Raw genomic sequence first — 57,671 nt, forward strand, 5'->3', positions numbered from 1 at the left:
CACATTGTTGTCGCCGGAGCCAAAGTCTTCCATACACATGTTCAGGGCCACTCGGCTCAGCCTCGTCATGGATGCCATTGACGCTGCTGGGCCGAGTGGTCCATTTTTTATGGGCCAGATAAGGATTCATGCCCAAACTCCCTGCAGAGGAGGAGTCATGAACCTATCCCCAAAAATAAAAGAAACCTCTTGTAACAAATGGGGTAATAACTTACATCACAAGTCCAATTTCAGGAGGTGGCATTTCATGCAGCCGGAAAAACCGCAGCGCAGACCGGTCATCGCCGTCACCGGGGCAACCGGGTACATCGGCCATAACCTGCTGCAAAGGCTGATCCCCCATGCCGACATCATAGCGCTGTCCCGCCATGGCGACCGTTATGAGAATACCGACCGGATCCAGTGGCGCTCGTGCGATTTTTTCTCGTTCGAGGATGCTGAAAAGGGGCTTCGAGGCGCCGATTACGCGGTTTATCTGATTCATTCGATGCTGCCTTCCGCGAAGCTGACGCAGGGGAGGTTCGAGGATATGGACGTCATCCTTGCCGAGCATTTTGCCCGGGCTGCCTACCGGAATGGCATAAAGCAGATCGTGTATTTGAGCGGAATCATCCCTCCGGATACACGCAAGGACGACCTGTCCCGGCATCTGCGCAGCCGCCTCGAGGTAGAGCAAGTACTCGGCTCTTATGGCGTGCCGGTTACGACGCTGCGCGCGGGTCTGATCGTTGGCCCGGAAGGCTCGTCCTTTCCGATTCTCGCCAAGCTGGTGCGCCGCCTGCCCGTCATGATTCTGCCTACCTGGACAAGAACGAAGACTCACCCGATCGCGCTCCCGGATGTGCTTGAAGCTTTTGTGCGCAGCATCGGCAACCGTGAGGTCTACAGCCAAGCGATCGACATTGGAGGCCCGGATGTCATGTCTTATAAAGATATGATACAGCAGACCGCGGCCATGCTGGGCAAACGCCGCAGGTTCTTTCCGGTACCCTTGCTGACGATCAAGCTCTCAAGGCTGTGGGTGACGCTGATTACCGGGGCTCCCAAAGAGATGGCTTACCCGCTCATCGAAAGCCTCGCCCACCCGATGGTTGCCCAGTCGCGGCATCTGGTCGAAGGCATCAGTTACGGCAGCATCGCGTATGAGGCGGCCGCCCGGGCGGCGCTTGAGGAAGAACGGCAAAAGAAGCTTGAAGAGAAGCGAGGTCGCAGTAACAGGAGCAGACATCCTCTTCGATCCCTGAGGCGCTCCCTCAAATCGGATGTCCGTTCCGTGCAAAGGATCTGCCTGCCGGAGGGCAAGGACGCGGACTGGCTGGCGGCTTATTATTTGGCCTGGCTTTCGCGCTTTGCCAAGCCGCTGATCCGCACGGAAACCGGCGCAGACGAAATCACGCGCATCTATATCCTCCTCAGCAGGAAGCCCTTGCTGGAGCTGGCCTTTGTCCGGTCACGAAGCCGGACGGATCATGCCATCTACCGGATTGCCGGCGGCTCTTTCGCGAACGTCAGGGATGCGCATCGCGGCCGGCTTGAGTTCCTTCAAATTCCGGGTACCCGCGAATGCATCGTTGCCATTCACGACTACATGCCATCCCTTCCGTGGTTTGTTTACAAATACTCGCAAGCCAAGGTTCACCTGGCGGTCATGCACCTGTTCAACCGCCACCTTCTTCGCCTGATCCGCCGGAACAAGCTGAAGGATGCCAAACGGCACAAGCATGCCGCGACCGTCAAAAGACCATGATGCCCCTCTCATCGCTCGCGGCCGGTTTAACATACACGTTCAGCGCCTTCGGATAACCTCATTGCGGATACCGTTGATGCGGCTGATCCGCTCGTCCCGTTCTTCGGTGGTCTTCAGCGGCCGGCATTTAACGCTGCCCTCCCCGCTGAAGCGCTTCGTCCAGAACCTGCCCGATCAGCCGGTGCTCGTCCACGACATGCTCGAACTCTTCCGGCTCGACCCAAATGCGGGACAAACATTCATGCTCGCGGTTGAAGGGAAGCACCTCCGTAATCTCCATCCGGTAAAACGGCTGATAGCCGATCATCGGGTACTTGCCGCCTGGGTCAAAATGCTCGTCTTCTTCATGACTGACCTCCATTTTACCGAGGTAGACCGCCGTTCCTTTCACGCTGCCCTCCTCCCAGGCTTCCCGGTGAAAGGCTTCCTCCGGCGTTTCTCCCGGCTCCACATGGCCTCCGGGTAGATTGAAGCCGCGGCCCTGCACATGCACGGCCAGCACAAGGCCCTGATGCAGGCATATGCCATGCACGCTCGTAACCAGCGAGGGATCGGGCTCCTCCTCTCCCGGTATCCAGGTCAGCTTGACTTTGTGTCCGTTCCAGTTTTCATATATGGATGGATTCATGGCTGTTCGTCCCTTTCTTTTAGAATGCGGATGCTCGCTGGCACCCTCGTAAAATGGGTAAGCTTGACTTCGACGATCTGATTCGCAAGAAGCTGATCACGCACCCCGGAAAGATGAATCCGCAGCCGTTTCAGCTTATCCTCCGTCGTCAAAATATGGATCAAGGTGCCTTCCTTGTTAATGATTTTGCCTTCAAACCGGTCCTGCCTACGCGTTACCATGTCATATATAATGAAAAACAGCGCCGCCAGACTCCCCAAGGCAACAAGAAAGGCAATCCAGGCGAGAATGGAGGGCTCATGAAGCCGTGCGCTGCCGAATATTTGAAAACCGGACATCCAGCACAGGTTCAAAAAGAGAATCAGGTAAACAAGCAAGCTGCTGTAGGGATTTAATTTCAATTGAAACGCCTCCTATACATGAGTCCTTCTCTAACTTACGATCGGCGTCGGATTTCTCTTTATGTATATGTTCGCGCATATGAAAACGCCCGCTGCACTTGCTTCCACAAGCCCGCCGGGCGTTTCCTGCTATCCTCATATGCTGCTATAGGCTGTAAAGTGCCGCTTCCCTATTTTCCGGCAATCCTCCGGTACGTTACCTCATCTGCCACCACATAAAGGCGGGCCTTCTGAGGTATGGGATCATTCAGCTTGCGGTTAATGGACATGTCGCTGCGGTCAGCCAGCAGGGTCGCTCCCTGCCGGAGCAAGTCCTGAAAGGCCTCTCCGTAGGTGCGCCACGCCGGATTCAGGGGAACCTCGTAAATATCGTCCCCCTGCTCCCGGCTGATCAGCTGGCTGATCACCGCCGAATTGCCCTCCTGCAAAGCGGCGCGAACCGCCAGGCTCGAAATGGCGTCATGCGACAGCACGAATTCATTGACCTGCACGAACCGGAAATTCTGGATATGCTTCTCATGCATGATCTCCACTGTAGTATGTACCTCCGGAGCGATCCGTTCGATGCTGGAGGCGGTCATCAGCGATTTGCCGTCGATCAGCGACGTATCCTCAATACGGGTGTCGGCGAAAATAATTGCCGCTCTGGCCCTTTCAAGCCCCGCTTTACGCAGAACATCCTCTGCCGAAGGATCGCCGCTGACAAAATGCACCTGATGCTGTTCCTCTATCGGATGCCGATCCGATTCGTCGATGATGACGATTTGAGCTTTTTCGTCATACGTCAAAATTTCCTGAACAGCGGATTTCGCCTTTCTGTTCCAATTCATAATGATGACATGGTTCCGGCCGTGATACGTCAACGTTCCTGCCTCCCTCTGCCGCTGAATGCCGCCTATGGAATCAATCACTTTGCCGATAACCAAGCTGAGCAGCCCAATGCCAAAGATGTACAGGAACAGCGTAAACAGCTTGCCCGAGACGGTGGTGGCGAAGAAATCGCCGTAGCCCACGGTCGCCATCGTCGTCATGACCCAGTACAAGGCATTGAACCAGTTGTGAAACGTTGTTGGCTCCAGAATGAACGCGATGGTTGCGCTGCAGGTGACGAACAAAAATATAATGAGTGCTATTGTCGTTTTGCGCATACGCATCATGCGGGTGGATAACCGGAGGAAAAAATGCACCTGCCTACCCCTTTCTGAAGCGGCTGACTAAATAATAAGGCTGCTGACGGCAAAAGCCGTCCCAATGAATACCATGCACAGCAGGGTGGCTACCGCCACGTTGCCTTTTTGCAGCATGTCGGCAATATTGAAGCCCGGCGTAACCAGCTCGAAAATCCAGTAGGCCGCCACGAGGCAGACATACCCGACCGCAAACCACATCGCCAAAAACCAAATGGACGTATTCGTGTACGCCGCAACGCCGAGAACGATCGCCGTAGCCAGGAATTTTCCTCCCAGCGCCAGACCAACCGCCACGTTCCCTTTTTTCAATTCCTCCATGTCCTTAAACGGCGTCATCCAGCTGAAAATCAACATTCCCAGCAGCTGTAGCACGATAATGACAAGCACACTTACGACCAGATTAACGACGACGGTCAACTCGCCCACCCCCTGAATTTTGCGTAAGCCGAATCATAGTCGGCAAAATCATGTATCTCTTCGAGCTTGACGGAAACCTTCTTCAGCTTCTCGAGGCTCTTGTAGCGATCATCGTCGATCGGCTGCTTGATCCGGTTGCCCGAGGGCAGCTCCAGCACCGCGAAGTTCCGCGTTTTATCCTTGTACTTCGTTTTGTAGACACCGACCAGGTCGATTTCCGTCGTGACGGGCACCTTGAGGTTAGCCATGTCCTTCTTGGCCTCATCCTGCGTCTTGAAGGTCTTGATCGTAGACCAGGCTGACAGCTGGACGTTATTACGCTGAGTCGCATCCGTGGTCATTTCGGCGTCCATGTACTGCAGAGTCCAGATTTTGTCCCCTGTCGCGTAATTCCCGTCGTTGGGCATCAGTTCGTTGTCGGGCAGAACCGTCATGTCGCTGCCGATCAAATCTCCCACGCTGCTCTCCACGATCCGGTAATCCCACGGAACGCGGGATACATTGTCCAGCGCTGCCTCCTCCGAGGAGGAATTCGTATGAAAGACGGTGCTCTCATTGTCCGAGCAGGCATTCAGCAGCAGCACCGCCAGCATGGAAAGCGCCAGCATGGAGGCAAGCTTGATCCCCCGCGCAGACCGGCGTTTGCTATCCCTGTTTCTTCTCATCTATTTCACTCCTATCGCGATAAAATGGCTCGTATTCCCGGTAATCAGCCCGCCGGCTCTGCCCAGCAGACCGCATGGCTGTCCGTTGATCATGAACATTCCGGTTAACAAGCGCCGGCTGCCGGCAACCGTCTCAATTTCGGGCAAATTGGCCCGCAGCTGATAGACGGAAGGGAATAATTCGCTGGTGTCAAAGCCGTCCTCGTCCTTGATTTCCAGCTCCCCGCTGCTGTCGAACATCTGAACGGAGCCGCCTTCGCGCCCGAACATCGATTTCGAGACATAGCTTCCTGAAAAGACCGGCTTGTTATATGTCGGCAAAATATATTTTTCGATCGTTTCGCGTTCACTTTCGTCATACAAAAGCCCGAGCTCGTAAAGGCCCCAAGCCGCGGCGATCAGCCCCTTGGACTGCAGCAGGATGCTGTGCGGCCCATTAAACAGCGTCAATTTGCCGGTCTCAACCGCATATGCGAGCGCATCGCCGCCGTCATCCACGGCCATCCATTCCTTCGGATACAGGGCGAACATGCGCTTGATCTCGCGCCCGCTCCCATCCTTTACGACGCCGTGATCGATGGTGAGCTCCAGGCAGTCCACGCAGGCGATGTCGAGGCCGCTGTGCCGCACGAGCGCCTCAATCGTGCCCGAATCCTCCAAATGCTGACCATATGCGATGCAGGCAGCCGTATCCGGCTGCTCCACGCCCCAAGCTTTCGCGAGAAGGCCTGCCATCTGCGCATTCGGCGAATCCACCCCAGCCTCTTGGCACATCCAGGGTGTAACAACGGAGGCTTCCACGTAGCCTGTCGGCGTATCCGCGTTTAATTCGTACAGCTTGATGCTTCCGTCATGCGCAACAGCATAATCGAACCGCGCATAGCGGCTGATCAGGCCCTCCTCGGGCAGCGGGCAGATATCCAGCATATCCCATAAAATATCCGGGATACCGATCAGTTCATAGAGATGCCGGTTGCCGTGAACATAGCGAACCGTCCGGTCCAGAATCCTCCACAGCTTGGCGGAAGCCTGTTCCAGTTCGTCATAGGTTTCTTGGTTCATGGTGACCAGTTGGTCAAGCCAATACTCCTCTTCCTCGAGATCCGCCCACGCGAAGCCCAGCTCCCGAAGCTCCTCTACGCGTTCCCTGCGATCTGCTCCTCCTGGCTCCAGCACGGTAAATACGCTGCCGGTCATCCGCCAAACCCGCTGCTGCGCGAGCTCGATCGCGATCCCGAGAAAATGCCGGATTTCGAGCTCGAGCTTCCCGACGAGCTGTAGCCGCTCGATTTGCCGCCGATTCCGCCCGATCCCGAAGAAGTGCCGCGCCGGGTAATCGACCCGGTGGATCTGGAGGTTTTGGGGGTTACCGTAGAGCCGACAACCGATTTGTTCTGGAATGCGCCGCTCGAATAGGTACGCGGCTTATACGTCTGTGACGTGCCGGTGTAATACGTACGCCGGTTATCGTAATAGGTGCTCGGCCGGTAGCTCGAACCGCTGTTGAACAGAAAATGGTACAGCAGCAGATCATCCCAGCCAAATCCGGAATGGCTTGTGCCATAGTTGTTGATGACCGTTGTTCCGCCGCCTCCGCCGCTTCCACCGCTGCTGCCGCCGGAGCCTTCTCCCTGTTCCTTGTCTTCCTGATTGAGATCGTCCGGAAGCGGAATGTTCCAGTCAACATTCTCGTCGAAATAGGCTTTCACTTCCTCTGTGGACCAAGAGACCAGCTTCGGCTTATCCGACGTTCCGGTCGTTGCGTCAGCAGCCGTGGCCCCGGACAGCAGGAAAGCGTTCGCGAGAAGCGCCACGCCCAGCGACGTGGACAATACCTTCACAGGCTTGCCGTCCGGCGCGAACAGCTTGGATGCCGGTTTTTCCTGTTCCTTTTCCCGGGGCTGTTGTTCGTTCGTCATGTTTCGTTCCTCCCTTCCCTGTAATCTGCCGCTATTCATTCCGGATCCGGACAAGCAGCAGCTCGAGCTTGCCTTCATCCACGTTCAGCCTGCCTTCAATCGCTTCATATTCCTGCCCGCCGACGACGAGGTAATTGACATGCTCCAGCGCAGCCACCATATTCATGCTCCAGCTTCGCTCCTCGATCAGCCTCAGCTCGCCACTCGGCGTTTTTTCCGTCAAAATCACGCTCATATCATTCCCCATAATGCCACCCTTTCTTTGGTTCCATTTCATGCATATGTCATTTGATACGTAAAAAATCATCGGTACGTTGCATCAATTTAAAACGCTTTTTTATCCATACCCGATTCACAGATTATGGAAGCATGCATCTATCAGGATAAAACCTCTCAACCAGAAACGCAATCCTATATTGTCAGATTTCTGTATAATTCGAGCCGATTCACCATCCTCCCATTATATTGATTTTTTGGTGCCAGGCGGAAACCTTATTTTGGAATATGACGTCTAAATAGATATGAACGCTCACAAACAACTGCAGAAACGAGGTAGATGATGATGAAACGATCCAAACCGATCCGCGCCGCTGCCTTATCGGCCCTTGCGGCCGCCCTTCTATGGACCGGAGCCCCTCTCCCCGTTATCCATGCCGACTCTCCCGCCGTTTCCTATACCCATTGGGCCGCAGAGCGGATCAAAGCTCCTATGGTGAAGCCGCAATGGACAGCCGCTGTTGATCCCGGTTCAAGCTCAGCCGTCACCGAAGGTGGTTTGGTGCTGTCTTTATCGGGCAAGAAGCTGATTGCTCTGAATCCAGCCAACGGTAAAAAGGTATTTACCTACGGTAGCAAGCTGAAGCCCTACGTGAAGGCGGCAAACGGCCGGGCCTTCGGCATCGGAGAAGACGGGCATGTCTATGCCGTCGACGCCAAAAAAGGAACCGCGCTTTGGCATACGGCCGCCGGCGTAACCGATGCGGATGCGCCCGTCGTGTTCGCCGGAGATACCGTCTACATAACGAAGAAGAACGCCGTCATCGCGTTGGACGCGGCCACGGGCAAGCAGCGCTGGAAGGCGGTCGAGGAACAGGCGGAATACGGCGGCTTCGTGGCCATGGAGAAGGAAGGCATCGTCTTCGTATCCTACGTCCTGTCCGGGGCTCTATCCTTCTCCCAGGTTAACGCGATCGATAAAGGTACGGGCAAAACACTCTGGAAAGCCGACCATCATGAAACACCGATCGCCGTCAAAGACGGACTCGTGTATACCAAGGCGGAGCCTGCTCCGTTCGGCGAAGAGACCGATACCGTGGACCAGACCCTTTCCGTCCTGAATGCCAAGACGGGCAAGAAGACCGGCGAGCGGGTGTACTCCTGGCCGAAGGCAGACAAGAATCCCTCCTCTTCCGTTCTAAGCGGCTCCATGCTGCTGGACGGCAATGATCTGTACCTGGTAACGGAGACCTCCGTGTCCAAATACGATTTCAGCCATTACGAGCCAGGCGGCAAGCCGGTCAAGAAATGGATGAAGCCTGCAAGCAACATCTCCCTGATCGGGTCAGCGCATGCAGGCAGAATATATTTCATGGACTATGATACCTATGAAGTGATTGGCATGAAGCTCGCGGACGGTCAGAAGGTAGGCTGGAGAGCCGACAATCCAGCCATCCAGACCGATATCTACGGAAATGGCGTGTACATCGGCCAAAGCGACGGCGTCTTCCATGGTTATAACCTGCAGACGACGGCTGCAGCGTTTACGGTGCAAACCGGCGCCCGGGATTACGGCCCGACGCTGCGCTCCGGCCAAACGCTCCTCATACAGGCGAAGGATAGCGGCAAGCTGATCGCCGTTGCGGTGCCGAAGGCGCTGCAGTAGCCAGGCTTATACGGAAGGAAGAGGCGTGAAAGTGCCTCTTCCTTTTTTCATGCGGCACCTCTTCCTACTCCTTTCAGGGTATGCTTTGCTTGTATATTTCTCCTTACTTGGATGATTCGCAGTACAGATGGAGGTATGGCTGTATCACAAATCCATGGAATTACGTATGTACTTAGAGCCACTCAGCATGTTCGCTGAATGGCTGTTAGATGAATTAGGCGTTTTCTTTCAGGCGTAGAATTTCCTTCGTGATTTCCTTCTTTTCAATCCCTTTAAAAACAGTGAGCTTCGGAGGGGCAGGGATATCAAATTGAACATGGGAATGGGATAATTCGAAAATAAAAGTACCCACTTTTTGTTGATGACCGTTTTCTATGACAATCCAAAAGACCCGTCTTTCATGATCAGGTGATCCCCACTTTTCCTTTTCAATTGAATTTCTGAAGTTTAACCATTCAGCAATGATAAAGTCGTCTTCTCTTGCCTTTTCCGCTGACCGGAACCCTTCTCTCTCAAGCTCCTTCCAAGCAGGAGGCAAGAGTTTGTCCAAGTACATGCCGTAGGTGGCATCTTCATATTCCGGAAATAAGGTTTTCAGCTCCTCCAGATTTTCGGATAGAACCTCTTTCCAGCGATTCTCAATATAGCCGGATACGGCTTGCCCTAATTCATCAATGGTCATTTCGGAGCGAATGTTTAATTCCTGCATCGATGATCCCTCCACAATTCATATTATCTTACTCCTTCATCTTAAAACATTGAAGCCAATTCTAAGGTTATTAGGATAGAGGGGTTGATTTGATTCATATCCATGTGTTAAACGTTATATGGAATTCAATGTCCAAGGAGATCACTCATGAAAAATAATCTACGGCCGATAGATATTGCCCGAAGGTTAAACGTAAGCACAAGTACTCTAAGAGGTTACGAAAGCAGAGGAATCGTTCCTGTTCCAGAGAGGCTGGCCACAGGGTATCGGGTTTATACGGAGGAACACCTCGCATATTTCGAATGTATCGTCGCGATGTCGCCGGGATTCGGAATGGATGTCACAGCTGCTGTTCTGCAAAATCTCCAGCAAAAAAAGCTTAACGCTGCTCTGTGGTTGATCAATGAAGTGCAGGCAGCCAATTACGAAGACAAAAAGTTAACCATCGAGGTCATCAAGCATCTGGAACACGCCATGGATTCACCAAATTCACAGCATAGCCCTATGACGATTGGTGAAGTATCCAGCCAAGCCAACATCCCCACCTCTACGCTGCGGTACTGGGAAAAGAACGGGTATCTCACTTCTTCGAGAAATGAACACAATAACTATCGCTTCTTTCATTCGGATCAGTATATCAAGGTCTTGTTGATGAAACTGATTCAAAACGCTGTCTACTCCGATGAAGTTGTGGAATTAAAAAACAGGATTCGGAGTTTAGCGGAGGGCGACATCGAAGAAGCAAGAGTAATAGTAGCGAGATGTCAGCAATATTTGGACCAACGCAATCAGCAACAGCTGCATGGACTGCACTTCTTATACCGCTTATGCTCCATATTAGGCCTTAATTAACTTGATGAAAGCTTTCGGGCAATGGGGTTAATGTTTTATCTGATGAAAATTTAACCGGGTCTTTTTATATATGCGCTAAATAAAGGGCGGTGCAAATACTCAGAGTTAAGAGGCTCTACATAGGGCATTATTTTTCGGATAGGGAGTATCGGATTGCAGACGTAAAAAAGGCAGAAGAATAAACCTTGCGTTTATTCTCTGCCCTTCAATACAAAGCTGGGGAGTCCCGACCTTGCTCGGTTACGCTTCGGCCTGCGCATACGCCGCTGCGGCTGCGTTAAGATAATAGGCAAGACCGGTCTGCTGCGATTCCAGCATTTTCAGATGAAAGTCATCCTGCATGAAAAATGCCGTCTGTGCGGCGAAATCCGCAGGCGATACCTGGTGTCCATGACCATTCATGAAAGCCAGGTGTTCGCGAATCAGCTTCTGTACACGGGAATCATGGTGCATAACCCCGCCTTGCAGGGAAGAGGTCATTTCCTTCATAAAAGCCGCTGCCTCCGCTGCCTGCTCATTCAGATGCGGCACATCGATCCGTTCCGCCTCAAGCTCTACGCCGTACTGTTCCTTCAGGTACTCGCCTTGCTCCCGCAAGGCCTCCCGCCATTCCTCCTCGCTTCCAAAGCCCTTGAACAGCTCCTCCTGCTCCAGAGGACTGCCGCTCTCGATGCCGGCTCTCGTCTTCTTCAGCGTGTCCACGATCCGCTCCAGCCTCTGACGGCGCTGCTCGAGAAGCGACTCCTGCTCCGCCAGCATGGCCGCCCGGTCCGGCTTCTGTTCCAGCAGTTCTGCGATCTGTTCGAGCGAAAAGTCCAGCTCGCGGTAAAAGAGGATCGCCTGCAGCCGTTCCAGCTCCTTCGGCCCGTAGAGGCGGTAGCCCGCCTCGCTGATTTCCGCCGGCTCAAGCAGACCGATCTTGTGATAATGATGAAGCGTTTTGATCGTCACCTTCGAAAGCTCCGATACTTCTTTCACTGTGAATAGCATCTATTGCCTCACTCCCTTCAGAATGAAGTCTAAAGCCTGACCCAAGAGGAGGGTCAAGAGAATTGATTCGAATTCCGAACGAATATTAACTGCCAAATCAAACGGTTTTACCGTATCAGCCTCATGGATGAATATGACATATCCTCACACAGAACGCCTGTTCCACGCACGAAAAGAGCGCCCTCGTACCCGAAGACGCCCTTGTCAAGGTTTACCCGCCGCTTTCCGGCTTCAAACCCTTTTCATGAAATTTTCCCGTAAATTCTATACTTCTTTCATTTTAAAATAGATCCATCCAAAGGCAAAGAAGACGACGAAGCTGCCAAGCACGGTAATCATCAAGCTTTCGAACGGCAGATTCAAGGCTCCGAAGCCTCCCCCTTCCATCTGATTACCGGGCAGGGACGCGAGGAGCGGCTGGGCCCATGGATAAAATGGACCATACGTAGCTGAGTTGGCCACCAGAAGATTCGGAATCGTGAACGTCACGTTCAGTGCCAGCGGAGCGGCAAAGCTGCTCCACATCATGGATACGGCCAGCTGCAGTGCGGCCAGCGGCAGGCAGGCGACCCAGCCCCCGAGCAGGCTCCGCAGCATGATATCCCATTCGACCGGCGCATGAATCCCTTGGATGAAGCCGACCACAAACACGGACCCTGCGAACAGCAGCTGCGTGATCAACAGCATGACGACGACGACCGTATATTTCGCGAAATAGACGCCCGTACGCGTAACGGGCAGGACGAGCAGCTGCTTCCAGCCGCCGCCGTTATGCTCGTAACGGCAGATGAAGGCCGCGAAAATACCCGACATGATCGGCATGAACAGCATCGCATGCATCATGCTCATGACGAGCAGCAGCTGAACCCATGGCATGGCCGTCTGGTCGACATCCGACAGCAGTCCCGTCAGGATGGCGACGAGAGGGCTGACCAGCACGAGAAGGACGATGAAGGATCGCGACATTTTCAGGCGCTCGGAAGATAATACTTTGAAGTAGCCTCCCATATTAGTCCACATCCTTTCTGACAAAATGCCCCGTCCCGAACAGATAGATCAGGATAAACAAAATAATCCCCGATGCGACCGGCATTGCAGGCTTAGCATCATAATAGGCAAGCATGGGCCAAGCTAATGGCAGGAATTCCGGGTAATTCCCCGCAAACATGGTCGCAATCGCAGCCGTAATGCCGATCATGATCGGCAGAGCCTGATTCTTGAACGTCAAGGACAGGTACAGCTGCAGCGCCAGCATCGGCAGTGCACCGAGAAACGGCAGAAACGACAGCTTCAGCAGCTTCAGATAAGGAATATCCCCCGCGCTAAAGCCGAGAATCAGTCCTAGGCCGATCGTGCCCGCAAACAGCAGCACGCAGGCCACCGTCAAAGCTATCACCCCAACGAGGTACTTGGAGGTAAATACCGCGGCTCTCGAAATCGGAAGCGCCAGCAGCTGCTTCCATGAGTTGTTCAGATGCTCCACGTTCGCGATCTGGGATGCGATGAGCGTCGCGCCGAGAACAAGGGCAATGGGGACAAAGTCAAAAATTTGACTGGCCAGACCTCCCCACACATCCTCCTTATATTGGTGCCCTACAAGATAGTCGTATCGAAGCCCGAAATTCAGCGCCTGCAGCGCGATGAGTCCGAGCGAGCCCAGTAGAACCAGAAACCACACGCCTTTTCTGCGTATCTTGAGCAGGTCTGCCGACAGTACCCTGAGGATCATCACTGGAATCCCCCCTGCTCGATTACCTGCATGAAGATATCCTCCAGCGTCCGGCGCTTCTCTTCCACCCGGTAAATCGCATGGTTGTGATCCACCAGGCGTTTGACGAGCAGGGCCACCTCGGGATCGCTGAGCTGTTCCAGCTTCAGTCCACCGTTCTCCAGCTGCCCTGCATACCCTTGTCCCCGCACCAGCTGCAGCGCCTCCTGCGGCTCGGAGACCACCAGGCGGAAGCCTCCCGACGCCTGCTGCTGCAGATTGCTGATCGTATCCTGGAACACCATTTCGCCTTCGCGGATAATGCCGACGGTTCCGGCCATCTGTTCCACCTCGGACAGCAGGTGGCTGGAGACCAGCACGGTAATGCCGTGCTGCTTCGGCATGCTGCGGATAAGCTCACGGATTTCGTGGATGCCCTCCGGATCGAGTCCGTTCGTCGGCTCGTCCAGGATCAGCAGCTCGGGATTGCCGAGAAGAGCCGTCGCGATGCCGAGACGCTGCTTCATTCCGAGGGAGTATCCCTTCACCGGACGCTTCGCTTCCTTCGTTAACGAAACGATGTCCAGCACCTCATCAATGCGCGACTTGGGCACGTCCAGAATGCGGCGGACCGCCTCCAGATTTTGCACCGCCGTCAAGTGGCCGTAGTTGGAAGGATACTCCACCAGCGAACCGACCTTGCGGAGAATATTCATTTTTTCTTTCTTTAAATCTTTGCCGAAAATCCGGATCGATCCCATCGTTGGACGAATCAGACCCAGCAGCATACGGATCGTTGTCGTTTTGCCCGCGCCGTTCGGCCCGAGAAAACCGTAAATTTCCCCTCTGGAAATTTCCAAATTCAAATGACGGACGGCATAACGCCCGCCGTATTTCTTATTCAAGTCTTTCGTCTGAATGACGAGTTCACTCACGATTGATCACCTCGGAACATATGTTACAGCTCCAAGGTTAAAAGACAGGCAGGCCCAAGTTTAAAATTCGTTTAAAGAGGTTGTTCAAATAGCCCGCTTTTGATCACGATGTGTATCGAGAAGTTGATTCGGCATCGAATCTTAAATTCAGCCGGGCCCTCCGGTGCTCACGTACCCCAAGTACGCTCCGCTCCTCAGTCCCTATCTTCATTTAATCTTCTCGGTGCTGAAAACCGGCCTTTTTGAACTCGTACTTAAAGTAGGGTTGCCTATGGTTAATCTTTATTCGCAAGCTTCAGTCCCGGTTCGCTGCCGGCTGCCTGGTATATGAGAATGTCCGTGCCTTGGCTCGAACTGGCCACATCCATGACCAGCCCCATTTCCCTCGCCAGAAAACCGACGATCGCAAGTCCGATCCCGGCCCCCTTGTCTCCCGAGGAAGCCTCCATCCCTTGGCCTTTGTCCGAAACGAGGATGGCCGTTTGTCCGCCAGGCAGCGCCCGGGCATGCAGCCCGATATATTGCCCGCTGCGGGCATGCCTGACGGCGTTCTGGAACAGGTTATCCAGAATCCGGCGGAACCACTGCGGATCGATGATCCAGAACAGGGGCTCCTCCGGAAGATCGATATCGGCTTCAAAGCCTTCCTTTTCCCAAAGCGGGTACCACGCCGCCGCGCTCTCCCTGACAATGCGGAGCACGTCGCACCGTTCAGGCTCAAGAGTGTATTTGCCGCTGGTCAGCAGATTGTAAGACAGCAGATTGTCGATGAGGCCGGACAAATCCCCGAGCTTGGTTTCCGTCAGCTTCAGCAGCTGCCGTCCCTTGTCCGACAGCTGCTCCTTCTGGAGCGAATACACGTGACTGCGAATCACGGTGAGCGGCGTTCTCAGGTCATGCGACAGGTTGGCGATAAGCCGCTTGCGCAGCTCCTCCTCCTCGCGCTCACGTCTTTGGCTGCTGCCGAGCCGGGCGACCATGCCGTTAAAAGCATGCTCCAGTTGGCCGATTTCGTCCGTCCTCTTGATCAGGATCGGATCGGGCAGACCGCTGCCGTCCTGCAACGTCATTGCCGATTGGAGGCGAAGCAGCCGCCTGCGCATGTTCACGAAGAACATCCAGGAGACCGCGATGAACAGCAGGAACATGAGCAAAATAATGCCGAAGAAAATCATCGAGGTCCGGGCGGACATTTCATAGCCGCCTGTCCTGAGCTCGGATCTCGACACCTGCATCACCATGAAGCCCTGATTCAGCTTTGGATTGTCGCCGATAAACGCGATGACGGAAAACTGCTGCGTCGCTTCCCTGTAGCGTTTCATGTAGGCGACGGCATCCGCGGCTTCCCAGGTTTGGGGAAGCTCAAGCCTGCTCGTCCCGGGCTGCCGTACCCGCGAATTCGCATCTACCCAGAACATGTCCACTTTCGAATAGGACGCATGCAGCTCGCTGATTCTGGCATCGATCTGTTCCGGTGTTTTCCCTTTCAGCCCTTTGGCTTCCCTATGCCACATATCTTCCAAATGCATGCTTGTATAAGGATCGTTCTTCGCTTCAGGCTCCGGCATCATATTGCCGATGATCACGCTCTGCACGAATTGATAGCCGACAAGCGAGGCGGGGAACACGACCGGAATGAACAACAGTGCGAAAACGATGATGAGCAAGTATCTGGAGAGCAGCGAGCCCCGGAAACGGGATGTAGGCAGCTTCCCCTTCCTCATGCCCTCACCCGGTAACCGACGCCGCGCACCGTCTCGATAATTTCCGGATTGGCCGGATCACGCTCCACCTTTTCCCGCAAATAACGGATATGAACCATCAGCGTCTTATCCCCGTCCAGATAAGGTTCTCCCCAGACCCCTTCATAAATTTGCTCCTTCGTCAAAATCTGGCCGAGATGGCGGAGCAGGTAAGTGAAGATTTGAAACTGCTTCCCCGTCAGCAAAATCTCTTCTCCCGTATCGTTATTCACGATCCGATTCTCGCGTTCGTACACGAGCAGATGCTTCAGTACGAGCGGCTCGGAGGAAAAAGAGCCGGACCGGCGCAGCAGCACCTCAATTCTGGCGGCGAGCTCATCCGGATGGAACGGCTTGGTCAAGTAATCGTCGGCGAACTGCAGCCCTTCCAGCTTGTCGTCGATGGAGGTCCTTGCGGACAGCATCAGAATCGGCAGGTCCGGATAGGCCTTCTTGAGCCGCTGACCCACCGTGAATCCGTCCAGACCCGGCAGCATGACATCCAGGATGACAAGACGGCAGCCGGATGCCTGTTCCACGGCGTGTTCTCCGCTCTGCAGCCAGTTCACCTCATATCCCCGAACGATCAAATCTTCTTTGACCCATGTCCCGATCTCCACGTCATCTTCGATATATAACAAATGAATTCCCAATATCTTCTCGTCCTTTCAGAACCGCTGCTTTTCATATTGTGCGCCAAAATGAATCATGGTATATTTTAGATATCAGGCATTTGCGCCAAGCGCGCCATGCCGACACTACCAATTTAAAGGCTATGCTACCTGAAAATCAAGGTACAACCTCGAAGACTCGAACGGAGTCCAAGGGTTGTACCTTTTTTGGCGTATAAGAACATACAAGCGTCATAAATCGCTTTTTTTTGGCGAAAGACGGATCGCGCTTCGTGTGTTGCGGGAAACCTTATGCCTATACGTTCCAATCAAAATGGTTCTTCAGCCTATGGATGGTGGTAATGTTTCTTCAAAACTGTGGAGGAGGACAACAAAATGCTGCTTGAAGCTGTGTATCACCGCCCCAAACTGAACTGGTGCTACGCCTATGACGGGCGGACCATCCATCTCCGGATCCGCACGAAGCGCGGTGACGTCACCGCTGTCTCGGCGCTTGCCGGCGACAAATATATCTGGGATCAGTCGATGGCGTATGTGCCTATGGATATCATGGCATCTGACGAGTTGTTTGATTACTGGGAGTGCGAGATCGTGCCGGAGTACCGCAGGCTCAAATACGGGTTCCTGCTGGAAAGCGGGGACGAACAATACTGGATGACGGAATACGATTTCCTGAAACAGCCGCCTGAGAACCCGGATCGTCTGTTCGAGTATCCATTCATTAATCCGGTCGACGTATTCGAGACGCCCGCCTGGGTTAAAGACGCCGTTTTTTATCAAATCTTCCCCGAACGGTTCGCCAACGGCGATCCATCCCTCAATCCCGAGGGGACGCTGCCATGGGGCGGCACGCCGGAGCGCGACAACTTTTTCGGGGGCGACCTGCAGGGCGTCATCGATCACTTGGACCATTTGACCGAGCTCGGCGTCAATGCCGTATATTTCACGCCGATCTTCACGGCGACAACCAACCATAAGTATGATACCGAGGATTATATGCAGATCGATCCGCAGTTCGGGGATCTCGACACATTGAAAAAGCTCGTTGCAAGCTGCCATGACCGGGGCATTCGCGTGCTCCTCGACGCGGTGTTCAACCATTCCGGCAGAACCTTCGCACCGTTTGTCGACCTGCAAAAGAATGGGGAAAAATCCCGCTACAAGGACTGGTTCCACGTTCGCAAGTTTCCGATTGATGTCGAGGACGGCATTCCGACCTACGACACCTTCGCATTCGAGCCGCTGATGCCCAAGCTGAACACCGAGAACCCCGAGGTCAAGGCCTATCTCTTGAAGGTGGCCGAATACTGGATCAAGGAAGTCGGCATCGACGGCTGGCGCCTGGACGTCGCCAACGAGGTCGGTCACCAGTTCTGGAGAGAATTCCGCCACGTAGTGAAGGAAGCCAATCCGGACGCCTATATTCTGGGCGAAATTTGGCATGAATCCTCCCCTTGGCTGATGGGCGACCAGTTTGATGCCGTCATGAACTATCCGTTTACGAATGCCATGCTCGATTTCTTCGTCGACGGGACCCGGGATGCCGAAAGCTTCGCCAATGCCATCAGCAAGCAGCTGGCCCGCTACCCGCGTCAAGTGAACGAGGTGGCCTTCAACCTGCTGGACAGCCATGATACGGCGAGACTTCTGACGAAATGCGAAGGAAACAAGGACAAAATGAAGCTGGCTGTCCAATTCCAGCTCACATTCAATGGTACGCCTTGCATCTACTATGGGGATGAAGTGGGCATAACCGGCGGCTTCGACCCGGACTGCCGCAAATGCATGGAATGGGATGAGAAGAAACAGGACCGGGAGCTGTTTGCCTTCTATCAGAAAATGATCGCGCTCCGCCTGAAGTACAGCGCCCTGCGGACAGGCAAATTTTCCTTCCTCTCGGCCGAGGCTGACAGCACAACACTTGTATATGCACGGCAGGACGAGGAAAACCTTATCCTGATCCTGATGAATAACAGTAAAAAACCTCAACCTGTGGAAACCGCAGCGGCGGAATCCCGGTGGGAGGACCTTCTTACCGGCCAAACGGTGAACGTTGTCAAGGACGGCATGTTAAAGACCGAGCTTCCAGCCTACGGCTGCCTCATGCTCAGACAGATGAAATAACCAAGGAAAAGGGATGTTACCGCAAGCCGTGAACCCGGCTGGGGAACATCCCTTTTTTAGTCGGATAAGCCCGCTATACGAAATTTCTCGTATCGTTGTTCCGTCCGAATTTATAGGTGGCAATCAGAAAGAACACCACCGCGAAGGCACACAGAATTGACAGATGGAAGCCGATGCTTCCCAGCGTCTCTCCCGACTGCAGCTTTTCGATCGATTGCAGCACCCAGTTCTGCGGCAAAAAGTCGGCGACGCGGCGGAGCACGTCAGGCATAATGCTGATCGGGAAGAAACAGCCCGAGAGCAGGGACGTCGGCGTGATGATCAGATTCTGCAGCGCACCGGCCATGCCCGAGCTTCTGGAGAAGGCTACGATGACCAGCGACACGCTGACAGAAACCAGTGCAAAAAGGATCAGAATGATCAGCATGTCGACCATCGGGATACCCGGATCAAGATGGAAAACCACCCGCATGAAGAACAAGGCGACGATGATCTGCGCGATCATGACGATCAGATTCATGATAATATTCGCAAGCACATAGGTCCGCGCATGGATCGGGGATGACAGCACCCGGAAATAGGTGCGGTTCTCCCGGTTCTTCAGCATCAGCTCCGACAGCCCTACGGCTGAAGACATCATGAATAACAGCAGAAAGCCGATGGATTGGTAGGACATGTCCTTGGTTGTCGCCGTATCGTTAACGGATTCGGATGTCAGTTTAAAATCACGGTTCCGGTACTGGTCATACAGCTTCTGAAACGCTGCCTCATCTCCCCCGGCGATTCTGCCCAAGGACGTTACATTATCAATATATCCGTACAGCATCGATTTCATATAGGCCGTGACCTGAGCGCCCTTCACCGACTCGATCGCGATATGGTCCGGACTGCCGGTAAGCACGCTTTCCGAGAATCCGGAATCCAGAATCAATCCGCTGTCCAGCTTGCTTGCCGCCAGCTGCTCCTTCAGTTCGCCTTCCGTTACGCTCACGACCTTCACATGATCCAGGTCCTGCACGAAGCGGATCGTGTCTGCCGCAATCAGTCCGCCTTCGTCCGAGTTCACCACACCGACCCGGAGCTCCGTCGCACCTCCTGATCCATATAGAAGAACGGATGCCAGGATGCCGGCAATGGGCAGGCCAAAGTATAATATCAGCGTGCTGCGTTTACGGAATGTCTTGTGCAGCGTTCGGGTCACCAAAAACCAAATTTCTCTCCACATGCTACAGTCCCTCCCTGCGTCTCATTACGAAGATCGATGTACCGAGAAATAATGCGCCGAATCCGATATTCAGTACGATCACCGGCCATGCCGCTGACACATTGTTTGCATAGATAACCTCCGTCAAGCCATGATTAGCCCAGCGGATCGGGGACAGTTGGACCAGAAATCCCATGATGCCGCCTCCCGAGTCATCCCCGATCGGGAAATAGGCGCCTCCGAAGAAGGACAGCAGCTGTACGATCAGACTGATAAAAGCGCGGGATGCTGTTCCCTTCATCAGGTAGCTGAGGGCAAGGCCCAGACTCATGGCCATAATGACTTCCGTCAGCAGCACCAGCAGAACAATGCTCATATGGTCTCCCCAATACGCTTTAAACACGTATTTGCTGAACACGATCATCACAAGGACGCAGCAAAAGTTCATGATGAAGCCCCCCATGATCTTCCCGGTGAAGATTTCACTCTTGCGAATCGGTGCCGTGACGAGCCTGACTGCCGTTCGCTGTCCGATTTCTCTCTGAATGAGCCCTCCGGCGGACATGGCCGCCCACATTGCAACCATCACCGTCATAGCCAGCGCATAATAATCGACGGATCCCGGCGTCCGGTCCGGATTCACGGATATTTCCTTGATATATTCGTGGCCGCCGCCTGCAAACACCATCTCGGCTTTCGCCGGTTCAAGTTCGGCCACCGCCGCTGCGGCGTTATATTTATCCGTGAAGGAGGCCAGCATGCCCTGCACGATATTGCTTTCAATCGTATCGCGGCTGCTCCCGTAAAGGGATATCCCCTGATTCGTAAGCTCCACGAAATCGGCATAGCGGTTATTTTCGACCTCTTCACGTCCGTTCATGCCGGGCTTCAGCATTTCGAAAGTCATGCCCGATTTGCCCAATTCCTTCGTGAATGCCGTGAATGCCTCGGACAGCGAACCGCCTCCCGTGGAGTCTTTCACAACGACCCTCACATCCCCGATGCTGACATTGGAGCTGAAGGCATTCGTCAGTGCAAGCCCCAGGATCAGCATCAGCACGATCGGGAACGCGATCATGAACATAAGCGTGCGCCCGTCGCGGAAATTGTGTTTCATCTCCTTGAATGCAATCGATAAAATGTTCATCCGGTTAACCTCCTTATCCGCCCAGTCATTTGTCCCGTAAATTACGTCCGGTCAATGTCAGGAACACCGTTTCCAGATTAGGCTCCTGCTCCTCCACCGAACGGATTTCCATGCCCATATCCATCATCTGCTTCAGAATCCGGTTCAGATTGTCTACGGCCGCATCGCTATGAATGCGAATGACCTGCTCTTCCTGATGGACCGTGCGCACCCCCGGAATGGAACCGAGCTTCTCGCCGACCTGATCCAGAACGGATTTCACCTCAATGCGGATATCCTTCACGTCCGTGATGGTGGATTTCAGCTGTTCTTTGGTTCCTTCAGCGATGATCTTGCCATGGTCCACGATTGCGATGCGCGAGCAGATCTCCTCCACTTCCTCCATGTAATGGCTTGTGTAAATAATGGTACAGCCCGACTCATTCAGCTTCCGGACCGAAGTGAGAATATAGTTCCGCGACTGGGGATCGATCCCTACCGTCGGTTCGTCCATGATGATCAGCTTGGGCTTATGGGCGATGGCGCAGGCAATGTTCAACCGGCGTTTCATGCCACCCGAGAAATTTTTGGGGAAGCTCTTCGCCTTATCAGCCAGCCCGACAAATTCCAGCGCTTCCATCGCGCGCTCCTTCAACTTAATGCCCCGAAGTCCGTATAGTCCTGCAAAAAAGCTCACGTTCTCATAAGCGGTCATATCCTCGTAAATAGCAAGATCCTGCGGGACAACGCCAAGGTTCATTTTGGCGAACCGGCTCTGCTTCATAATATCCTTATCCAGAATCCGGATTTCGCCGCCCGACGGACGCAGCAGCGAGGAGACCATGTTGATCGTGGTGCTTTTGCCCGCTCCATTGGCCCCGAGAAACCCGAAAATCTCACCCTCCCGGACCGTCAGCGATATATTGTCGACAGCGACGAAATCGCCGAATTTCTTCGTAAGACCGCGGATATCCAATATGTTCATTGCGCGTTCACACTCCGTTTCTTTGTTCTCTTTGACAGTTTGAGCGAACGGGCGGCGTGCAATGTTCGATCAATCTGTCTTGATGATCCTATTGTAAGAAAAAAGGATGCTCTTATGTCAGTGCATAAGTTCATCCTTTATACATGAGAAAATTCATATGTTGATGAGGCGAAGCGGCGTGCAGATGATCAATCTCACCTATGATTCGTGGGGAATCAGGGTGGTTACGCTGAAGCCGCCTGTCCCATCGGCGACGACGGTGCCGTTCACGGCCGCCGTCCGCTCTTCCATTCCGACCAGGCCGAGTCCCTTGACGATCTTCGGCGAGCCCTTGCCGTTATCGGTCACGACCGCTTTGATGAGCCGGTTCAGCACCCGGATCTCCACGTGTACGGCTGAAGCTCCGGAATATTTGGCGCAATTGGTCAGCGCCTCGGTGACGTTCTCATAAATGATTTTCCACTGCAGCGGGGTGATGAGCTCCATGTTCCCTCCATGCACGACCGAGGTGATCAGGCCTGTCCTGCCTCCAAAGGCTTCTACGGCCGTCTTCAGCCGGCTCAGTCCCAGCTGCTCCACCGGAGGTTTATTGCTTTTGAGCGTCAGGCGGATCTCCTCGATTGCCTCCTTGGAAATGCCGATGGCATTGTGCAGCAGCGTCTCTGCCATAGGCGGGTCACTGTTCAGCAGACGCTTGGATGCCTCCATCTGAATCAATGCTCCTGTCATGGCATGCCCGATGCCATCATGGATTTCCTGGGTGAGCCGGCTTCGTTCCTCCAGCTTGACCATATAGGCCGAGGCCTTGGCGAAGTCCTCGTTGTCGTTCAGGCTTTTGGCCAGCTTCTGCAGGTCCTTGCGCATCTGCTCGATGTCATCCTCCTGCTTGTTCACCCTCCTCATGTAATGGCAGACCATGGCAAAGTTGAAGTAGCTCAGCACTGCCGCGAAAAGGTAAAGAATCAGCATTTTATCCTGAAGAAACAGGACCGGAATCATGGTCGCGAACAGCGCATAGCCCGTTTTTCGGGGGTAAAAAGAAGCCAGCTCATAAAAGCCGAACGGCAGCAGCAGCGTGAAATACGGATGGTACGCCGCGCAGCCGGCCAAATAGAGAATGATCAGAACGATGATCGCTTTTTTGAACGCACTTCCGAGCATGATATGCAGAACCAAATTCAGGGCAACGTAGAGGAGGAAAAGGAACACCATCCACGGGTCTGCTGTGGCCGCCGCAAAATACGTCGCAATAACGACGAACGCAAGCGTGATCGTCTTATTGCCGACTGTCCATAAATCCATATGCAATCACGCTCCTTCCCTCTTACCGGGTCTTTCCCGTCAGATAATAGATCGCGATCTGCGTCCGGTGCGAAAGCGCCGTTTTGCCCAGGATCGAGGTGATGTAATTGGCCGTCGTCCCTTCCGATATGAACAACTCTTTGGATATTTCCTTGTTGGACAGGCCCTGGGCAATTCGCGCCATGACGTCCAGCTCCCGCTCCGTAAACGGGCTGCGGTCGAACGGGCTTGCATCCGCCTGTGCGTTCCCGGCTTCCGGCATTGCCGATGCTCCCGCGGGTGCGCGCGGTGAATCCTGCTTCGTCGCCGAGGTCCCCGTCACTTGAGACTTCAGCTTGTCTAGTATGACGTCCTGGAGAACGCTGTGGCCGTTATGTACGCTTTTGATCGCATCGCGGATGCGCTCCGGATCGTTGTTCTTCAGCAAATATCCCTTTGCGCCGAAGCGGATCGCATCGAGTATGTATTCGTCGTCGTCGAAGGTGGTTAAGATCAGCGGCTTCGTCGCCGTCTGCTCGTTGATCTGCCTTGTCGCCTCCACGCCGTTCATATTCGGCATCCGCACATCCAGCAGGGCCACGTCCACCTCGTGCGTCCGGCAGAAGTCCACGGCCTCCTGTCCGTCCCCCACGGTCGCGAGCACCTCAAAATCCCCGAATGTATTCAAAATAATCTTCATCCCCTCCCGGATGAAGGAATTGTCGTCGGCGATCAAAACGCGAATCTTCATCAATACTCCCCCTTGTGGTCATTATTGTACCTGACCCTTGTATTTTATTGGAAGATCTATTTCATGATTCCATCCTTTGAATTCCAAAAAAAAGAGCAGCATCATCCTTAGATGATCTGCTCTTCCCCCTGCCCTACCCGAGCCTCATACTCGGAACAAAGACATGGACTCCTGCAATGCCTGCGACGTATCTTCCAGCTTAGCCGATAAGGCCACCAGCTGCTTGCTCACCGCTTGCTGCCGGGAGGACATGGATGCAACCTCCTGCGTTGCGGCCGTCGTCTCTTCCACCACGCTGCCGATGGAACCGATGGAGGATGCGAGCTGCTGCTGCGCACCGATCAGTGCGCCAATGGAAACCGAGGAGCCCTCGATCCGCGCCAGAACGTCGTCCATCCGTTTCTTCACATCCTCGAAGATCGATGCGGCCTCAGTAACCGACTGCAGCTGCTCATCATAAACCGGGAGCACCTCCGTCAATCCGGACACGGTCTGCTCGACGCCGCGCGTAATGTCGCCAGCCATTTCCGCCGCCATATGGATGGACTGCTTCGATTCGTCCGCAAGCCTGCGGATTTGATCAGCGACAACCCTGAATCCTTGTCCGGCCGAGCCTGCCCTTGCCGCTTCGATGGCGGCGTTCATGGACAGGATATTCGTCTGCTTCGCGATCGCGTTCATCAGCTCGAGCAGCTGATGTATCGATGACGCATGCCCCTTCAGTTCGGCGGCGGAATCCGCGATGCCCTGATTGCGCCGCACCAGCTGATCGGTTTTGTGCACGAGCTGCTGCATGTAATCCGCCCCTTGTCCGCTGGCCTCCCTCACGCGGGCCGCAGCCGCTTCCACGATACCGTTCGCTTCCGCTACTTGGCTGATCCGGCCGGTCATCCCCTCGGCCAGGCTGCTTTCCGCTTCTGTTTCGGCCGCCAGATGAGCCGCCCCATCCGCAATGCCCTGCGAAGCAGCAGCAAGATCGCCGGCAGTCAAGGCCGTGCTTCTCGATGCCTGCTGCAGCTCCCCGGCCGCTATGAGCACGTCACGCGCAGAGTTCTGCGTCTGCTGCACGAGACCGGAAATATGCTCCATCATCCGGTTGAAGCTCTGTCCGAGACGGCCGATTTCGTCGCCCCGTCTGAATCGGGTGCGCACCGCCAGATTGCCGCTCTCCCCTTCCTCCATCAACCGGCACAGCTTGCCCAGCGGCCTGCCGACGGAACGACCCGCATACCAGCCGATGAGCAGCGCAATCGCGACGGCAGCCACAATGACGATCAGCGTCACGTAGAGCAGCTTTTGCGTGCCTTTGACGAAATCGCTTACAGATGCGTAGCCGACAAGGATCCATTTGGCCGTGGCCAGCGGCTTGTAGACGACGAGTTGCTCTTCTCCATTCTCATCCGCTGCCTTCATGGAAGCTTCTTTCAGGCCCTCCGTCTTGCCGATCCGAATCGCCGAGGCCTGCCCAAGAAGGGAGCGATCCTCGGCATGAACGATATTTCCGGCCGAATCGAGCATTACCGTACGCCCGCTTTCCCCGAGCTTCAATCCCTCCAGCATGTGATCCAAGGCCTGCTCCTTGATTTCGAGCAGAAGAACATATTCCGCCTGCGGATTCTTCATGTTGCGCAGCAGTCTGCCTAACGTCAGGGACGGCTCCGCATAGGCACTGAAGAATCCTTTGGGCTGCGCAGGGAACCATACCGTCTGGCCGGCCGCATCCACAATGGAACCGATATTCCGCTGAATGCCCTCATCCGATCGCAAATTGTTGATGCCGCTGGACTTGTAGGACATGCTGTCCACGAGGCTTTTGGAGACGAGCCGTACGCCAAGCAGCCGGTCATCCGAGCTTTTGATGGAATCCAGCCGGCGGCGGATCCGCTCTTCGGCTGCGTTTTTCTCTACCGTGCCCACATCCGGTTTGCTGACGGTTTCCAGATCGCTTTTGAGCGTGCTGTCCACGGCAAGCTGCCGGGTCTGTCCTTCGTACTGCTGAAACAGGAAATCGAGCTTGTCCGCCGCCTGCGCAACCGCCAGCGACGATGAAGCGGACACCTGCTCGGTAATAATGTTCTTCGACGTCTGGTAAGAGATCAGCCCGACGGCCGCGGTTAGCAGCACGACCGCCGCCACAATGATCAGGAACAGTTTGACGCCTATGTATGGAATGCGAAGCCGCATGGTTAACATGAGAATCCTTTCCCCCTTCAGGCATAAGCCGCAAAAAAAGGTACAGCGCGCACGGGCAATGCAGCAGCTGTACCTGGAAGTCATGTTGTGATGATCAGATGTTTAACCTTTGCTTGCGCCCGAGGTCAGCCCGTCTACCAGTAAGCGCTGCAGGAAGATGAACAGAATCGTAATCGGAACAGCGATCAGGACGGACCCTGCGGCAAATGCCGTGAAATTCGTGTTCTGGTTGCTGGCGACCATATCATACAGGCCGACGGCCAGCGTCCAATTTTCCTTGGTACGCAGCACGAGCCTCGCGAAAATATAATCCACCCACGGACCAACGAATTGCGTCAATGCCATATAAGTGATCATCGGTCTAGACAATGGAAGAATGATGCGCGTAAAGATCATCCAATTGCTCGCCCCGTCAATTTTGGCCGCTTCGTCCAGCGTCCGCGGAATCGTGTCCAGGAAGCCTTTGGCGATGAACGTTCCCCCGAGCGGGGCCCCCGCGGCGTACACAATGACAAGCGCCAAATGCGTATCGAGCAAATGCCATTCCTTCAGCAGCAGGTAGATGGCGATCATGCTCATGAATCCCGGAAACATCCCCAGGATCAAAATGGTGGACAGTGCCGTTTTGCGGAGCCGGAAACGAAACCGCGATAACGCATAACTGGTGAGCAGGGTCAGGAATACGCCGATAATCATCGACAACGTGGCAATCTTTAGCGTATTCAGATACCATTGGCCGAACAGGATGCTCTGGGAGTTAAACAGCTCCCGGTAATGCTCCAGCGTAAAGCTCTCGGGAATCAGAGACTTGCTGTAGAGCGACTTGCCCGGACGGAACGACCCCAGAACAACCCACAACGCCGGGTAGACCGCCCCGATCGACAAAATGATCAATACCAGGTAGCTGAGACTGAGACGTATCCCTTTTCTCGCTTTGCGTCCGTTCATTGGATCATGTCCTCCTCTTTAAATGACTTGGTCCGGCGATAATTGTAAATGGAGAACGAAGCGACGATCAGGAAAATAATAATGCCGACAGCCGAAGCCATGTTGTATTTGTTCTGATCCAGCGTCAGTTTGTACAGCCAGGTGACGAGCAGGTCCGTCGCGCCTGCGTACTGGTAATCCCCGACGACCGGATTGCCGCTCGTCAGCAGATAGATGGCGTTAAAGTTGTTGATGTTGCCCGCGAACTGCATGATCAGCGTCGGCGCCGTGGAGAACAGCACCATCGGCAGCGTGACGATGCGGAATTTCTGATATCCGCTTGCGCCGTCCATTTCCGCCGCTTCGTACATGTCTTTCGGAATCGTCGTCAGGATGCCCATGATCAGGATCATGGAAACCGGAATGCCGACCCACATGTTAACGACGATAACCGTCACTTTAGCCCAGAACGGATCGGTAAGCCAAGGAAGCCCGGCAAGCCCGAAGTAGCCGAAATACTGGTTAATCGGGCCGAATTGGCCGTTGAACATGTTGCGCATGACAAGCAGCGAGATCAGCTGCGGAATGGCATATGGAATAACCAGGATGGTCCGCCACAAACCTTTGAATTTAATGCCCTGCTGATTGATCAGCAGCGCAACGAGCATGCCGCCCAAATACGTGGTCAATGTGGACAGGACCGCCCAGATGATCGTCCAGGTCAATACACCGAAAAAGGTATGGCTCCAGGTTTTCAGCGACAATAAATCCTTGAACGTTTGAAAACCGACCCAGTCGACGAGCTTCGCCGGCGGGATATGGTTCGGTGCGGAATAGTTCGTGAATGCCAGCATGATCATGAACATGATCGGCATGATCGTGAAGAATAGAATGCCGATGGCCGGCAAGGAAAGAAACGACTGCGCGAATTTGTAGTCCAGCACATAACGGACCGATTGCTTGAAGTTATGGGGCTTTCCACCCTCTTCCCGGTTCCGCGCCGTTTTATAGGCGTCCCGAATATTCATGATGTACGCGGCGATGAACAATGCAAAAAACAATAAAACGATCAAGCTCTGGACCAAAATAAAAATGGAGTGGTCCCCATCGAGCCACTTGCCCTTTACCAATCTCCGCGGCGCATCCCCCAGGGTGACAATCCCCCATAAAGCTCTTCCTAAAGTGCCGCTGAAATAAAAAACGCCCCAAGCCTCGACAAGCAGGAAAACGATGCCTTTGATGATCTGGCGGTTATATATTTGTCCCAGTCCCATACTGAAAACCGATAGTATCGTTGCCTTGATGCGGTACCCCTTCATCAGCCTTCTCCCTCCCCGAACATTCACGCGTTACTCAAGAAGCGCCATCCCCATTGCCGCAGCATCGGTCCTGCGGACCCATAGCCGCTTGCGATGCAAGGAGAATCACCCGCCGCTCGGTGAGCGGCGGGTGGGTTCACCATTTTAGCGCAGCTGAAGCCATTTCTTACTTGGTTGCGCCGTTGTTCAGATCTTTAATTTGCTGTGCAGCTTTATCCATCGCCGTTTTTGGATCGACGTTGTTATCCCAGATTTCCGGCAGCGCCGCGTTCACAGGGCTCCATACGTTGCCCATTTCAGGAATGGACGGCATCGGCTGCGAGTTTTTGGCCTGCTCGGCAAATGCCGATACGTAAGGGTCGCTCTTGATCTGATCCGCTTCCAGCGCTTCCTTGTTCGTAGGAATGGAGCCGACTTTCTCGTTCAGCAGCAGCTGCGCGTCTTTCGAAGAAGCGAATTCAGCGAACAATTGGGCAGCATTCGGATACTTCGTGAAGGAGTTGACGTACCAAGCTTTGATACCGGAGAAACTAATGGCCGTTTTGCCGCCAATCGTCGGAATCGGAGCGATGCCCAGATTGTCGCCGAGGGCCTTTTTGTAGCCGCCGAGCTCCCAAGGTCCGTTGATATCCATCGCTACGTCGCCGGAGTTAAATAAACTGCGTTTGATATCCGGGTTGATGTCGCCGCTCTTTATAGGCAGGATGGTTTTCAGCTCCTGGTACACTTTCAAGCTTTGCAGTGCACCTTCGCTGTTGATGCCGATATCGTCTTTATCCGTGCCGTTCTTGCCGAAAATATAACCTCCGGTCGTTGCGATGAACGGATAGTTGAAGTACATATTGCCCGTTTCCCACATGATGGCGTATTTCTTCTTGGCGTTGTCCGTGAACGTTTTGCCGAAGGCGATGACGTCCTCAAAGGATTTTGGCTCTTCTTTAACAATGGATTTATTGTAGTAAAGGGCATACGTTTCAGCCGCTCTCGGATAGCCGTAAAGCGTGCCGTCATAGGATGCACCTTGGACGGAAGCTTCGGTATTGTTATTGGTCGTTTCATCCTTGAACGTATCGTTCGCGAGCAGAAGTCCCGCTTCAACCGCTCTTCCCAGGTTATCGTGCGGGAAGATGACGACGTCAGCCGCCAGACCGGAAGGGCCGTCCTGGGACAGCTTCGTCACTTGGTCCGTTGGCGCAACTTCCTCAATCTTGACCGGAATGTTGTATTTAGCCGTAAATTGCTTGGCAATTTCGTCCGTGAACGCTCTTTCGTCCTTGCTTTCCCATACGATCAGCGATGCGCCGTCTTCCGGTTTCAACGCTTCCGCGGATGTCGAATCTTCTTTGTTATCCGCAGGTGCAGTAGTCTCTGTATTCGTGTCCGCCGGTGCAGCCGGCTCCTCCGCCGTTTTGTTAGAGCTGCCGCATGCCGTAATGGAGAATGCCATGGTCAACGTTGCAGCCAGTGCCATAACCTGTTTCATTTTCATTTTAAAATAACCCCTCTCCAAGATTTATTCTTGTGCGATCCTGATTCTAGCGCAAACGATTTCACAAAAAGGGTGAAGAATCTACTTTTTATGTATACGGATTGAGGTAGTTCTTCTTATTCCTCTTCGATTCATCCATGTGTATCGACCAATAAACCCCAGGTTCTGGTAAGTAAGCGCTTTAATCATGCGTTTATCATACACAACGCGTAATGTTTTGTAAAAACGTTTGCACAGTGTATTTTGAGCCATAAGACACATTTTCATGGTAATTATCTCATGTTTACTCTGCTTATCACACAATACCTGCAGATTTCGTGCCATTTCACTGCAAAACAACAGTGGAATAAGCTGGTATAGATACAATATTTTCGTGAAATGATGCGGACTTATCGCTGCTTCTGATCATTTTTGCAAAGGAATAGCCATCCGCTGATTCCAGTTCAAGCTTCTGCGCTTGACCTGACAGGTTGTGCAATACTAGCACAGACTGCTGTGCACTACGGCGCATAAACGAAAGGATCGATGGATTGTGAGTATCGACGGTTTTCAAATCTCCATCGCGGAGCGCAGGCAGCTCGTTCCTCCAGCCAATTAGCGTGCGGTACACGGACAGTAGAGAATTCTCCTGCCCCGTCTGGGTTTCCACATTGGCATTGGCTTGATTGGCACCGTTTATGACGGCTCTCTCCCAGGTCGTTAGCCCTTTGCCCTGGCCATCCTTGCTCCATGCAAACGGTTCCCTGATATGCTCGTCAGGCTTGACCCCCAGCATGCCGATTTCCTCGCCGTAGTATATAAACGGATTACCCGGGAGCGTGAGGAGGAGAGCTGCTGCCATTTTGGCGTGATTCGGATTGCTGCCAAGCTGGCTCATGACCCGGTCTTGATCGTGGTTGGTCAGAAAGACGGCATCCACGAAGGCTCCCTGGGACTTGTTCATGTAAAAATCGTTCGTACGTTCCAGCGTAAAGCCCAGGTTATTGTCCTTCTCCTGCTTCACTGCACTGATGATGTTCTCTGCAAGGTTAAAATCAAAGGCCGAGTCGAAAGCGCCATCCAGGTACGGAGCGATGACGGCGGCCGACTTCTCCCATACCTCGCCGACCAGGTACACATCTTTGTTTACGGCACTCATGCCGCTGCGGAACTCCTTCCACCAAGCCGCATTTTTGTCTGTCGTTGCCGTGCTGCGGTCGCTTTGCAGATTTTCGTAAATATGCTTGGCGCCATCGATCCGGAAGCCGTCGACGCCGAGCTTCAGCCAGAACTTCCCTACATCTTCGATTTCTTTGCGCACCTCCGGATTGTCGTAGTTCAGGTCAGGCATGCCTTCCCAGAACGTGCCGAGATAATGGCTGCCGCCGAGTTCGGTCCAGGGAGTTCCGCTTCCCGCTGCGCTTGTGCCTGATGGAGGGATTCCCTGGTCCTCCGCCCATACGTACCAATCGCGGTATTTGCTGTTTTTGTCTTGACTGGCCTCGATGAACCATGGATGCTTCACGCTCGTATGATTGACGACAAGGTCCATGATGACCTTGATTCCGCGTTTGTGGGCTTCCTCCACCAGCCTTTTCATATCGTCCAGCGTTCCGTAATCCGGATGAATGTCCCGGTAGTCGGTAATATCGTAGCCATGATAGCTTGGCGACGGATTGACCGGCATCAGCCAGATGCCGCCTACGCCCAGATCGTCATGGGTATCCGGATTGCCGTCGTTCAAATAATCCAGCTTCTCCGTCAATCCCTGGAGATCCCCGATGCCGTCGCCGTTCGAGTCATAGAAGGAGCGGACGAACACTTCGTAAAATACGGTTCCGGGCTGCTCATGAATTGCAGCTGCTTGCTCCCCCTTACCGGTGCCGGACGCGGATTGCCCTTGATCCTGCCGCGGGCTTGCCGGCTCCTTCTCCGCACCAACCACTTGCCGGGAGCGCTCGTCCGCCGGCACGTCCGCCTTCCCTCCGCTGCAGCCGGCAAGCAGCGAACTTGTTAAGACCGCCGCGCTTACGCCGGCCCCCAGACATTTCCATACGGCATTTCCCGTTCTTATCGCTTGAAATCTCATGCCATCCTCCTTCATCAACGCCATTGTAGGATATACGGATTGATCCGCTTTCGAGGAATCCTGCCAGCCTGGATTCCCAGGCCCCGCTAGTGAAAGGTCTGCAAAGGCCCCTCTTTGGGGTATAACCGTTGCCCCCTTAAGCAAGCGCTCTCCTCATTAGGCAGAATACGCTTGATAAAAACGTTTGCGCAAGACCCTTTTTTCTTGAATTTTACATTTCAATCTCATTTGCCGCATCTATAGCCGGAAGAAAAGCCCGCCTTTATTCGTTGCTGTCATTAGGCTGAAACCACAAGTGCAGACAGCTTTCGCGCATGTTCCTCCTTTTTCGTGAAAACAGGTTTGCCCGTGAGCAACCATATTTACAAGCCCCAAGGTTTGGATTAAGATAGCAAGTGTAAAAATAGCTTATCCAGTTCTAGCGATGCTGCTCCTCCCGCAGAACCGCCAACCGCGGATTTTCTATCGGGTTTAGACAGGATGCAGCTCGCTTTATTCGTTCATACTCTATCATCGGAGCGGGTGATCATTATCCCCGTTTACGAAGGAACGCAAACGGTTCCACAGGGAGGTAACCATGTCTGTAACGATAAAAGATGTCGCCAAAAAGGCCGGCGTTTCCCCCTCCACCGTGTCCCGTGTGCTGTCGAACAACACCAGAATCAGCCGAGAAACGACCCAGAAAGTCCGGGATGTAATGGAGGAGCTCGGATATCATCCGAACATCATGGCCAAAAGCCTTGTTTCGCGGACCACAGAAAGCATCTGCGTGATTCTGCCGAAGCCCGCCGAGGAGCTGTTCCTGAACATGTTCTTCATGGAGCTGATCCGCGGAATCGTCACCCAGGCCAACCGCTCGGGATATGACGTGCTGATCAGTTCGGGCGGCAGCGAGCAGGAGGAAGTGGAAGCGGTATCGCGCCTTCTCAAGGGAAGACGCGTCGACGGAGCCATCCTCTTGTACTCCCGCAAGGATGATCAAGTGGTCGAATTTTTGACAACGAACCGCTTTCCGTTCGTCCTCGTCGGACGCAGCGAGAAATTCCCGGACATTCTGTCCGTTGATAACGACAATGTCCAGGCAGCCTATGATGCCACGAAGCATCTGATCTCGCTCGGCCATCAGCGCATCGGCTTCGTCAGCGGACCGCCGAACCATATCGTTTCGCGTGACCGCATGAAGGGCTATGTCACCGCGCTGGAAGAATCCTCGCTTGAAATGCGCAAGGAATGGATCGTCGAAGGCGAGTTTTTGCAGGAGAGCGGCTACCGCGCCATGTCCTTTTTCATGAACCTTCCGGAACGGCCCACGGCCTTGGTCGTCGTGGACGACCTGGTATCCCTCGGCGTATTGCGCGGACTGCATGAGCTTGGCTATAAGGTTCCGCAGGATTTGTGCATCGTCAGCTTCAACAATCTGTCGATTGCCGAGCTGTCGACGCCGCCGGTCAGCAGCATGGACATCGGCATTTACAATCTGGGTTACACCGCGTCGCAGGCATTGATCCAGTCGATTCAGCATGATGGGGAGAAGCAGTTTCAGAAGCGGCACATCATTCCCCACCGGCTCGTCATCAGGGAATCGTCGATCTATTCGCCTCCGAAACCGTCATAATCGGAGCCTGTCAGGCCTGCCGGATATGGAGTGAATATCCCTAATAGACCGTCTTCGGACCGGTCTTTCGAACGCCTGCCCGGAAGCATATTAAAAAAATACCTCTTGACGAAAAGGCCTGTTAGACGTTATTTTCACAGAAGAACCATTCCTGATCGTCTGGCTCTCAAGCATTGGACTTTCTGGAACCTGGCCTTATTACATCAATCATACGGATATATTATAAGCGGAGCATCTTCGGTGCTTCCTTTATTTTCAGTCATTGTTCAAACGTTTGCACAATAATTAAGGGGGACTTTTTCGATGACTCTTCATATGCCGATTCGCGCCTGCCTGTTCGATCTGGACGGCGTGCTCGTCGATACCGCGAAATACCATTTTCTGGCCTGGAGACGCCTTGCCGAGGAACTCGGGTTTACGTTTACCGAACAGGACAACGAGCGCCTGAAGGGCGTGAGCCGGATGGCTTCGCTCGACATTCTGCTCGAAATCGGCGGCCTGACGCTGGATGATGAAACGAAGCTGGCTCTCGCCGAGAAAAAGAACACCTGGTACGTGGATTACATCTCCCATATGGATGAATCCGAGATTCTGCCGGGAGCGCTCTCCTTCCTCCGAGAACTGAAAAACGCCGGCATCCTCGTCGCGCTCGGTTCAGCGAGCAAAAACGCCATGACGATCCTGAACAACACCGGCATGGTGCCCTATTTCGACGCCATCATTGATGGAACGAAGACGGCAAGCGCCAAACCGGATCCGGAAGTATTCCTGCTCGGTGCGAAGGAGCTGAACGTGAGCCCTTCCGAATGCATCGTGTTCGAAGATGCCGAAGCCGGCATCGAAGCGGCCACCCGTGCGGGAATGCGCAGTATCGGCATCGGTTCGCGAGCCACTCTGGGACGTGCTGATGAAGTCGTATCCTCGCTGCAGGATATGTCGGTCGAGCGTCTGCATGACATCTTTCCGGCTCATTAATTCGGGTTATTTCCCCGGAAATCGAAAATAAATGACAGCAAGCCCCCGCAAAATATACTAATGCATGCACGTATCTTTAAATGACTTTTACTATGCCTTCAAAAAGGAGCCGGTTATTGTGAAACAATATTTGAAGCTCGATAAATGGAACATTATCGAAGAAGACTTTCAACTGCATCAGCATGAAATCTCCGAAAGTATTTTCAGCATCGGAAACGGATATATGGGACAGCGCGCCAATTTCGAGGAATCCTACAGCGGACCTTCGCTGCAAGGCAGCTACATGGCAGGCGTGTATTATCCCGACAAAACCCGCGTTGGCTGGTGGAAGAACGGCTATCCGGAGTATTTTGCCAAAGTGCTGAACAGCACCAACTGGATCGGCATTGACGTCGAAATCGACGGACAGCCGCTGGATCTCGCGGCATGTACGGTCAAGGACTTCTCGCGCGTGCTCAACATGAAGGAAGGCACCCTGTCGCGCAGCTTTACGGCTGAGCTCGAGGGCGGCAAGGAAGTCCGCGTGGAAGCTCTGCGCTTCGTCAGCATGACCCGTCACGAAATCGGCGCGATCCGCTACGCGGTTACGCCGCTGAATTTCAGCGGCACACTGACCATAACGCCGTATCTGGATGGTGACGTGCAGAACAAAGACTCCAACTATGAGGAGAAGTTCTGGACCGAGGTCGCCAAGGAATTCGGAGAAAATGACGCGGTACTGACTATCAAAACGAAAAAGCTCGACTTCCATCTGACCTCGGTCATGACGTATGAGATCAGCAAAAACGGCGAGCCGCTCGCTTTGGAAGCCGAACGTATCGAGAAAGAAAAATATGTCGGTTTCCGTATGCAAGCGGACGCTGCCCAGAATGAGCAGGTCGTCATTTACAAATATGCAGCGAACGTCACTTCCCGCGATTATGGCTTTGGCCAGCTCGTCGATGCCGGACGGACCGCGCTGCAGAGCGCTGTGGAAGCAGGCTTCCAGGAGCTGCACAAAGAGCAGATCCAGGCATGGGCCGACAAATGGCGCGACAGCGATATCGTGATCGAAGGGGACGTAGCGGCTCAGCAGGCAATCCGCTTTAATATTTTTCAGCTGAACCAAACCTACAGCGGCGAAGACGACCGACTCAATATCGGTCCGAAGGGCTTCACCGGCGAGAAATACGGCGGCAGCACCTATTGGGACACCGAGGCTTACTGCCTGCCGTTCTATCTGAGCACGGCGGACGCCGCGATCGCGCGCAACCTGCTCATCTACCGGTACAAGCATTTGGATAAAGCCAAGGAAAACGCGCGCAAGCTCGGCTTTACCAAGGGTGCTCTCTATCCGATGGTGACCATGAACGGCGAGGAATGCCATAACGAATGGGAAATTACCTTTGAGGAAATTCACCGCAACGGTGCCATCGCTTATGCCATCTACAATTACGTGAATTACACCGGGGACCTGGATTACCTGGGACAATACGGTCTTGAAGTGCTGGCCGAAATCGCACGCTTCTGGGAAGAGCGCGTCAATTACGTGCCTGCCAAGGATCAGTATGTCATGCTCGGCGTAACCGGACCGAACGAATACGAAAACAACGTCAACAACAACTGGTATACGAACCGCATCGCGTCGTGGACGATGGAATATACGCTCGAAGTGCTGGATTACCTGCGCGAAAATGAGCCTTCCCGATACGCGGAACTGGCGGAAAAACTGCAATTGACCGAGGAAGAAACGGCGAAATGGCAGGAAATCATCGAAAAGATGTACTATCCGTACGATCCGGAGCGTGAAATCTTCCTGCAGCAGGACGGTTTCCTGGATAAAGATCTGACCCCTGTCAAGGATCTCGATCCGAAGCATCTGCCGCTGAACCAGAACTGGTCCTGGGACCGCATCCTGCGCTCGGCTTACATCAAGCAGGCCGATGTTCTGCAGGGACTCTTCTTCCTGGGCGACCGCTATGACCTGGCGACGAAGAAGCGCAACTTCGACTTCTATGAGCCGCTGACGGTGCATGAATCGTCCCTCTCCCCTTGCGTGCATTCCATCATGGCGTGCGAGCTCGGGTATAAAGAGAAAGCCTATGAGATGTACCTCCGGACCTCACGTCTGGACCTGGACAATTACAATAACGATACCGAGGACGGCTGCCATACGACAAGCATGGCTGGTACGTGGATGTCGGTCGTTCACGGCTTCGGCGGGCTGAAGGTCAAGGACGGCGTATTGCATCTGAACCCGTTCAACCCGGGCCACTGGAAATCCTTCTCCTTCAAGGTGATGTTCCGCGGCTCCCGCCTGAAGGTAACCGTTGGCGAACACGACGTGCTCGTGACCAACGAATCCGAAGTGCCGGCTGATCTCAACGTATACGGCAAAGACTATACGGTTGGCGGCATGGGCAACGTCAAAGTATCTCACTAAAACAATTCATGAACGTGGAAAAGGACCCTTTGAGGGTCCTTTTTTTGCGGTTATCAGTACTGAATTCTCCCATTTGAAGAACCATACCCTGGAGCGCATGATGCAGGCCGTCCATTCGATGCAGCGCCAGGCTGCTGCATGTAAAAGCCCTTTCTCGTTCATCGCGTGGAAGGTTTTTTTACGAGCGGATCGAATATACATATAATTATGTATAAATATGGATATGGTTAAAGGGAGGAGACACTATGCGCATGTTCCGCGAGGAACCGCTTTGGATCAGAGCCGTTTGGATGAGTGCGGTGATCGCTGTGTTGACCCTACTGCTTTTAGGCCTGTGGAGATACACTCCTCTATGTGCTTCCATCTTATATGTCTTTTTTTCGATCCGTCATTGGAGAAATAAGGAGGAGAACAAGCGGATCCCTTATCTGATCGTCGCTATCATGTTCTTCATAAACTTTCTGCAAATGATTGGCGCGCTATAGGCTATTCTCCATTAAAAAACCGTAACCCTCTACAGGATTACGGTTTCGTTATGCTATCTTATGTACCCGCTACACGGCGCGCAGAGCATCAAACGGAGGACGATCCGACGGCTTGCCGAACAGGTAGCCCTGTGCCAGATGAATGCCCGCATTCCGGCAGAATTCGAATTCCTCTCGCCGTTCGATTCCTTCGGCCAGCACCTGTCCCCCAAATTTATCGGCCTTATCGATGATGTTCAGGATAAGCTCTCTTTTGGACGCCTCCTGGTCGCAGCGGTCGATCAGACTGCGGTCAATCTTGACATAATCCGGCTTCAGCATCGACATCACTTCCATCGTCGAATATCCCGAGCCCACATCGTCCAATGCCACCTTCATGCCATGGTCGCGATAGGCCTTGAAAATCTGCTGGAGGTGGTCCATACTATCGATCTTTTCCGTTTCCACCACCTCGAACACGAAATCTCTCGGATCCAGATGAAGTCTGTCGATGGTTTTAAACGTATGGCTCAGACAATATTCAGGGTTGTAAATGGATGAAGGCAGGAAATTGATGAAGCGTTTGATGCCCCGCGGCAGCCACTCGGCGCTCGTCTCGATCGCGGAAATGCGGGCCGCTCGGTCCAGGAAGGAATGCATTCCGGTTTCCCTTGCGATTTCAAATAATTGATACGGCTGAAAGGGCACACCGTTTGGCGCAGGGCGCAGCAAAAATTCGAAGCCGATAATCTTTTCCGCAGCGTCGACGATCGGCTGCATGTGGCTTGCGAATTGGCCCTTCTGAATAATCTCCACCACGTTCACATGATTCATTCTCGCCTTCATGTGGGCCAGCGGAATCCAGGGACTTTTGCCTTCGTCTCGGCCCCTGCCCGTAATGGAGATCGACGTGGCTTCCACGATGTCTCCCGGAAGCCTATAGAGGCTGTACAGCAGATCCAGAAGTTCATCCTTCGTAATGTAAGATACGGCGATGTCTTCAGCGCCTGATTCCGATGCAAGCTGTTTTTCCTGGATTACTGCAGATACCAGATGATGTCTGGGCTTGAATCGAACCCTTCCTTGATCTTCTACCGGTTGTATGGGGGCGCATCCGCTGCAGCTCATGTGGTTCCTCCTTGGCATATTTTGCCGAAAATTGTTGATTTGATTATAGCATGGTGTTTACCGTTTGTGTGTGAGGTTTTGTTAATTTTAAACAATTTTTTAACGAAAAAAAGCCGGCGGTCCACCTTGGCCGCCGGCTTGACTGATCTTCAATAACCTATGTCACAATTAACTTAATGGAATCCGAATTTGTTGGCCGACCTTCAGACCTCGAACATTGCTGATTCCGTTTGCCTTTGCGATTTTCTCCCAGTTCACGCCGAACTGAAGTCCGATCCGGTACAGGTTGTCGCCTTTCTTGATGACATATACCTTGCCGTTCGCAGATGGCTTGGCGGGTTCAGGCTTTGTCGGTTTCGGATCCGGCTTCGTCGAAGGCTCGGACGGTGTGGCTGGAACCGAAGGCTTCTCCGGCTTCGCAGGCGGCGTTACCGGCTCCGTGGAAGGAGCTTCCGCTTTCGCCGACAGATCCAGGCCGTACGTCGCAAAGCCGTTCTCGCCCGCTCCGACAAACGTCATGTTCTTGCTCTTTGCGACCAGGTCCTTCGCATCCGGCGAGGAAGTGAACGTCACGTTCAGCTTTTTGTCGACCGGAGCGAACGACCAGTTGTTGTCCGCGGACGGGTTGATCGTCTTGTTGTCGCGGATGTAGTCGATGATCACTTGACGGTTCTCGTCCGGCGCAGCCATAATGATCCGTTTGCCGTCCGGATTCGCCAGTTTGGAGGACGATGCACGGTAGTTGTTCGTTGCCACGACGAATTTTTGCTTCAAGTCGATCGGCTTGCCATTATACTGCAGATTGGTGATGCGGCTCGCATCCTTGTTCACCACATTGCCCTTAAGATCGTATTTGTTCGGCTGCGTCACGTCGATTTGATACGTTACGCCGTCGATCACGTCATAGTTGTACGTCGGGAAGTCGTTGTTGATCAGCGGCTGCTCCGTCGTTTTGGAAGGGTCGATCTGGTTGAATTGTCCCGCGGACCATTCGAGCCAGTTCTTCAACTCTTCGCCGTTGACCACAACAGCATGGACGGTGTTCGGATACACATACAGATCGGATACGTTTTTGATCGCGATCGTTCCTGCCGGAATGTTCGTATAATACGAAGCGCCGGAACGTCCGCCCGCTTTAAATGGCGCACCTGCGGACAGCACCGGAAGGTTTTCGTACTCGGTTCCCTTCAGGTTCTTTTCTACATACCATTTTTGCGCGTTCGTAACGATTTGGATCGAAGGATCGTCTTGCACGAGCGCAAAATAGCTGTTGATCGGAGCAGTCGTTTCGCCTACCGGTCCGCGGACGTATTCGACCGTGGCATCATGCTCGGCTTTGACGGCGTCGACGATTTTTTGGTCGGCATCCACCAGCGCTTTTTTGGTCGCAACATCGTACACGGCACGGGTTTCGGTTTTGGAGCCGCTAACCTTCCATTTGCCGTCTACCTTCTCGAGGTCCAAATCGATAATACCAAGGTGGTCACCCCAGTATCCAGGCTCCACCGACGGAACGCCGTTGATCGTCCCCTTGTCGAGATCCACGCCCTTTTTACCTTTGAACTCGGCGCTAGGGAACGTTTTGTGGGCATGCCCGAACATGATGGCGTCAATGCCTTCCACCTGGCTGAGGTAGAGCACGGAATTCTCCATCAGCTCGGTTTGCGGAATGTCTTCAAAGCCGGAGTGAGGAATCGCCACGATGACGTCCGCTCCTTCTTTCTTCATCTGCGGCACGAACTTTTTGGCTGTTTCGATAATATCCTTGGTTATGACTTTACCGACCAGATTCGCGCTGTCCCACTGCATGATCTGCGGAGGCGCGAAAGCAATGACGCCAACCTTGACGGTTTGCTCCTGGCCGTTCTCGTCGATCACTTTCTTGTCCAATATGGTATAAGGGGTAAAATAATTCACGTCGTTGCTGTCGTCCTTGTCCCCGTCGTCTTTGTAAATGTTCGCGTTCACGATCGGGAAGTTGGCGCCCTTTTCAGCCAATTTCAGAAAATCAAGCCCGTAGTTGAATTCGTGATTTCCTACGCCGCCCGCGTCATAGTTCATCAGGTCCATGGCTTTATATACGGGATGAGTCTCGCCCGGCTTCAGCGGGTTGACTTTGGCCACGTAATCCCCCAGCGGATTGCCCTGCAGGAGGTCGCCATTGTCGAACAGCAGGCTGTTCTTGGCTTCCTTGCGCGCAGCGTTGATCAGGCTGGCCGTTTTGGCAAAGCCATACTCGTCAGTGGGCTTGTCTGCATAGTAGTCATAATTGACCATGTTGACGTGCAGATCGGATGTTTCCATCAAACGGAGCTTGACCTTGGAAGTGGATGTGCTTCCGTCTGCATAGGCAGCGAACGGAACGGCCAGGACATTGATGGCCACGGCTGCAGCGGTAATGCTTTTTACTACTTTCTTACGGGACTTCGACATGTTACCCCTCCTAAAATGTATACCTGAACGCACGGATGAAAAGGCCCGCTATGTAACCGTTCTCCAAAATAACCACCGGTTAAATATTTGCAGGGTCCATTTAGTAGTGTAAATCCATTCCACACCAAAATAAAGACAATTACATCCATTTGCAAAAAAATAATACCTGAGACCCTGTCTCAGGTATTATCAATAACTTTACATATGTTTTGTAGGTCCTGAAGCCCTGTCCGGGGAACCCTCAGGCTACTCGATCCACTCGTGCTTCTCACCGTCCGAGGTATACTGGATGCGCACCGGCTGGATTTGGAGAATGACGTAGTCGGGATCCTCCGGACCGTTGAACATCTGCGCGAACTCCGGTTTCCAGATCTGCTTGCGAAGCGCGTCATTATCCGAAATAATGCACGTTCCCTCGATTTCGACCACATCCTTGGTCCCGCCCTTTTCGTATCCCATCAGCAGAGACACATGCGGATTCGCTTCCAGCTCCTCCACCTTATGGGTTTTGCGGTCCGTGACCAAATGTATGCTGAGCCCTTGATTGTACAGGGCCATATAACGCTGTTTGGGTCTGTTCCCTTCAATTGTAGCCATAGAACAAAACTCATTGTGATCCATGATCTTGGCCAATTCCTGTTCCAAGATGATCTTCGCTTCCATACCTATCCTACTCCTATCCGTTAGTATCTTGTCACGTATATGTAGTGTACCCTTTAAAAATTTGGATGAACCGCGCACGGACAATTTTTCAGGAACCGATATACGCTGGGGGGCGGTCTTGGTATGATGAAGAGACAAATGTCTGCATCACCCATCACACGGATAAAGGAGTTTATGATGAAACGGTTATTATGGATCGGATGTTTATCCTACTTCCTGATCGGCCTGGCTCACGTCGTGCTCGGTTCGGTGCTTCCCGTGCTGCTCGAGCATTACGGACGGGAATACAGCGAAGGCGGGACGCTCATTTTCACCCAGTTCGCCGGATTTCTGGCGGGCGTGCTGGTCTCTCCACTATTGAACAAACGCTTCGGCAAAAGAGGCGGCCTGCTGATCGCCATCGCCCTCCTCTGCGCGGCTGAGCTCGCTTATATGATGCTGCCCCCTTGGGGATGGCTGTACCCGATCGCCGTATGCGCGGGCTTTGGCTTCGGCATGATCGAGGCGGTCATTGGAACGATTATTATCGCTGCCATTACCCACAAAACCGCTGTCGCCATGAGCCGCCTCGAAGTTTTATTCGGTATCGGCGCCATGGTCATGCCCCTGATCGCGAGCGGACTGATTGCGCAGGGCTGGTGGAGATTCTCCTTCCTCGTCATCTCCCTCTTCGCACTGGTGACATTCCTGTTCTGGTCCAACAGCTCCTTCGGCCCGGTAGATGAGGTGCTGAAGGCCAGAAAGCCGGAAGCCAAGGTGAGCGGAGCAGAAGCCGCGGCAAGCCGAAAACCTTTTCCATATCCGGGCAAAGCCTTGGGGATCCTGCTGATGTTCATGCTGTTCTTCTTTATTTATGTCGGTACGGAAATGAGCCTCGCCAATTTCATGCCTGCGATCCTGATCGAAAAGTTCGGGATGAAGGAAGCGGGCGCCGCACTCAGCGTGACCTGCTTCTGGATTGCCATGTCAGTAGGCCGGATCTTTGCAGGCGTCATCGCGGAGCGCATCCACTACCGGGTATACGTGCTTCTCAGCTGCGCGGTAACGCTCATTCTGCTGGCCATCTTCCCGATGACCGCAAGCATAGGGTCCGCCTTTGTTGTTATCCTCCTCCTCGGCTTGTTCATGTCCGGCATTTTCTCGATCGCGCTCGTGTTCGCAAGCAAAATGCTGGCTGGAAGCGAAGAATCCACACCAAGCATCCTGATCGCGTCCGGAGGCGTCGGAGGGGCCATCCTGCCGCTCATCATCGGCTGGAGCATGGATCATCTCAAGGTCAACCAGACGGCCTGGATGCTTGCTTTATTCACGCTCTTCATGGTCGGTTTGAGCTTTGCGGCCTTCTGGATCCAGCATAAACAGCGTGCGGCGGAAAAAAAGCTTACGACCGAATCCTAGGCCGGAAGCGGAATGGATTGAATTCTTTCACAGATGAGTCTATAATACTCATGAAATAACCCGTAACTTCATAAGAATCCGGGGTGCTGGAATTGGCCGGCTGAGATTGTATCCCTTCAAGATACTGACCCTTAAACCTGATCTGGGTAATGCCAGCGTAGGAAAAGCATCGTCATGGCGTTTCGCCATGCCCATCTTGCGCACCTAAGCGTCCCGTATACGGGACGCTTTTTTGTTGAATGCTAGAATCGCAGGCAAGGGACAATTCGACATTCATCTCTCAGATACGGACCAAAAAGATTCGAATGCATGAAGGGGAGAAATCTGCTAAGGAGAGAGAAACCAATGAAAACGAAGAACATCGGGCTGCTGCTCCTCGCCTTCCTGCTCGTGCTGGTCGCGGGCTGCGGAAGCAAAGACAGCGACGCAAAGGACAATGCGCCGTCATCCGGCGAAGCCTCCTCCGCGTCTAACGGAAGCGAGCCGAAGAAACTGAAAGACGTCAAAATCGTGCTGGACTGGACGCCGAATACGAACCACACGGGGCTTTATGTGGCCAAAGATCAGGGCTACTACGAAGCGGAAGGCCTGAACGTGGAGATCGTCCAGCCTGGCGCCGGCGGCGCGGACGCTATGGTCGCGTCGGGCAAGGTGCCTTTCGGCGTCAGCGTTCAGGAGAACGTGACTCAGGCAAGAACGCAGGGCGTGCCGCTGGTATCGATCGCAGCGGTTATCCAGCATAACACCTCCGGCTTTGCCGCTCCGGTGGACCGGAACATCAAGAAACCGAAAGATTTCGAAGGCAAAACTTACGGGGGCTGGGGATCGCCCGTCGAGCAGGCCGTGATCGATTCCATCATGGACATCGACAAGGCGGATGTGGGTAAAGTCAAAATCGTAAATATGGGTGAAGCCGATTACTTTACGGCCGTAAAGCGCGACATCGATTTTGCATGGATTTTCTACGGCTGGACCGGCATCGAAGCCGAGCTGCGCAAGCAGCCGCTCGACATGCTGTATGTGAAGGACTTCTCCGACAAGCTGGACTATTACACGCCGGTTCTCGTGACGAACGAAAAGCAGATCAAGGAAGACCCTGAGCTTGTCAAAGCCTTTATGCGCGCGACGTCCAAAGGCTATGAGTACGCGATTGCGCATCCCGAGGATGCGGCGGGCATCCTGATCAAGGCGGTGCCGGAGCTCGACAAGGATCTCGTCATGGCCAGCCAAAAGTGGCTCAGCCCGAAATACCAGGACGATGCCGCCCGCTGGGGCGAGCAGAAGGAACAGGTATGGAAGGGATATTCAGACTGGATGTACGAGCACAAGCTGCTCGACAAGCAGCTGGATGTCGGCAGCGCGTATACGAACGACTTTTTGCCTTAAGTAGCTTTATGTGTAAATTCAGCAGCAGTTAACCTTTGTAGTTAGCGCAAGGGGCGGAATCGTTCTGAAGAAGCGCCAGCGATCGTAAGAATGATCCGTCCTAATATCCATCTTTCTAGAAAAGGAAGTGATCGGGTATGGCACATACCCTGCTAAGCATTCAAGTGATTCCCAAGACGCCGAACAATGAAAATTCTCATCCTTACGTCGACCGCGCGATCGAAGTCATTCAGCAGTCCGGCGTGAAATATGAAGTGCATCCGCTTGAAACGACGATGGAGGGCGAGCTGGAGGAACTGCTGGACGTGGTACGCCGCATGCACGAAGTCCTCGTCGAAGCAGGCAGCCCAAGCATCATCTCCCAGATCAAGATCGCCCATAACCCTAGCGGCATCAGCATGGAGCGGCTGACGGAGAAATACCGTCCATGAGACGCTGGTGGAGTCAGGTGTGGCCGCCGGTCGCGGCGGTTCTCTTCTTTTTGATCGCCTGGCAGCTGTGCACGTCGCTTTTCCACATCGAGCAATGGATTCTGCCCTCCCCTTCGGACATCGCCAAGCAAACAACCGGCGGCGGGAAGGATTTATGGGGCCATGTCTTGGCAACGGTCAGGCTGACGCTGGAGGGGTTCGTCATCGGAACGCTGGTGGGACTGGTTATCGCCCTTATTCTTCATATGATTCCGTTCCTTAAGTCAGCCCTGTATCCGCTGCTCATTCTAAGCCAGAACATTCCGACGATTGCGCTCGCGCCGCTGCTCATGATCTGGTTCGGCTTCGGCCTGCTGCCCAAGCTGATCGTGATCACGCTTGTCTGCTTTTTCCCCGTCGCCGTTGCGACGATGGGCGGGCTGAAGCAGACCGACCGCACCATGCTGAATTACATGCGCATGATCGGGGCGAACAAACGCCAGATTTTCGCGAAGCTGGAACTGCCGCATGCGCTCCCTTCGATCTTCTCGGGCATCAAGATCGCAGCCACGTACAGTGTCATGGGCGCCGTCATTGCCGAATGGATCGGGGCCGACAAAGGCATCGGCTACTACATGATGCTGCAAAAGGCAGGATACCGCACAGACCGCATGTTCGTCGCCATCATGATTATCGTGGCGCTGAGCCTGCTTATGTTCGGGCTGATCGCCCTCTTGGAAAGATGGCTCGTTCGGTGGAAGCCGAAGCAGGAGAGCTGATGCCGCGGTAAGAAGAAAGGAGCTGTTAACCTCATGTCAATTACAGAAGAAGTACGGATGGAAGCTCCACCGGAACAAGCACAGGCGGAGCTCCCCCCTGCCCTTGAGGTATTGGGCATCAGCAAGGCTTTTCGGGCAAAACGGAGCAGCCTGCAGGTGCTGAACGACATCACATTAACCGTGCAAAAGGGGGAATTCGTCTCCATCGTCGGTCCGTCAGGCAGCGGAAAAAGCACGCTGTTCCACATGATCGGCGGTCTCGTGAAGCCCGATGCCGGAACCATTCGCATGAACGGCAGGGACGTGACCGGAGAGCAGGGCCATATCAGCTACATGCCGCAGCAGCCGGCCCTTTTCCCGTGGCGGAACATCGAGGATAACGTGCTGCTCTCGCAGGAAGTACAGGGCCATGTCGATCAGGAAGCGAGGGAGAATGCCCGCTATTGGCTGGACAAGGTCGGGCTTGGCGGCTTCGAGAAGGCACACCCGCACACGCTCTCAGGCGGGATGCAGCAGCGCGCAGCCTTTCTGCGCGCACTGCTCAGCCCACAGGAGCTCATGTGCCTGGATGAGCCGTTCAGCGCGCTCGATGCGCTGACGCGGAGCGATATGCAGCGCTGGCTGCTGGACCTTTGGGAAGAAAGCCGGCGTTCCGTGCTTTTTATTACGCATAACATCGAAGAGGCGCTGCTGTTATCCAGCCGCATCTATGTCTTCTCCGGCCGCCCGGCCTCGGTGCTGCAGGTCGTCGACGTGCCGTTCCCGCGGCCGCGCCGCGAGGAGATCACCTTGCATCCGGACTTTATCAAGCTTCGGCACGAGCTCTCCGGCTGGATGCGGGAAGAGCAGCGGAAGATGCAGGGTTCGTGAGTAGTAACAAAAAGGATGTCCTGGCTCATCGAGCTTGGACATCCTTTATTTTTATCAGGAGAAATTTCCGTTCCTCTCCGCTTACACAAACGCTCCCGCCGTCACGATGCTCTGATACGTCGCATTCACGTTCAGCGGCCCGGCCTCCGGCACCCCGGTCTGGTCGTACAGCAGCCGCTCCGCTTCCAGCTCCTCAAGCTTGTCCACGCGTCCCTCGATATAATCCAGTACGCGGTCTTCCGCCGATCGAATGCGGGCCAGCAGGCCTCCATAGCGGATGTCGAGAACTTCCCAGCCAAACGGCTTATAGGTCTGCATCCACATGCGGCGATGCGCCACGCGCAGCTCATCCGTACGCCGATACAGCTCAGGCAGCGTCTCTTCCGCCAGGCGGCGCAGTTCATCCTTCTGCCCTGCGTCATAGAAGCGCTTGAGCTGCACGCCCATCGTGCTCTTCAGCGCAAGCACGTGCGCCAGCTTCTCGTACATGCTGAACAGCTGATCGAAAGGTGCAGCCAGAGCATCCCGGTATCCGCCCAGCTCCTTCGCCATCTCCTCGTAATAACCCGGCAGAACCGCCTCCGTATCCGGCTCGATATGCTTGTCGAACAAGCCGATCAGCAGATCCTGCCACAGCAGGTATTTGGAGGGGTTCGCCATCCAGTAGTTCTCCGGCAGGACGCCTGGCACTTCATCCATGCGGCTGAGCGCAACCACAGGCTTGAACAGGTCGAAGCCCGTGCAGGTACGCAGCCGCAGCCGCAGGCTCTCTTCATCCGCTTCATGGCCATATCCGTGCTCGGCGAACAGCTGAAGTCCGGGCAGAATGGTGAGATGGTTGTTCTCGTTCCCGTTGTCCGCCCAGGCGGTCGCCAGCACTTCGTCCAGATTTTTGGCTTTGGCTGCCCGCAGCGCCGGATGGCTGATGTTCCACGTCTTGCCGTAGTTCGGCACGATGTTGTTCCAGATGTGGATGCCTCCGGCGAAGATCGGTTTGGAGCCAAACTTCAGATGCTTGTCGTACATGAGCCCGTAGCCTTCCTCATCCGCTTTCCCGTAATCCCAATACACGAATTGGACGCCTTTCGGGATCTGGTCCATTTTATCCTCGGAAAAGTCCGCATTGATGTTGTACAGCCCGCCCTGCGTGTCGTTCGACAGCAGATTAAAGTACATGTCGCTCCAGATCATCGGCTTCAGGCCATAGCGCTCCGTAATCTCCAGCACCTTTGCCACATGCTCGTTCATCAGCTCAAAACGGTTATGGTAACCGTGCTTGCGCAAATAATTGCCGAGCCCCACCTGAAACGCCTCGTCCATGCCGATATGGATGCGCTTGGTGCGGTAGGTTCGGGCTGCGGTAGCGATCATCTGCTCAATGAACTCGTAGGTCTGGGGTTCACCAACCAGCAAAATATCCTGGTGGTCCTTCATGCCCGCCGCATAGCCCCATTTCAGCGCCTGAGCCAGATGCCCCAGGGTTTGAATGCACGGAATCATTTCAATGCCCAGCTTGTCTGCGTACGCGTCACATTCCTGCAGCTCCGAAGCCGTATAGCGTCCGCGCATATAGCCGAAATACGGCTGCTCTTCCACCTCGAAGGTATCCTCGGTGTACATCATGAGGCCATTCAGACCCATGAGCGCCATATAGCGGATGAATCTCTTGATCATCGGAACCGTGAGAACGCCGTTGCGGGAAACGTCCAGCATCGTGCCGTTAAAGCTGAACTTCGGCTCCTCGGTGATCTCGAACGCTTCTTCCTCCGCTGCATGCTGCACAAACAATCCGAGTCCACGGAAAAAGTGGATCTTGTCCTGGTAGCGGATGCTTCCTTTTCCGTCCTTCAGCTTGACCTCAAGCGGTCCGGGAGCCTGAACCGCCTCCACCGGAATGCCATCCGCGTGCAGCTCTATATGTAGTATTTCAGACAGCTCTTTTATGCCTTCGATCAATTCCCCGGTTTGTCCGTATACGTGAATGTTCACTGTCTCTTCCTCCTCTGAAAAAGAATGCAGGCCATATTGAACCCATCTGCTATGGCAAATATGACGAACATCTTGATCTAAGTACTATAGCATGTTAAAAAGGGAAGCGGTACCACCGATGGGCGGTTTTTGCGCCTCTTGGTGAAGTTTCTGATTTTGTTCACAGGGTTTATTTTACAGATCATTCAAAAGTTGAATTTTTATTGCTCATCTTAGAGCTTGCACGCGGGATTCACATATACCTTTCGTTTGCACGATCGAACTGCATAATTTCACTTCAGGCTGGGGACGTTGTATACGAGGTGAATCTATGAAAACCCGAATGCGGCTCTGGCTGCCGCTGATGACCATGCTCATGTCCCTGCAGCTGTCCGCCGCTCCGGTAACTTCCGCAGCTGCTCCGGAGAAGGAGCCCAAGGTTCTGCTGTATCAGGATATCGTTATGGAGCTTCTTCTGCCCGACATTCAGAATGCCGTGAATCATTATTACAACCGCAAGCTCGCCGAGAATCCGCTCGTGTACCCATACCAGATCGACGTTCTGCAGGCGAAAAGGGTGAACGGCGGGCCGGGGGACCGCGGCTTTCACTTTTCGATCACGCTGGAGACCACGCCGGTGCTCGGACCGCATATCGCCGTAGGCAAGGACCGGATGACCTTTGAAATCTCTCCTCTTTACTCCGATCGAATCAAGCTTGTCGCCTTCAGGCATTTGCAGACCTTCGAGCTGCCATCCAACATGCAGGAGCTGCTGAAGAGTAATGAGGGATCGCCTTAACCGGTCATTAGGGCCTGCCAGTCTCCGGATTCCATCCCACCTGCCCATAATTACGGAGCGCCATATGATACCCGGCATTGCGGAGAATGTTCCACCACAGACCCGTTTTAGACTTCCACATCCGCTCCAGGATCGAGGGAACCGAATAAAATTGGCGGGCTGCCCACTCCATGCCCATCAGCAGCTCCTCGGGAGTCATGAGCGCAGGCTGGTAGACGACATCCTTCTTTCCGTTATACTTGGACCAGTCCCGGGTCAGAATCCGTCCCTCGGCATCCAGCCGTTGAAACAAGGGCGTATTCGGAAACGGAATCAGCACGCTGATCGTCGCCGAATCGAGCCCGACCTCGCGGTAAAATTCCACGGTCGTGCGGAAAATGCTCTTGTCGTCATGGTCGAAGCCGAAGACCGTGCCCGCCTGGACAGCAATGCCGTAGTAGTGAAACCGCCGGATGACCTCACGGTAGCGGTCCACATGATTATGAGCCTTATTCGCCGCGTTCAGGCTCTGCTGCGATATCGTTTCGAGTCCCAGAAACAGCGCTTTGCAGCCGCTCTGCGCGGCCAGCTCCATGAACTCGTCGTCAAAAGCCACGTCCGACGTGGCCTGGCTCGTCCACCAGCGCTTGTACGGCGCGATCGCCTTGAACAGCTCCTTGGCATAAGCCTTGTTCGCGCCGATATTGTCATCCCAGAAGATCAGGGCTCTTCCGGGCATCCGCTTCAGATGCTCGACGATGTCTTCGATGGGCCGGTACCGCATTCTTCGCTGGTACATTTGGGGAATGGTGCAGTATTCACAGCCGAAGGGACAGCCTCTTGTCGCGATGGTGACGCCCTTGCCGTACACCCTCCCTTTAATCAGGTCCCAGCGCGGCGCGGGCATGTTCTTCAAATCGGGAAGCTGGCAGGACCGGTAGACAGGCTGCAGGCAGCCGGCTTCGGCGTCCGCGAGCAGCTGTGGCCAGACGAGTTCCCCTTCTCCGACCACTACCGCGTCGGCGTGAAGCCGGACCTCGTCCGGCATTAGCGTTGCATGCGGTCCGCCGATCACGACTTTCGCGCCGCGTGCGCGATAGGCTGCCGCGAGCTCATAGGCATGGGGAGCAGCCGGCGTATTGGCGGTAATGCCTACCACGTCATATTTGCGGTCAAAACGTATCTTCTGTACGATTTCATCGATATGCGTGACCTCCCAATGATCGGGGGTATACGCTGCAAGCAGCGGCATCGTGAGCTGCGGAAAGCGGATGATCCGCCGGTGTCGTACCCGGCGCGATTCCTCCGATTCGGCGGTAATGAGCAGAAGCTGGCGTTTGTTCGTCATCAAGCCTATCTCTCCCTGTCTATGTAGATTATCTATGTATATACATTCAGAGCTATCCGGACAGCAGAGCCTGGGGGCAGGCAGCGCGGACAGCTTGCTTTTCAATTAATTAGAATACAGGGCCATGCGCTTGCCCCATCGGCAGCCAAGCCGTGCCAGCCAGCCGAACACGAGGGTCGATGCTGTACACAAGAACATGAACGGCAGGCTTAACAACGAATCAAACCATTGTCCCGGAATGATTCCGAATAGAACCAACAGCATAAAGAGATAGTTCGGCAGCAGCGGCGGCAGGATCATTCGTCCGATTCGACGCTCTGCCTGCATGCCATATCTGCGGCCCAGCATGAAACCAGACAGAAGCCACATGAAGCTATAGCCCAGCAGCACCCAGCACTTGCCCGCAGCCAGCAGATGGAATCCGTAAGCAGCTGGTGAGAAGCCGTCCTGAAGCCCTCTCAGGAGGGCCAAGCCCGCAGCAAAGCAGACGGCATTCGCCAGCAGCAGGACCGAACTCCAGAATGCTGCAGGTAAGGGACGGGCGATGCGGTAGGCACGTGCCAGCTTGCGTGGATCTCCCAGGCGGTCGAGCACCGCGTGTAAGGCAGCTCCCGATTCCATACCGTCTTCAGATTGCTCTGCAGCTGCCTTCTCAATATGTGCCCTAAGCTCCGCCTTCACTTTCATCCTGTCCACGCGCCTGGGCAGATGCCGGCAGACGCCTTCCAGGTAGCTGTCGACATCAGTGTTCATTCGCGCTTCCTCCCAGCACTTTGGACATCACCGCGACAAAACGGTTCCATTCCCGGCTTTTGTCCTTCAGCATCTCTCTGCCATCCGCAGTAATCGTATAATACTTGCGGTCGGGGCCTTTGGACTCTGCACTCCAATACGATGAAATCAGTCCCTGCTGCTCCAGCTTCTGCAGTGCCGGATAAAGCGTTCCCTCCTTCAATAGCAAATGGGAATCACTCCGCTTCTCCATTTCCTTGGACAGCGCATATCCGTACAAATCCTGCTCACTCAAGAGCTGCAGCAGCGCCAGCGATATGCTGCCTTTGACCAAATCCCGGTTAAACATCCTGCTTCACCTGCCTGTTTAATCTACGATAAAAATGAATGAAAGCTGATGACTGCGCACATTCCTCTGTTCATTCCATCTATATAGAAATTCTATGTACTTATTTGTAAAATAATGTAGCACAATGATCCGCATGCCGCAACCGATCGTATCCTGCTCTCTCCTTTGCGTTAAAATACCCATTACAGCTTTGTATGACCGTAAGGCTATAATGGGAACATCCGAGAATTATATCTTATCCCTTTTTTGGAGGTGCTCAAACCATGAGCCTTGCCCCGCTTATCGATGCGCATATTCATCTCGATTCCTACGCGAAAGATCAGCAGGAGATGATCCTGGACGGCCTCGGAGAGGTCGGTGTCGAAAGCCTCGTCGCCGTGTCCATGCATTGGGAGTCAGCCCGTGCCAATCTGCGGCTCGCAGAACAATACCCTTCCCGGGTACACCCCGCCTTCGGGTTCCATCCCGAGCAGCCGATTCCGGATCCGGCGGAGATCGATAAGTTCCTTGCTTGGATGAAGCGGCATGCCGGCGACATGGTCGCGGTCGGAGAGATTGGCCTGCCTTACTACACGCGTACCGAAGCCGAGGAGGCGGGCCGGCCATTTGATTCCCGCCCGTATGAGGAGCTGCTGGAGCGGTTCATCGTCTTTGCCCGGGAGGAGGACAAGCCCGTCGTGCTCCATGCCGTCTACGAGGATGCCGATACCGCCTGCCGCTTGCTCGCGCAGTACGGCATCAAGCGCGCCCATTTCCACTGGTTCAAGGGTTCACCGGACACGGTAAAACATATGGCCTCTCAAGGGTATTACATCTCTTTTACGCCCGACATCGACTATGAACCGGAAATTCAAGAGCTTGCGCGAACATATCCTGCCGAACTCGTCATGTCGGAAACCGACGGTCCCTGGCCTTTTGAAGGCCCATTCACCGGGCAGATGACTCATCCGCGGATGACGGCCGAGGTTGCGCTGGCTTGGAGCCGGATTCAAGGGCTGTCCTTGCAGGAGGCACGCCGCATCCTGTATGACAATGCCAAGCGTTTTTACGGCATCTAACTTAACTTGAACTAAAGAAAGGCAAAGCAATTGACCTGCATTTCACACGGAAGCAAGGGAATCAAGGGCAACTTTAGTTCAATTCATCTAAAAAAGCGAAACGGCCAGATCACCGTTCCGAACAGGAACGAAAGTGACCTGGCCTTTCTATCGCTCGGGTGTTTACTTCTTCAAGAATCCCTTGCTGTCCAAAAATTCCTTCATATGAAGCCGGATCGGCTCCGCCAGCCTGTCTGCCATCACTTGCGACCAAGGGGTGTCTTTCTTGCCGCCCGTGCGCTCATGCAGATATGCCTTCATCGTGGCGTCGTAATCCTTTACCGGCTCCACGCTTTGCTCTCTGGAATAGCCGTTGCGGTGCAGCACCGATTCCTGCGGCAGGCGTGGACGCTGGCCCGGTTCCTGATCAGGCACGCCGACGCACATGCCGAATACCGGGTACACCAGCTCCGGCAAGCCCAGCAGCTCGGACAACTCGGCGATGCGATTGCGCACGCCGCCGATGTAGACGATGCCAAGCCCCATCGATTCCGCCGCAATGGCGGCGTTCTGGGCGGCAAGCGCGGCATCCACCGTCGCCACGATGAAATTCTCCGTCGTCGCTTCATAGGAGGCCCGCTCCTGCAGCGGCTCTGCAGTCACCTGCTTCAAGCGGTATAAATCAGCGCACCAGATGAGGAATACCGGACACTGCTCCACATACGCCTGGTTGCCGGCCAGTACGGCGAGCTGCCTTTTCAGCTCGGGGTCCGTTGCTGCAATGACGCTGTAAGCTTGGACATTGCTCGAAGTGGAAGCCATTTGCGCCGCGGAAATAATGGCCTGCAGCTGCTCTTCGATGACCGGCTCGTCCTTATATTTACGGATCGAGCGGTGGTTCATAAGTAGGGACAATGTATCGTTCATCTGAATAACCTCCTCCTCCGTCACTCGCTTAAGATGCTTCAAATCCATTTTCCTACTCGCCATGACTTTCTGCAAGTCCCGCCCTGAGCAGCACAAAACCCCCGTCTCTGCACATCCGAGACGAGGGTTCACATTCGTGATGCTATATGAAATAGCCATGTCGATAATGCTCTTCCGCTTCTACAGCTTCACCCGCTGCAGCCGCAGCGCGTTCAGCACGACAGATACCGAGCTGAACGCCATGGCGGCGCCGGCCAGCCAAGGAGCGAGAAAGCCGATAGCTGCAATCGGGATGCCGACGGTATTGTACGCCAGCGCCCAGAACAGATTCTGCTTGATGTTGCCCATCGTGCGGCGGCTCATCAGGATCGCATCGGCAATCGCGTTCAGGTCGCCGCGCATCAGCGTCACGTCGGCCGCCTCCATGGCGACATCCGTGCCGGTTCCGATCGCCATGCCGATATCGGCCGTCGCGAGGGCAGGCGCATCATTGATGCCGTCACCGACCATCGCGATTCGTTTGCCGGTCTGCTGCAGCTTCTTCACTTCCTCGGCCTTGCCTTCCGGCAGGACCTCGGCCAAGACGTGCTGAATGCCTGCCTGCGCGGCGATCGCCTTCGCCGTCCGCTCGTTGTCGCCGGTGATCATGATGACCTCGATCCCCATCTCCTGCAAGCGGGACACCGCCTCGTGGGAGGTGTCCTTGATCGTGTCGGCAACGGCAACCATGCCGGCGTATTTGCCGTCCACGGCGACGAGCATCGCCGTCTTGCCGGCGTCCTCAAGCTGCCGCATTGCGGTCAGCGCCGCTTCGACGGGGACGCCCCGCTCGGCCATCAGCTTGCGGGTGCCGACGAGCACGAGCCGCCCGTCTACCCGGGCGGAGACGCCATAGCCGGGCAGGTTCTCGAAGTCCTTCGCCTCCGGCAGCGGCAGCGCCTTGCTCCGCTCAAGCGCGCCGGCCACGATCGCTTCGGCAAGCGGATGCTCGGACTGGCGCTCCACGGCTGCCGTCGTCCGGAGTAGAGACTGCTCCGTCATGAGCGGCGCCGGGATGATGTCGGTCAGCACCGGCTTCCCGCTCGTGACGGTGCCCGTCTTGTCGAGCACGACCACCTCTATGGCCTGTGCCGACTCCAAATGCTCGCCGCCCTTGAACAGGATGCCGAATTCCGCGGCACGGCCGGAGCCTGCCATAATGGAGGTTGGCGTCGCGAGGCCAAGCGCGCACGGACAAGCGATGACGAGAACGGCAATGGCCTTCTCAAGCGCCGATGCGAACTCTCCGGGCTCCACAGCGAAGTACCAGACCAGGAACGTCACGACCGCAATGCCGACGACGATCGGCACGAAGATGCCGGAGATGACATCCGCGATCCGCTGGATCGGAGCCTTCGAGCCTTGGGCTTCCTCGACCACTTTGATGATCTGTGCCAACGCGGTTTCGCTGCCCACCTTCGTTGCCTGAATGCGCAGCATGCCGTTTTTGTTCAGCGTGGCGCCGACGACGGCATCCCCTTCGCGTTTCTCCACGGGCAGGCTCTCCCCGGTCAGCATGGACTCGTCCACGGACGAAAGCCCCTGAACGACCTTGCCGTCCACCGGAATCTTCTCCCCCGGCTTGACGATCACGGTGTCACCCACTTCGACGTCCTCCACCGGGATGCTTAGCTCCTGTCCATCCCGAAGGACAAGTGCCGTCTTCGCCTGCAGCCCCATCAAACTCTTGATCGCTTCGGAAGAGCGGCCTTTGGCCAAAGCCTCGAACCATTTGCCGACGAGAATGAGCGTAATGAGAATGCTGCTCGTTTCATAGTACATTTCCACCGGATGATGGGAGTCCATTCCGATCGATTGAACCGTCAGGTACAGGCTGTAGAAATACGCCGCCGACGTTCCAAGGGCGACGAGCACGTCCATGTTCGCGCTCTTGTTGCGCAGCGCTTTATAGGCTCCCACATAGAATTGGCCGCCGATCAGAAATTGGACGGGCGTCGCCAGCACCAGCTGAAACCACGGATTCATGAACAGCGAAGGCACCGGAATCCAGGAAGTGAAGGAGAAATGCCCGACCATCGCCCACAGCAGCGGCAGCGACAGAATAGCTGCCATCATCCACTTGAAGCGCTTGTGATTGATCTCCTGCCGGCGCAGCTCCGCGCTGTCTTTCGCCTCCTGCTTCGGAAGCGCCTTATAGCCGAGCTGCTCCACCTTTTTCATCATATCTTTAACGGTTACCATGCCTGCCGCATATTCCACATGGGCAGTTTCAAGCGCCAGATTGACGCTCGCCTGCGAGACGCCCGGCATTCTGCTGAGGCCTTTTTCGATTCGCGTGGCGCAGGCGGCACAGGTCATGCCGGTAATTTCAAAATCCATCTTTTCCTTTATCGTGCCATAGCCGAGAGACTCGATCTTGTGTTCCATTGCCCGCAGATCCGACTGCTTCGGATCGTACGTCACGGTCGCCTGCTCCAACGCCAGATTGACGTTGGCCCGGCTGACGCCTTCCATCCGGCTCAAGCCCTTTTCGATCCGCGTCGCGCAGGCGGCGCATGTCATACCGGTAATCTGCAGCGTGGCCTGATGCTCATTCTCCCGGTTTCCCGTATTTTGTTCCATGACCTCGGCTCCTTTCTGATTATACCCACACGGGGTATAATCCTCTCATAAAAAAGGGCAGCGTCTTCGGACCGTAAACGGCCCGGGGCTGCCCGGTTTAGCTGCGGGATATCTCTAAGCCGGATCCGAGATCAGGCTTAGACTACATCGTAGCCTTGGTCTTCGATGGCTGCTTTAATGGCGTCGAGGCTTACTTTGTTTTCGTCATATTCCACGGTAACCTTGTTTCCAGGCAGATCCACTTTGCCGGTTGCTCCCGCATTCTTCACGGCACCTTCAACCGCATTGACGCAATGATTGCAAGACATTCCTTCCACGTTCAGCGTTACGTTTTTCATGATATATTCCTCCTGGGGTTGTATAATCCCTGCTTTTATTTATTGGAGCAGGGGATATTATTTCATTAACTTCTTTACCGTAACCAGCAGCTCGTCAATCACGGCATGGTCGCCGGATTCGATCCGCTCCACCACGCAGCTTCTCATGTGGTTCTCAAGAAGCAGCTTGCCTACCCCGTTCAGGGCGGCCTGTATGGCGGAAATCTGGTTCAGGACGTCATCGCAGTACGTATCTTTCTCGATCAAGCCCTTGATGCCGCGAATTTGTCCTTCGATGCGATTCAGGCGGGTCGTGAGATTATTCTTCGTTTGCTGGGAATGATGACTGTGCCGCTCACTGCAGCCTGCCTCGCAGCCTTCGCCCGGTTGGGGCTCCTCCAAAATATCGGTTTCCCGATTCGTCTCCGTAATCATCTCGCTGCCGCACCTCCTTTAATCGAAGCTTATGCTGTCATTATACTATACCCCCTGTGGGTATGCAATAGTCTTTTCTGAAATCTCTTGACCACATTTTCTTCTGCTCCGGTACTGAACGCGTTTTTTTCATAAAATGAAATTCTACAGAAGGAAATACAAAAATATAGGTCGAATAAATCTCCTTATCGCCATGGGTTCACTTTGATATTGCAGATCGAAACCGTTTCACTTATAGTGATTTAGCGCCCCTAGGCGCCATACATCTATTTTAATCTTACGTACAGGCTTCAGGTTCAGAACACATCACGAAAAAACGGCAGGAGTGGATGCCATGTTAAATAAACGCCTTATTTCGAATTCCTGGATTCCGCCAAACATCAACATCCTCTTCTTTTGCGTCCTCGGCACCATCCTGTTTTTGTTCAGTATGAGACAACTGTCCTTCCATTATGCAGCCGAGCAGTGGGCACTCCTGGGTTCCATGTTCGCGGCTTCGCTGATTCTGTACTTTTATACGTTTCGGATCCCGCCTGAAGGCAGCAAGCAGTCGATGGATTCGGCGGTCTACCTGGCCTGCCTTTTTATTTTCGGTACGCCTGCGGCCCTTGTCCTCCTGCTCCTGAGCTCGCTTCTCTTCACGGCATTCGAAAGGAAGGTATCCTTGTGGAAGCATTTTACCAACTTTTCGATATATGCCATCATGATTTTCGGGGCGGGCGCTGTATTCC

The 57,671-nt window shown here is 54.2% G+C and carries 51 protein-coding genes and 1 riboswitch (1 of these 52 cut by a window edge); of the genes, 15 read left to right on the forward strand and 36 right to left on the reverse strand.

Annotation, left to right across the window (positions count from 1 at the left end; genetic code table 11):
* Positions 1–247 precede the first annotated feature (247 nt).
* Entirely contained in the window at positions 248–1,747 is a 1,500-nt protein-coding gene (locus tag ACTHPM_RS19505) for an NAD(P)H-binding protein (RefSeq protein WP_440397110.1), read from the forward strand.
* Positions 1,748–1,874: 127 nt separating this feature from the next.
* Here ACTHPM_RS19505 and ACTHPM_RS19510 read toward each other — a convergent pair whose 3' ends face one another.
* From ACTHPM_RS19510 to ACTHPM_RS19545, 8 genes are all read right to left on the reverse strand, one after another.
* Positions 1,875–2,375: an NUDIX domain-containing protein gene (locus ACTHPM_RS19510; protein WP_440397109.1), complete on the reverse strand. Its 501-nt coding sequence runs from the start codon at positions 2,373–2,375 to the stop codon at positions 1,875–1,877.
* Complete coding sequence (locus ACTHPM_RS19515; RefSeq protein ID WP_440397108.1) at positions 2,372–2,776, reverse strand: hypothetical protein; 405 nt, start codon at positions 2,774–2,776, stop codon at positions 2,372–2,374. Before ACTHPM_RS19515 ends, ACTHPM_RS19510 begins: the two co-directional genes overlap by 4 nt.
* Positions 2,777–2,946: 170 nt before the next feature.
* On the reverse strand, positions 2,947–3,930 hold the full coding sequence (locus tag ACTHPM_RS19520) for a potassium channel family protein (protein ID WP_440397107.1): 984 nt from the start codon (positions 3,928–3,930) through the stop codon (positions 2,947–2,949).
* A 60-nt stretch (positions 3,931–3,990) separates the two neighbouring features.
* Positions 3,991–4,383: a DUF350 domain-containing protein gene (locus ACTHPM_RS19525; RefSeq protein WP_440397106.1), complete on the reverse strand. Its 393-nt coding sequence runs from the start codon at positions 4,381–4,383 to the stop codon at positions 3,991–3,993.
* Positions 4,380–5,048: a signal peptide protein gene (locus tag ACTHPM_RS19530; RefSeq protein WP_440397105.1), complete on the reverse strand. Its 669-nt coding sequence runs from the start codon at positions 5,046–5,048 to the stop codon at positions 4,380–4,382. The genes ACTHPM_RS19525 and ACTHPM_RS19530 overlap by 4 nt, the downstream gene beginning before the upstream one ends.
* A complete protein-coding gene (locus tag ACTHPM_RS19535) occupies positions 5,049–6,245 on the reverse strand; it encodes a glutathionylspermidine synthase family protein (RefSeq protein WP_440397104.1) in 1,197 nt (398 codons plus the stop codon). It lies immediately after the preceding gene.
* On the reverse strand, positions 6,242–6,967 hold the full coding sequence (locus tag ACTHPM_RS19540) for a hypothetical protein (protein ID WP_440397103.1): 726 nt from the start codon (positions 6,965–6,967) through the stop codon (positions 6,242–6,244). The genes ACTHPM_RS19535 and ACTHPM_RS19540 overlap by 4 nt, the downstream gene beginning before the upstream one ends.
* 31 nt (positions 6,968–6,998) lie before the next feature.
* Positions 6,999–7,214 carry a hypothetical protein gene (locus tag ACTHPM_RS19545; RefSeq protein ID WP_440397102.1) on the reverse strand — a complete coding sequence of 72 codons (216 nt, stop codon included), beginning with the start codon at positions 7,212–7,214 and terminating at the stop codon, positions 6,999–7,001.
* Between the two features lie 315 nt (positions 7,215–7,529).
* On the opposite strand from ACTHPM_RS19545, the gene ACTHPM_RS19550 reads away from it, so the two are divergent.
* Positions 7,530–8,849, forward strand: coding sequence for an outer membrane protein assembly factor BamB family protein (locus ACTHPM_RS19550; protein WP_440397101.1), 1,320 nt, complete (start codon positions 7,530–7,532; stop codon positions 8,847–8,849).
* 214 nt (positions 8,850–9,063) lie between these two features.
* On the opposite strand, the gene ACTHPM_RS19555 is transcribed toward ACTHPM_RS19550, so the two are convergent.
* Positions 9,064–9,558 (reverse strand): DUF6022 family protein, encoded by a 495-nt coding sequence (locus ACTHPM_RS19555; RefSeq protein WP_440397100.1) that lies wholly within the window; start codon positions 9,556–9,558, stop codon positions 9,064–9,066.
* A 147-nt stretch (positions 9,559–9,705) separates the two neighbouring features.
* On the opposite strand from ACTHPM_RS19555, the gene ACTHPM_RS19560 reads away from it, so the two are divergent.
* Positions 9,706–10,410, forward strand: a complete 705-nt coding sequence (locus ACTHPM_RS19560; protein ID WP_440397099.1) for a MerR family DNA-binding transcriptional regulator — start codon at positions 9,706–9,708, stop codon at positions 10,408–10,410.
* Between the two features lie 240 nt (positions 10,411–10,650).
* On the opposite strand, the gene ACTHPM_RS19565 is transcribed toward ACTHPM_RS19560, so the two are convergent.
* The 6 genes from ACTHPM_RS19565 to ACTHPM_RS19590 all read right to left on the reverse strand — a co-directional run bounded on the left by ACTHPM_RS19565 (position 10,651) and on the right by ACTHPM_RS19590 (position 16,432).
* Entirely contained in the window at positions 10,651–11,400 is a 750-nt protein-coding gene (locus ACTHPM_RS19565; RefSeq protein WP_440397098.1) for a MerR family transcriptional regulator, read from the reverse strand.
* A gap of 264 nt (positions 11,401–11,664) precedes the next feature.
* Positions 11,665–12,408: an ABC transporter permease gene (locus ACTHPM_RS19570; RefSeq protein WP_440397097.1), complete on the reverse strand. Its 744-nt coding sequence runs from the start codon at positions 12,406–12,408 to the stop codon at positions 11,665–11,667.
* A 1-nt stretch (position 12,409) separates the two neighbouring features.
* The gene (locus ACTHPM_RS19575) at positions 12,410–13,129 is read right to left on the reverse strand and encodes an ABC transporter permease (RefSeq protein ID WP_440397096.1); all 720 of its coding nucleotides are present in this window, start codon (positions 13,127–13,129) and stop codon (positions 12,410–12,412) included.
* Complete coding sequence (locus ACTHPM_RS19580; protein WP_440397095.1) at positions 13,129–14,043, reverse strand: ABC transporter ATP-binding protein; 915 nt, start codon at positions 14,041–14,043, stop codon at positions 13,129–13,131. The genes ACTHPM_RS19575 and ACTHPM_RS19580 overlap by 1 nt, the downstream gene beginning before the upstream one ends.
* Before the next feature lie 275 nt (positions 14,044–14,318).
* Positions 14,319–15,767 carry a histidine kinase dimerization/phospho-acceptor domain-containing protein gene (locus ACTHPM_RS19585; RefSeq protein ID WP_440397094.1) on the reverse strand — a complete coding sequence of 483 codons (1,449 nt, stop codon included), beginning with the start codon at positions 15,765–15,767 and terminating at the stop codon, positions 14,319–14,321.
* A complete protein-coding gene (locus tag ACTHPM_RS19590) occupies positions 15,764–16,432 on the reverse strand; it encodes a response regulator transcription factor (RefSeq protein ID WP_440397298.1) in 669 nt (222 codons plus the stop codon). The genes ACTHPM_RS19585 and ACTHPM_RS19590 overlap by 4 nt, the downstream gene beginning before the upstream one ends.
* 360 nt (positions 16,433–16,792) lie before the next feature.
* Between ACTHPM_RS19590 and ACTHPM_RS19595 the strand changes: the two genes are divergently transcribed.
* A complete protein-coding gene (locus ACTHPM_RS19595; RefSeq protein WP_440397093.1) occupies positions 16,793–18,541 on the forward strand; it encodes an alpha-glycosidase in 1,749 nt (582 codons plus the stop codon).
* Positions 18,542–18,614: 73 nt separating this feature from the next.
* On the opposite strand, the gene ACTHPM_RS19600 is transcribed toward ACTHPM_RS19595, so the two are convergent.
* From ACTHPM_RS19600 to ACTHPM_RS19645, 10 genes are all read right to left on the reverse strand, one after another.
* Positions 18,615–19,766 (reverse strand): ABC transporter permease, encoded by a 1,152-nt coding sequence (locus tag ACTHPM_RS19600; RefSeq protein WP_440397092.1) that lies wholly within the window; start codon positions 19,764–19,766, stop codon positions 18,615–18,617.
* Between the two features lies 1 nt (position 19,767).
* Positions 19,768–20,892 carry an ABC transporter permease gene (locus tag ACTHPM_RS19605; protein ID WP_440397091.1) on the reverse strand — a complete coding sequence of 375 codons (1,125 nt, stop codon included), beginning with the start codon at positions 20,890–20,892 and terminating at the stop codon, positions 19,768–19,770.
* 25 nt (positions 20,893–20,917) lie between these two features.
* Complete coding sequence (locus ACTHPM_RS19610) at positions 20,918–21,856, reverse strand: ATP-binding cassette domain-containing protein (RefSeq protein ID WP_440397090.1); 939 nt, start codon at positions 21,854–21,856, stop codon at positions 20,918–20,920.
* Positions 21,857–22,054: 198 nt separating this feature from the next.
* Positions 22,055–23,158 carry a sensor histidine kinase gene (locus ACTHPM_RS19615; RefSeq protein ID WP_440397089.1) on the reverse strand — a complete coding sequence of 368 codons (1,104 nt, stop codon included), beginning with the start codon at positions 23,156–23,158 and terminating at the stop codon, positions 22,055–22,057.
* Positions 23,159–23,180: 22 nt separating this feature from the next.
* The gene (locus tag ACTHPM_RS19620) at positions 23,181–23,888 is read right to left on the reverse strand and encodes a response regulator transcription factor (protein WP_440397088.1); all 708 of its coding nucleotides are present in this window, start codon (positions 23,886–23,888) and stop codon (positions 23,181–23,183) included.
* Positions 23,889–24,032: 144 nt separating this feature from the next.
* A complete protein-coding gene (locus ACTHPM_RS19625; RefSeq protein ID WP_440397087.1) occupies positions 24,033–26,081 on the reverse strand; it encodes a methyl-accepting chemotaxis protein in 2,049 nt (682 codons plus the stop codon).
* 102 nt (positions 26,082–26,183) lie between these two features.
* Positions 26,184–27,029, reverse strand: a complete 846-nt coding sequence (locus ACTHPM_RS19630; RefSeq protein WP_440397086.1) for a sugar ABC transporter permease — start codon at positions 27,027–27,029, stop codon at positions 26,184–26,186.
* Positions 27,026–28,327 carry a carbohydrate ABC transporter permease gene (locus ACTHPM_RS19635; RefSeq protein WP_440397085.1) on the reverse strand — a complete coding sequence of 434 codons (1,302 nt, stop codon included), beginning with the start codon at positions 28,325–28,327 and terminating at the stop codon, positions 27,026–27,028. Before ACTHPM_RS19635 ends, ACTHPM_RS19630 begins: the two co-directional genes overlap by 4 nt.
* A gap of 166 nt (positions 28,328–28,493) precedes the next feature.
* Positions 28,494–29,816 carry a sugar ABC transporter substrate-binding protein gene (locus ACTHPM_RS19640; protein WP_440397084.1) on the reverse strand — a complete coding sequence of 441 codons (1,323 nt, stop codon included), beginning with the start codon at positions 29,814–29,816 and terminating at the stop codon, positions 28,494–28,496.
* A gap of 325 nt (positions 29,817–30,141) precedes the next feature.
* On the reverse strand, positions 30,142–31,884 hold the full coding sequence (locus ACTHPM_RS19645) for an alpha-amylase family glycosyl hydrolase (RefSeq protein WP_440397083.1): 1,743 nt from the start codon (positions 31,882–31,884) through the stop codon (positions 30,142–30,144).
* A gap of 577 nt (positions 31,885–32,461) precedes the next feature.
* On the opposite strand from ACTHPM_RS19645, the gene ACTHPM_RS19650 reads away from it, so the two are divergent.
* From ACTHPM_RS19650 to ACTHPM_RS19660, 3 genes are all read left to right on the forward strand, one after another.
* The gene (locus tag ACTHPM_RS19650; protein WP_440397082.1) at positions 32,462–33,499 is read left to right on the forward strand and encodes a LacI family DNA-binding transcriptional regulator; all 1,038 of its coding nucleotides are present in this window, start codon (positions 32,462–32,464) and stop codon (positions 33,497–33,499) included.
* 303 nt (positions 33,500–33,802) lie between these two features.
* The gene (pgmB, locus tag ACTHPM_RS19655; RefSeq protein ID WP_440397081.1) at positions 33,803–34,474 is read left to right on the forward strand and encodes a beta-phosphoglucomutase; all 672 of its coding nucleotides are present in this window, start codon (positions 33,803–33,805) and stop codon (positions 34,472–34,474) included.
* Between the two features lie 118 nt (positions 34,475–34,592).
* Complete coding sequence (locus tag ACTHPM_RS19660) at positions 34,593–36,896, forward strand: glycoside hydrolase family 65 protein (RefSeq protein WP_440397080.1); 2,304 nt, start codon at positions 34,593–34,595, stop codon at positions 36,894–36,896.
* Between the two features lie 554 nt (positions 36,897–37,450).
* Here ACTHPM_RS19660 and ACTHPM_RS19665 read toward each other — a convergent pair.
* From ACTHPM_RS19665 to ACTHPM_RS19675, 3 genes are all read right to left on the reverse strand, one after another.
* Entirely contained in the window at positions 37,451–38,488 is a 1,038-nt protein-coding gene (locus ACTHPM_RS19665; RefSeq protein ID WP_440397079.1) for an EAL domain-containing protein, read from the reverse strand.
* 168 nt (positions 38,489–38,656) lie between these two features.
* Complete coding sequence (locus tag ACTHPM_RS19670) at positions 38,657–40,921, reverse strand: bifunctional 2',3'-cyclic-nucleotide 2'-phosphodiesterase/3'-nucleotidase (RefSeq protein WP_440397078.1); 2,265 nt, start codon at positions 40,919–40,921, stop codon at positions 38,657–38,659.
* 246 nt (positions 40,922–41,167) lie between these two features.
* The gene (locus tag ACTHPM_RS19675; protein ID WP_440397077.1) at positions 41,168–41,584 is read right to left on the reverse strand and encodes a pyridoxamine 5'-phosphate oxidase family protein; all 417 of its coding nucleotides are present in this window, start codon (positions 41,582–41,584) and stop codon (positions 41,168–41,170) included.
* Positions 41,585–41,761: 177 nt separating this feature from the next.
* Here ACTHPM_RS19675 and ACTHPM_RS19680 point away from each other — a divergent pair, with 177 nt between their 5' ends.
* From ACTHPM_RS19680 to ACTHPM_RS19700, 5 genes are all read left to right on the forward strand, one after another.
* Positions 41,762–42,982: an MFS transporter gene (locus ACTHPM_RS19680; protein ID WP_440397076.1), complete on the forward strand. Its 1,221-nt coding sequence runs from the start codon at positions 41,762–41,764 to the stop codon at positions 42,980–42,982.
* A 69-nt stretch (positions 42,983–43,051) separates the two neighbouring features.
* A riboswitch (TPP riboswitch) is annotated at positions 43,052–43,165 on the forward strand.
* A 162-nt stretch (positions 43,166–43,327) separates the two neighbouring features.
* Positions 43,328–44,368, forward strand: a complete 1,041-nt coding sequence (locus tag ACTHPM_RS19685) for an ABC transporter substrate-binding protein (protein ID WP_440397075.1) — start codon at positions 43,328–43,330, stop codon at positions 44,366–44,368.
* Between the two features lie 137 nt (positions 44,369–44,505).
* Positions 44,506–44,799 (forward strand): thiamine-binding protein, encoded by a 294-nt coding sequence (locus tag ACTHPM_RS19690; RefSeq protein ID WP_440397074.1) that lies wholly within the window; start codon positions 44,506–44,508, stop codon positions 44,797–44,799.
* On the forward strand, positions 44,796–45,557 hold the full coding sequence (locus tag ACTHPM_RS19695; RefSeq protein WP_440397073.1) for an ABC transporter permease: 762 nt from the start codon (positions 44,796–44,798) through the stop codon (positions 45,555–45,557). The genes ACTHPM_RS19690 and ACTHPM_RS19695 overlap by 4 nt, the downstream gene beginning before the upstream one ends.
* Positions 45,558–45,590: 33 nt before the next feature.
* Positions 45,591–46,427, forward strand: a complete 837-nt coding sequence (locus tag ACTHPM_RS19700; RefSeq protein ID WP_440397072.1) for an ABC transporter ATP-binding protein — start codon at positions 45,591–45,593, stop codon at positions 46,425–46,427.
* 81 nt (positions 46,428–46,508) lie between these two features.
* On the opposite strand, the gene ACTHPM_RS19705 is transcribed toward ACTHPM_RS19700, so the two are convergent.
* A complete protein-coding gene (locus ACTHPM_RS19705) occupies positions 46,509–48,416 on the reverse strand; it encodes a beta-N-acetylhexosaminidase (RefSeq protein WP_440397071.1) in 1,908 nt (635 codons plus the stop codon).
* Positions 48,417–48,726: 310 nt separating this feature from the next.
* On the opposite strand from ACTHPM_RS19705, the gene ACTHPM_RS19710 reads away from it, so the two are divergent.
* Positions 48,727–49,194 carry a DUF3888 domain-containing protein gene (locus ACTHPM_RS19710; RefSeq protein ID WP_440397070.1) on the forward strand — a complete coding sequence of 156 codons (468 nt, stop codon included), beginning with the start codon at positions 48,727–48,729 and terminating at the stop codon, positions 49,192–49,194.
* A gap of 7 nt (positions 49,195–49,201) precedes the next feature.
* On the opposite strand, the gene ACTHPM_RS19715 is transcribed toward ACTHPM_RS19710, so the two are convergent.
* From ACTHPM_RS19715 to ACTHPM_RS19725, 3 genes are all read right to left on the reverse strand, one after another.
* On the reverse strand, positions 49,202–50,521 hold the full coding sequence (locus tag ACTHPM_RS19715) for a B12-binding domain-containing radical SAM protein (protein ID WP_440397069.1): 1,320 nt from the start codon (positions 50,519–50,521) through the stop codon (positions 49,202–49,204).
* A 105-nt stretch (positions 50,522–50,626) separates the two neighbouring features.
* Positions 50,627–51,274, reverse strand: coding sequence for a permease prefix domain 1-containing protein (locus ACTHPM_RS19720; RefSeq protein WP_440397068.1), 648 nt, complete (start codon positions 51,272–51,274; stop codon positions 50,627–50,629).
* Positions 51,264–51,602, reverse strand: coding sequence for a PadR family transcriptional regulator (locus ACTHPM_RS19725; protein ID WP_440397067.1), 339 nt, complete (start codon positions 51,600–51,602; stop codon positions 51,264–51,266). The genes ACTHPM_RS19720 and ACTHPM_RS19725 overlap by 11 nt, the downstream gene beginning before the upstream one ends.
* A gap of 263 nt (positions 51,603–51,865) precedes the next feature.
* Between ACTHPM_RS19725 and ACTHPM_RS19730 the strand changes: the two genes are divergently transcribed.
* The gene (locus ACTHPM_RS19730; RefSeq protein WP_440397066.1) at positions 51,866–52,660 is read left to right on the forward strand and encodes a TatD family hydrolase; all 795 of its coding nucleotides are present in this window, start codon (positions 51,866–51,868) and stop codon (positions 52,658–52,660) included.
* A gap of 162 nt (positions 52,661–52,822) precedes the next feature.
* On the opposite strand, the gene nfsA is transcribed toward ACTHPM_RS19730, so the two are convergent.
* From nfsA to ACTHPM_RS19750, 4 genes are all read right to left on the reverse strand, one after another.
* Positions 52,823–53,566, reverse strand: coding sequence for an oxygen-insensitive NADPH nitroreductase (gene nfsA / locus ACTHPM_RS19735; RefSeq protein WP_440397065.1), 744 nt, complete (start codon positions 53,564–53,566; stop codon positions 52,823–52,825).
* 180 nt (positions 53,567–53,746) lie between these two features.
* A complete protein-coding gene (locus tag ACTHPM_RS19740; RefSeq protein ID WP_440397064.1) occupies positions 53,747–56,188 on the reverse strand; it encodes a heavy metal translocating P-type ATPase in 2,442 nt (813 codons plus the stop codon).
* Positions 56,189–56,325: 137 nt separating this feature from the next.
* Positions 56,326–56,526 (reverse strand): copper ion binding protein, encoded by a 201-nt coding sequence (locus ACTHPM_RS19745; protein WP_440397063.1) that lies wholly within the window; start codon positions 56,524–56,526, stop codon positions 56,326–56,328.
* Between the two features lie 57 nt (positions 56,527–56,583).
* Entirely contained in the window at positions 56,584–56,940 is a 357-nt protein-coding gene (locus ACTHPM_RS19750; RefSeq protein WP_440397062.1) for a metal-sensitive transcriptional regulator, read from the reverse strand.
* 334 nt (positions 56,941–57,274) lie between these two features.
* Between ACTHPM_RS19750 and ACTHPM_RS19755 the strand changes: the two genes are divergently transcribed.
* Positions 57,275–57,671, forward strand: partial view of a bifunctional diguanylate cyclase/phosphohydrolase gene (locus tag ACTHPM_RS19755; protein ID WP_440397061.1) — the 5' portion only. Its footprint extends 1,460 nt past the window's final position; the window shows 397 of its 1,857 coding nt (coding positions 1–397); the start codon lies at positions 57,275–57,277; its stop codon lies beyond the right edge, outside the window.

It is taken from the genome of Paenibacillus sp. SAFN-054 (genome assembly GCF_051966755.1).
Lineage (GTDB): Bacteria > Bacillota > Bacilli > Paenibacillales > Paenibacillaceae > Paenibacillus_AQ.

What these genes read in the sequence shown, in the direction of transcription:
- ACTHPM_RS19505 (WP_440397110.1), top strand. Translation starts at nt 248, where the DNA reads ATGCAGCCGGAAAAACCGCAGCGCAGACCGGTCATCGCCGTCACCGGG.
- ACTHPM_RS19510 (WP_440397109.1), bottom strand. Translation starts at nt 2,375, where the DNA reads ATGAATCCATCCATATATGAAAACTGGAACGGACACAAAGTCAAGCTG.
- ACTHPM_RS19520 (WP_440397107.1), bottom strand. Translation starts at nt 3,930, where the DNA reads ATGCGTATGCGCAAAACGACAATAGCACTCATTATATTTTTGTTCGTC.
- ACTHPM_RS19530 (WP_440397105.1), bottom strand. Translation starts at nt 5,048, where the DNA reads ATGAGAAGAAACAGGGATAGCAAACGCCGGTCTGCGCGGGGGATCAAG.
- ACTHPM_RS19535 (WP_440397104.1), bottom strand. Translation starts at nt 6,245, where the DNA reads ATGACCGGCAGCGTATTTACCGTGCTGGAGCCAGGAGGAGCAGATCGC.
- ACTHPM_RS19540 (WP_440397103.1), bottom strand. Translation starts at nt 6,967, where the DNA reads ATGACGAACGAACAACAGCCCCGGGAAAAGGAACAGGAAAAACCGGCA.
- ACTHPM_RS19545 (WP_440397102.1), bottom strand. Translation starts at nt 7,214, where the DNA reads ATGGGGAATGATATGAGCGTGATTTTGACGGAAAAAACGCCGAGTGGC.
- ACTHPM_RS19550 (WP_440397101.1), top strand. Translation starts at nt 7,530, where the DNA reads ATGAAACGATCCAAACCGATCCGCGCCGCTGCCTTATCGGCCCTTGCG.
- ACTHPM_RS19555 (WP_440397100.1), bottom strand. Translation starts at nt 9,558, where the DNA reads ATGCAGGAATTAAACATTCGCTCCGAAATGACCATTGATGAATTAGGG.
- ACTHPM_RS19560 (WP_440397099.1), top strand. Translation starts at nt 9,706, where the DNA reads ATGAAAAATAATCTACGGCCGATAGATATTGCCCGAAGGTTAAACGTA.
- ACTHPM_RS19565 (WP_440397098.1), bottom strand. Translation starts at nt 11,400, where the DNA reads ATGCTATTCACAGTGAAAGAAGTATCGGAGCTTTCGAAGGTGACGATC.
- ACTHPM_RS19570 (WP_440397097.1), bottom strand. Translation starts at nt 12,408, where the DNA reads ATGGGAGGCTACTTCAAAGTATTATCTTCCGAGCGCCTGAAAATGTCG.
- ACTHPM_RS19575 (WP_440397096.1), bottom strand. Translation starts at nt 13,129, where the DNA reads ATGATCCTCAGGGTACTGTCGGCAGACCTGCTCAAGATACGCAGAAAA.
- ACTHPM_RS19585 (WP_440397094.1), bottom strand. Translation starts at nt 15,767, where the DNA reads ATGAGGAAGGGGAAGCTGCCTACATCCCGTTTCCGGGGCTCGCTGCTC.
- ACTHPM_RS19595 (WP_440397093.1), top strand. Translation starts at nt 16,793, where the DNA reads ATGCTGCTTGAAGCTGTGTATCACCGCCCCAAACTGAACTGGTGCTAC.
- ACTHPM_RS19600 (WP_440397092.1), bottom strand. Translation starts at nt 19,766, where the DNA reads ATGTGGAGAGAAATTTGGTTTTTGGTGACCCGAACGCTGCACAAGACA.
- ACTHPM_RS19605 (WP_440397091.1), bottom strand. Translation starts at nt 20,892, where the DNA reads ATGAACATTTTATCGATTGCATTCAAGGAGATGAAACACAATTTCCGC.
- ACTHPM_RS19610 (WP_440397090.1), bottom strand. Translation starts at nt 21,856, where the DNA reads ATGAACATATTGGATATCCGCGGTCTTACGAAGAAATTCGGCGATTTC.
- ACTHPM_RS19615 (WP_440397089.1), bottom strand. Translation starts at nt 23,158, where the DNA reads ATGGATTTATGGACAGTCGGCAATAAGACGATCACGCTTGCGTTCGTC.
- ACTHPM_RS19620 (WP_440397088.1), bottom strand. Translation starts at nt 23,888, where the DNA reads ATGAAGATTCGCGTTTTGATCGCCGACGACAATTCCTTCATCCGGGAG.
- ACTHPM_RS19625 (WP_440397087.1), bottom strand. Translation starts at nt 26,081, where the DNA reads ATGTTAACCATGCGGCTTCGCATTCCATACATAGGCGTCAAACTGTTC.
- ACTHPM_RS19630 (WP_440397086.1), bottom strand. Translation starts at nt 27,029, where the DNA reads ATGAACGGACGCAAAGCGAGAAAAGGGATACGTCTCAGTCTCAGCTAC.
- ACTHPM_RS19635 (WP_440397085.1), bottom strand. Translation starts at nt 28,327, where the DNA reads ATGAAGGGGTACCGCATCAAGGCAACGATACTATCGGTTTTCAGTATG.
- ACTHPM_RS19640 (WP_440397084.1), bottom strand. Translation starts at nt 29,816, where the DNA reads ATGAAAATGAAACAGGTTATGGCACTGGCTGCAACGTTGACCATGGCA.
- ACTHPM_RS19645 (WP_440397083.1), bottom strand. Translation starts at nt 31,884, where the DNA reads ATGAGATTTCAAGCGATAAGAACGGGAAATGCCGTATGGAAATGTCTG.
- ACTHPM_RS19650 (WP_440397082.1), top strand. Translation starts at nt 32,462, where the DNA reads ATGTCTGTAACGATAAAAGATGTCGCCAAAAAGGCCGGCGTTTCCCCC.
- pgmB (WP_440397081.1), top strand. Translation starts at nt 33,803, where the DNA reads ATGACTCTTCATATGCCGATTCGCGCCTGCCTGTTCGATCTGGACGGC.
- ACTHPM_RS19665 (WP_440397079.1), bottom strand. Translation starts at nt 38,488, where the DNA reads ATGAGCTGCAGCGGATGCGCCCCCATACAACCGGTAGAAGATCAAGGA.
- ACTHPM_RS19670 (WP_440397078.1), bottom strand. Translation starts at nt 40,921, where the DNA reads ATGTCGAAGTCCCGTAAGAAAGTAGTAAAAAGCATTACCGCTGCAGCC.
- ACTHPM_RS19675 (WP_440397077.1), bottom strand. Translation starts at nt 41,584, where the DNA reads ATGGAAGCGAAGATCATCTTGGAACAGGAATTGGCCAAGATCATGGAT.
- ACTHPM_RS19680 (WP_440397076.1), top strand. Translation starts at nt 41,762, where the DNA reads ATGAAACGGTTATTATGGATCGGATGTTTATCCTACTTCCTGATCGGC.
- ACTHPM_RS19685 (WP_440397075.1), top strand. Translation starts at nt 43,328, where the DNA reads ATGAAAACGAAGAACATCGGGCTGCTGCTCCTCGCCTTCCTGCTCGTG.
- ACTHPM_RS19690 (WP_440397074.1), top strand. Translation starts at nt 44,506, where the DNA reads ATGGCACATACCCTGCTAAGCATTCAAGTGATTCCCAAGACGCCGAAC.
- ACTHPM_RS19695 (WP_440397073.1), top strand. Translation starts at nt 44,796, where the DNA reads ATGAGACGCTGGTGGAGTCAGGTGTGGCCGCCGGTCGCGGCGGTTCTC.
- ACTHPM_RS19700 (WP_440397072.1), top strand. Translation starts at nt 45,591, where the DNA reads ATGTCAATTACAGAAGAAGTACGGATGGAAGCTCCACCGGAACAAGCA.
- ACTHPM_RS19710 (WP_440397070.1), top strand. Translation starts at nt 48,727, where the DNA reads ATGAAAACCCGAATGCGGCTCTGGCTGCCGCTGATGACCATGCTCATG.
- ACTHPM_RS19715 (WP_440397069.1), bottom strand. Translation starts at nt 50,521, where the DNA reads ATGACGAACAAACGCCAGCTTCTGCTCATTACCGCCGAATCGGAGGAA.
- ACTHPM_RS19720 (WP_440397068.1), bottom strand. Translation starts at nt 51,274, where the DNA reads ATGAACACTGATGTCGACAGCTACCTGGAAGGCGTCTGCCGGCATCTG.
- ACTHPM_RS19725 (WP_440397067.1), bottom strand. Translation starts at nt 51,602, where the DNA reads ATGTTTAACCGGGATTTGGTCAAAGGCAGCATATCGCTGGCGCTGCTG.
- ACTHPM_RS19730 (WP_440397066.1), top strand. Translation starts at nt 51,866, where the DNA reads ATGAGCCTTGCCCCGCTTATCGATGCGCATATTCATCTCGATTCCTAC.
- nfsA (WP_440397065.1), bottom strand. Translation starts at nt 53,566, where the DNA reads ATGAACGATACATTGTCCCTACTTATGAACCACCGCTCGATCCGTAAA.
- ACTHPM_RS19740 (WP_440397064.1), bottom strand. Translation starts at nt 56,188, where the DNA reads ATGGAACAAAATACGGGAAACCGGGAGAATGAGCATCAGGCCACGCTG.
- ACTHPM_RS19745 (WP_440397063.1), bottom strand. Translation starts at nt 56,526, where the DNA reads ATGAAAAACGTAACGCTGAACGTGGAAGGAATGTCTTGCAATCATTGC.
- ACTHPM_RS19750 (WP_440397062.1), bottom strand. Translation starts at nt 56,940, where the DNA reads ATGATTACGGAGACGAATCGGGAAACCGATATTTTGGAGGAGCCCCAA.